The 57,671-nt window shown below is 51.5% G+C and carries 45 protein-coding genes and 9 pseudogenes (2 of these 54 running past the window's edge); 23 read left to right on the forward strand and 31 right to left on the reverse strand.

From position 1 onward, the window contains the following. From F1728_RS24840 to F1728_RS24850, 3 genes are all read right to left on the reverse strand, one after another. Positions 1-2,967, reverse strand: partial view of an efflux RND transporter permease subunit gene (locus F1728_RS24840; protein ID WP_145190888.1) — the 5' portion only. It extends 243 nt beyond the left edge of the window; only the first 2,967 of its 3,210 coding nucleotides appear in the window; the start codon lies at positions 2,965-2,967; its stop codon lies off the left edge, out of view. A gap of 12 nt (positions 2,968-2,979) precedes the next feature. Then, positions 2,980-4,455 carry an efflux RND transporter periplasmic adaptor subunit gene (locus F1728_RS24845; protein WP_145190890.1) on the reverse strand — a complete coding sequence of 492 codons (1,476 nt, stop codon included), beginning with the start codon at positions 4,453-4,455 and terminating at the stop codon, positions 2,980-2,982. Positions 4,456-5,729: 1,274 nt separating this feature from the next. Next, positions 5,730-6,884, reverse strand: coding sequence for an IS256 family transposase (locus tag F1728_RS24850; protein WP_155366311.1), 1,155 nt, complete (start codon positions 6,882-6,884; stop codon positions 5,730-5,732). Between the two features lie 401 nt (positions 6,885-7,285). Here F1728_RS24850 and F1728_RS24855 point away from each other — a divergent pair. Then, a pseudogene (locus F1728_RS24855) lies at positions 7,286-7,822 on the forward strand (reverse transcriptase domain-containing protein); the annotation flags it as partial. Here the strand turns inward: F1728_RS24855 and F1728_RS24860 are convergent. Continuing rightward, positions 7,762-8,154: pseudogene (locus tag F1728_RS24860) on the reverse strand (integrase core domain-containing protein); the annotation flags it as partial. The pseudogenes F1728_RS24855 and F1728_RS24860 overlap by 61 nt on opposite strands. 223 nt (positions 8,155-8,377) lie before the next feature. Between F1728_RS24860 and F1728_RS32685 the strand changes: the two are divergent. Together F1728_RS32685 and F1728_RS32330 are read left to right on the forward strand one after the other, a co-directional pair. After that, positions 8,378-8,434, forward strand: a pseudogene (locus F1728_RS32685) (hypothetical protein); the annotation flags it as partial. 64 nt (positions 8,435-8,498) lie between these two features. Then, positions 8,499-8,726: pseudogene (locus F1728_RS32330) on the forward strand (transposase); the annotation flags it as partial. Positions 8,727-9,281: 555 nt separating this feature from the next. On the opposite strand, the pseudogene F1728_RS31870 reads toward F1728_RS32330, so the two are convergent. From F1728_RS31870 to F1728_RS32445, 3 genes and pseudogenes are all read right to left on the reverse strand, one after another. Then, a pseudogene (locus F1728_RS31870) lies at positions 9,282-9,980 on the reverse strand (NAD-dependent epimerase/dehydratase family protein). A gap of 170 nt (positions 9,981-10,150) precedes the next feature. After that, the gene (locus F1728_RS24880; protein WP_145190906.1) at positions 10,151-10,666 is read right to left on the reverse strand and encodes a hypothetical protein; all 516 of its coding nucleotides are present in this window, start codon (positions 10,664-10,666) and stop codon (positions 10,151-10,153) included. Positions 10,667-10,938: 272 nt separating this feature from the next. Beyond that, positions 10,939-11,461, reverse strand: a pseudogene (locus F1728_RS32445) (efflux RND transporter permease subunit); the annotation flags it as partial. Here F1728_RS32445 and F1728_RS32690 point away from each other — a divergent pair. The 5 genes and pseudogenes from F1728_RS32690 to F1728_RS32700 all read left to right on the forward strand — a co-directional run bounded on the left by F1728_RS32690 (position 11,457) and on the right by F1728_RS32700 (position 16,693). Further along, the gene (locus F1728_RS32690; RefSeq protein WP_145190909.1) at positions 11,457-11,759 is read left to right on the forward strand and encodes an STAS domain-containing protein; all 303 of its coding nucleotides are present in this window, start codon (positions 11,457-11,459) and stop codon (positions 11,757-11,759) included. The pseudogene F1728_RS32445 and the gene F1728_RS32690 sit on opposite strands and share 5 nt — an antisense overlap. A gap of 111 nt (positions 11,760-11,870) precedes the next feature. Continuing rightward, entirely contained in the window at positions 11,871-14,327 is a 2,457-nt protein-coding gene (locus F1728_RS24895) for a heavy metal translocating P-type ATPase (RefSeq protein ID WP_145190912.1), read from the forward strand. A 57-nt stretch (positions 14,328-14,384) separates the two neighbouring features. After that, positions 14,385-15,289, forward strand: a pseudogene (locus F1728_RS32695) (bifunctional SulP family inorganic anion transporter/carbonic anhydrase); the annotation flags it as partial. A gap of 178 nt (positions 15,290-15,467) precedes the next feature. After that, the gene (locus F1728_RS24905) at positions 15,468-15,989 is read left to right on the forward strand and encodes a hypothetical protein (RefSeq protein ID WP_145190915.1); all 522 of its coding nucleotides are present in this window, start codon (positions 15,468-15,470) and stop codon (positions 15,987-15,989) included. Between the two features lie 302 nt (positions 15,990-16,291). After that, complete coding sequence (locus F1728_RS32700) at positions 16,292-16,693, forward strand: IS3 family transposase (RefSeq protein WP_228030879.1); 402 nt, start codon at positions 16,292-16,294, stop codon at positions 16,691-16,693. On the opposite strand, the gene F1728_RS24915 is transcribed toward F1728_RS32700, so the two are convergent. From F1728_RS24915 to F1728_RS24940, 6 genes are all read right to left on the reverse strand, one after another. Further along, entirely contained in the window at positions 16,608-17,060 is a 453-nt protein-coding gene (locus tag F1728_RS24915) for a thioredoxin family protein (RefSeq protein ID WP_197996798.1), read from the reverse strand. The two genes, F1728_RS32700 and F1728_RS24915, sit on opposite strands and share 86 nt — an antisense overlap. 56 nt (positions 17,061-17,116) lie before the next feature. Next, positions 17,117-19,228 (reverse strand): heavy metal translocating P-type ATPase, encoded by a 2,112-nt coding sequence (locus F1728_RS24920; RefSeq protein WP_145190918.1) that lies wholly within the window; start codon positions 19,226-19,228, stop codon positions 17,117-17,119. A gap of 354 nt (positions 19,229-19,582) precedes the next feature. After that, positions 19,583-19,927, reverse strand: a complete 345-nt coding sequence (locus tag F1728_RS24925) for a heavy-metal-associated domain-containing protein (RefSeq protein ID WP_145190921.1) — start codon at positions 19,925-19,927, stop codon at positions 19,583-19,585. A 417-nt stretch (positions 19,928-20,344) separates the two neighbouring features. Then, positions 20,345-20,722, reverse strand: a complete 378-nt coding sequence (locus tag F1728_RS24930) for a hypothetical protein (protein ID WP_197996799.1) — start codon at positions 20,720-20,722, stop codon at positions 20,345-20,347. A 31-nt stretch (positions 20,723-20,753) separates the two neighbouring features. Then, positions 20,754-23,960 (reverse strand): efflux RND transporter permease subunit, encoded by a 3,207-nt coding sequence (locus F1728_RS24935; RefSeq protein ID WP_145190924.1) that lies wholly within the window; start codon positions 23,958-23,960, stop codon positions 20,754-20,756. A gap of 11 nt (positions 23,961-23,971) precedes the next feature. Continuing rightward, positions 23,972-25,582: an efflux RND transporter periplasmic adaptor subunit gene (locus tag F1728_RS24940; RefSeq protein ID WP_349680633.1), complete on the reverse strand. Its 1,611-nt coding sequence runs from the start codon at positions 25,580-25,582 to the stop codon at positions 23,972-23,974. An 855-nt stretch (positions 25,583-26,437) separates the two neighbouring features. Between F1728_RS24940 and F1728_RS24945 the strand changes: the two genes are divergently transcribed. Beyond that, a complete protein-coding gene (locus tag F1728_RS24945; protein WP_002648756.1) occupies positions 26,438-26,773 on the forward strand; it encodes a helix-turn-helix domain-containing protein in 336 nt (111 codons plus the stop codon). A gap of 119 nt (positions 26,774-26,892) precedes the next feature. Beyond that, positions 26,893-27,054, forward strand: a pseudogene (locus tag F1728_RS32705) (IS630 family transposase); the annotation flags it as partial. A 57-nt stretch (positions 27,055-27,111) separates the two neighbouring features. On the opposite strand, the pseudogene F1728_RS32710 reads toward F1728_RS32705, so the two are convergent. The 6 genes and pseudogenes from F1728_RS32710 to F1728_RS24975 form a co-directional block, all read right to left on the reverse strand. Then, positions 27,112-27,210, reverse strand: a pseudogene (locus tag F1728_RS32710) (transposase); the annotation flags it as partial. A 564-nt stretch (positions 27,211-27,774) separates the two neighbouring features. Then, a complete protein-coding gene (locus F1728_RS24955) occupies positions 27,775-28,467 on the reverse strand; it encodes an ABC transporter ATP-binding protein (protein WP_145190933.1) in 693 nt (230 codons plus the stop codon). Between the two features lie 4 nt (positions 28,468-28,471). Next, entirely contained in the window at positions 28,472-29,692 is a 1,221-nt protein-coding gene (locus tag F1728_RS24960; RefSeq protein ID WP_145190936.1) for an ABC transporter permease, read from the reverse strand. Between the two features lie 33 nt (positions 29,693-29,725). Next, a complete protein-coding gene (locus F1728_RS24965) occupies positions 29,726-30,511 on the reverse strand; it encodes a hypothetical protein (RefSeq protein WP_145190939.1) in 786 nt (261 codons plus the stop codon). Between the two features lie 1,110 nt (positions 30,512-31,621). Continuing rightward, positions 31,622-31,954, reverse strand: coding sequence for a metal-dependent transcriptional regulator (locus tag F1728_RS32715; RefSeq protein ID WP_145193911.1), 333 nt, complete (start codon positions 31,952-31,954; stop codon positions 31,622-31,624). A 51-nt stretch (positions 31,955-32,005) separates the two neighbouring features. Continuing rightward, positions 32,006-32,635, reverse strand: coding sequence for an ISAs1 family transposase (locus tag F1728_RS24975; protein WP_145190941.1), 630 nt, complete (start codon positions 32,633-32,635; stop codon positions 32,006-32,008). A 269-nt stretch (positions 32,636-32,904) separates the two neighbouring features. On the opposite strand from F1728_RS24975, the gene F1728_RS24980 reads away from it, so the two are divergent. Further along, positions 32,905-33,306, forward strand: coding sequence for a hypothetical protein (locus F1728_RS24980; protein ID WP_145190944.1), 402 nt, complete (start codon positions 32,905-32,907; stop codon positions 33,304-33,306). A gap of 129 nt (positions 33,307-33,435) precedes the next feature. Beyond that, a complete protein-coding gene (locus F1728_RS32350; protein ID WP_194242513.1) occupies positions 33,436-33,813 on the forward strand; it encodes a transposase in 378 nt (125 codons plus the stop codon). Positions 33,814-33,973: 160 nt separating this feature from the next. Here F1728_RS32350 and F1728_RS24990 read toward each other — a convergent pair whose 3' ends face one another. Continuing rightward, on the reverse strand, positions 33,974-34,390 hold the full coding sequence (locus tag F1728_RS24990; protein ID WP_145190947.1) for a transposase family protein: 417 nt from the start codon (positions 34,388-34,390) through the stop codon (positions 33,974-33,976). 727 nt (positions 34,391-35,117) lie between these two features. Here F1728_RS24990 and F1728_RS24995 point away from each other — a divergent pair. The 10 genes from F1728_RS24995 to F1728_RS25040 all read left to right on the forward strand — a co-directional run bounded on the left by F1728_RS24995 (position 35,118) and on the right by F1728_RS25040 (position 46,616). After that, on the forward strand, positions 35,118-35,771 hold the full coding sequence (locus F1728_RS24995; RefSeq protein WP_145190950.1) for a response regulator: 654 nt from the start codon (positions 35,118-35,120) through the stop codon (positions 35,769-35,771). Next, positions 35,749-37,266: an efflux RND transporter periplasmic adaptor subunit gene (locus tag F1728_RS25000; protein WP_145190953.1), complete on the forward strand. Its 1,518-nt coding sequence runs from the start codon at positions 35,749-35,751 to the stop codon at positions 37,264-37,266. Before F1728_RS24995 ends, F1728_RS25000 begins: the two co-directional genes overlap by 23 nt. Positions 37,267-37,359: 93 nt before the next feature. Beyond that, on the forward strand, positions 37,360-40,467 hold the full coding sequence (locus F1728_RS25005) for an efflux RND transporter permease subunit (RefSeq protein WP_145190956.1): 3,108 nt from the start codon (positions 37,360-37,362) through the stop codon (positions 40,465-40,467). 36 nt (positions 40,468-40,503) lie between these two features. Further along, positions 40,504-41,211, forward strand: coding sequence for a ZIP family metal transporter (locus tag F1728_RS25010; protein ID WP_197996800.1), 708 nt, complete (start codon positions 40,504-40,506; stop codon positions 41,209-41,211). A gap of 47 nt (positions 41,212-41,258) precedes the next feature. Next, positions 41,259-43,748 (forward strand): fused MFS/spermidine synthase, encoded by a 2,490-nt coding sequence (locus F1728_RS25015; protein WP_145190959.1) that lies wholly within the window; start codon positions 41,259-41,261, stop codon positions 43,746-43,748. Further along, positions 43,745-44,017, forward strand: a complete 273-nt coding sequence (locus F1728_RS25020; RefSeq protein WP_145190962.1) for a P-II family nitrogen regulator — start codon at positions 43,745-43,747, stop codon at positions 44,015-44,017. The genes F1728_RS25015 and F1728_RS25020 overlap by 4 nt, the downstream gene beginning before the upstream one ends. Positions 44,018-44,136: 119 nt before the next feature. After that, positions 44,137-45,630 carry a cation:proton antiporter gene (locus F1728_RS25025; protein WP_194242514.1) on the forward strand — a complete coding sequence of 498 codons (1,494 nt, stop codon included), beginning with the start codon at positions 44,137-44,139 and terminating at the stop codon, positions 45,628-45,630. Positions 45,631-45,820: 190 nt separating this feature from the next. Then, on the forward strand, positions 45,821-46,180 hold the full coding sequence (locus F1728_RS25030) for an IS5 family transposase (RefSeq protein ID WP_145190968.1): 360 nt from the start codon (positions 45,821-45,823) through the stop codon (positions 46,178-46,180). Next, on the forward strand, positions 46,071-46,433 hold the full coding sequence (locus F1728_RS32720; RefSeq protein ID WP_228030881.1) for a transposase: 363 nt from the start codon (positions 46,071-46,073) through the stop codon (positions 46,431-46,433). The genes F1728_RS25030 and F1728_RS32720 overlap by 110 nt, the downstream gene beginning before the upstream one ends. Before the next feature lie 21 nt (positions 46,434-46,454). Beyond that, positions 46,455-46,616: a transposase gene (locus F1728_RS25040; protein WP_145190973.1), complete on the forward strand. Its 162-nt coding sequence runs from the start codon at positions 46,455-46,457 to the stop codon at positions 46,614-46,616. A gap of 1,127 nt (positions 46,617-47,743) precedes the next feature. On the opposite strand, the gene F1728_RS25045 is transcribed toward F1728_RS25040, so the two are convergent. The 8 genes from F1728_RS25045 to F1728_RS25080 form a co-directional block, all read right to left on the reverse strand. After that, positions 47,744-48,493, reverse strand: a complete 750-nt coding sequence (locus F1728_RS25045; RefSeq protein WP_155366313.1) for an IS110 family RNA-guided transposase — start codon at positions 48,491-48,493, stop codon at positions 47,744-47,746. 15 nt (positions 48,494-48,508) lie between these two features. Further along, on the reverse strand, positions 48,509-49,009 hold the full coding sequence (locus F1728_RS25050; RefSeq protein ID WP_194242516.1) for an IS110 family transposase: 501 nt from the start codon (positions 49,007-49,009) through the stop codon (positions 48,509-48,511). 613 nt (positions 49,010-49,622) lie between these two features. Further along, complete coding sequence (locus F1728_RS25055) at positions 49,623-50,099, reverse strand: sigma-70 family RNA polymerase sigma factor (protein ID WP_155366315.1); 477 nt, start codon at positions 50,097-50,099, stop codon at positions 49,623-49,625. Positions 50,100-50,200: 101 nt separating this feature from the next. After that, the gene (locus tag F1728_RS25060) at positions 50,201-50,857 is read right to left on the reverse strand and encodes a hypothetical protein (protein WP_155366316.1); all 657 of its coding nucleotides are present in this window, start codon (positions 50,855-50,857) and stop codon (positions 50,201-50,203) included. Between the two features lie 85 nt (positions 50,858-50,942). After that, complete coding sequence (locus F1728_RS25065) at positions 50,943-52,175, reverse strand: recombinase family protein (protein WP_155366317.1); 1,233 nt, start codon at positions 52,173-52,175, stop codon at positions 50,943-50,945. Then, positions 52,168-52,431 (reverse strand): hypothetical protein, encoded by a 264-nt coding sequence (locus F1728_RS25070; protein ID WP_155366318.1) that lies wholly within the window; start codon positions 52,429-52,431, stop codon positions 52,168-52,170. The genes F1728_RS25065 and F1728_RS25070 overlap by 8 nt, the downstream gene beginning before the upstream one ends. A gap of 485 nt (positions 52,432-52,916) precedes the next feature. Beyond that, positions 52,917-53,597 (reverse strand): hypothetical protein, encoded by a 681-nt coding sequence (locus F1728_RS25075; RefSeq protein ID WP_155366319.1) that lies wholly within the window; start codon positions 53,595-53,597, stop codon positions 52,917-52,919. Between the two features lie 101 nt (positions 53,598-53,698). Further along, positions 53,699-54,244 (reverse strand): hypothetical protein, encoded by a 546-nt coding sequence (locus F1728_RS25080; protein ID WP_155366320.1) that lies wholly within the window; start codon positions 54,242-54,244, stop codon positions 53,699-53,701. A 185-nt stretch (positions 54,245-54,429) separates the two neighbouring features. Between F1728_RS25080 and F1728_RS25085 the strand changes: the two genes are divergently transcribed. Further along, positions 54,430-55,980, forward strand: a complete 1,551-nt coding sequence (locus tag F1728_RS25085; protein WP_155366321.1) for a tyrosine-type recombinase/integrase — start codon at positions 54,430-54,432, stop codon at positions 55,978-55,980. On the opposite strand, the gene F1728_RS25090 is transcribed toward F1728_RS25085, so the two are convergent. The 3 genes in view from F1728_RS25090 to F1728_RS25100 are tightly spaced (each overlapping or abutting the next) and all read right to left on the reverse strand, a layout consistent with a single transcriptional unit that may run on beyond the window. Beyond that, complete coding sequence (locus F1728_RS25090; protein WP_228030342.1) at positions 55,925-56,611, reverse strand: ThiF family adenylyltransferase; 687 nt, start codon at positions 56,609-56,611, stop codon at positions 55,925-55,927. The two genes, F1728_RS25085 and F1728_RS25090, sit on opposite strands and share 56 nt — an antisense overlap. Continuing rightward, positions 56,608-57,171, reverse strand: coding sequence for a hypothetical protein (locus tag F1728_RS25095; protein WP_194242517.1), 564 nt, complete (start codon positions 57,169-57,171; stop codon positions 56,608-56,610). The genes F1728_RS25090 and F1728_RS25095 overlap by 4 nt, the downstream gene beginning before the upstream one ends. After that, positions 57,158-57,671 carry the 3' portion of a hypothetical protein gene (locus tag F1728_RS25100; RefSeq protein WP_155366323.1) on the reverse strand. It continues 329 nt past the right edge of the window, so only the last 514 of its 843 coding nucleotides appear in the window; its start codon lies beyond the right edge, outside the window; it ends in the stop codon at positions 57,158-57,160. Before F1728_RS25100 ends, F1728_RS25095 begins: the two co-directional genes overlap by 14 nt.

Consider the following 57,671-nt stretch of genomic DNA (forward strand, 5'->3'; position numbering starts at 1 on the left):
TCCGATGCCTGAGGTCAGTGCCGTCATTAGCACTGGAGCCAGCCGTTCTTGGCCAGCACGAATGATCATTTCTTTCGACCAGGACTCGCCTTCGTAACGGACCAAGTGCAAATAGTGATTCAGTAGCAAAATTCCATTCCGCGATGCAATGCCTCCTAATGAAATGAAGCCTACCATGGCAGCAACTGTCAGGGTTTGCCCGGTGATTAATAGAGCGATTACCGATCCGATAAAGGCCATCGGTAGCGCCATCATCACTTGAAGAGAAAAATTTATCGAGCGAAACATTGTGTAGAGTACCATCAGAACTCCAAACATTGAGACACCGAATAAGATTCCAATAGTACGGCTCGCACTTTTCTCACTTTCGAACTGCCCACCGTATTCGACGAAATAGCCGGACGGCAACGACTCAATGACTGGCTTTTGAGCAAGTTGCATTTCTGCCACGACATCGACCAGTCCACGACCTGTAACGTTACACTGAATGACAATACGACGACGCACGAGTTCACGGTTAATTGTGTTCGGTCCGCTAGATTTATATAGTTTAGCTAATGACGACAGTGGGGTCGTTCCTCCATTCGGCAGATCAATCGACAGCCGCTTGAGTGCTTCCATGTCTTCTCGATATTTTTCATCCATGCGAACAAGTAGATCGAACGTTCGTTGACCAAGCAGGACACTACTCACGACTTCGCCGTTCATCGCCGTGGAGATGTATTCATTTACATACGATGGAGTAAGCCCATACAATTCAAGTTGGTCACGGTCAAGTTGGATGCGGAGTTGCGGAATCTCAACTTGTGGTTCGACGAGCAAATCTGTGACTCCCTCAATTTCGCGCATCACTGCAGCCATTTCCTGGGCCTTTTGTCGGAGGATGTTGAGATCATCTCCATAGATTTTAATACCAACCTGGGCCTTCACACCGGATATCATATGCGAGATAAGATGCGCTAGAGGCTGTTCAACCGTTGTCACGATTCCAGGTATATCCTCCATCGCGTGACGAATATCCTCGATTACGACTTCCCGACCTCGATCAGATTCTGGATCAAAACTGATAATCATTTCGGAGACATTGACGCCTTCAGCATGCTCGTCAAGTTCAGCCCGTCCGGTTCGTCTGGAGAAGGCCTCAACCCCCTCAATCTTCATCAAACGTTCATTTACGGATTTCGCAATCTCATTCGACTTTTTTAATGCTGTACCTGGTGGCAAAACCACATTCAGTTGTGCCACACCTTCATTAAACGGAGGAAGAAAGTCCCGTTCCAGACTCGCCAGTGCTACAAAAGCAACAGCTACACCAGACACGCCGAATAATAACATTATTTTTGCGTAGCGGAGACTTAGAGAAATTGCGCCACCAGCGGCCCATTTCAGAAATCTTAAAAGTGGTCCATCCTTTTCACTCTCCATCAGCTTCGCCCGTGAGAGCAACCAGTAGGACAAGACAGGCGTTAATGTCAGGGATACAAGTAAAGAAGATAGAATCGAAACAATATAAGCTACACCAAGCGGTGCAAAGAGCCTGCCTTCCATGCCTGACAGAGCGAATAGCGGAATAAACACCAGTACGACAATCATTGTTCCGAAAACAATGGAATTGCGGATTTCGACACTCGCCTGAAAGACGACAAGAAGCGGGGGCTTCGGATTCTCCGCATGACGATTTTCACGAAGTCGACGAAAAATATTTTCGACATCAACAATGGCATCGTCGACTAGTTCGCCAATCGCCACAGCTAACCCGCCAAGAGTCATTGTGTTGATGGAAAGCCCGAAAGCAGTGAAGACCAGAGCGGTAATGGCGAGCGAAAGTGGGATTGCGGTCAATGTAATGAACGTCGTTCGAAAATTCATCAGGAACAGAAACAGGATAATGACAACCAGAATGCCGCCGTCTCGGAGCGCCTCGATTACATTCTCAATGGCCCGATCAATGAAGGCCTTCTGCGAGTACAACTCCGGCTGAATACGGATATCGTCCGGCAGTGATGGTTTGAGTTCTTCAAGCGCCTTCATGACCTGATCGGTAACTTCACGCGTGTCTGCGGTGGGCTGCTTGTTTACGGTCAGGACAACAGCCGGACCACCAGAAAACTCACCGTTCTCGTTTCGAATATACGCCGAGCTATCACCACGTTTGACTTGTGGCCCTTCCATGACCTTGGCCACTTGCGAAAGTCGTACTGGTCGCCCCTCGCGCATTATTACCACAACTTTTTTTAAATCATCAATCGTTTGCACGCGTCCAATCGCTCGTACGAGAAATTCATTCGGCCCTTGATCATCAAGATAGCCACCCGTTGCATTCTCGTTACTCTCCGCGCAAGCCCTTTTAACGTCGTGGAGTGTGACACCATATTTCAGTAGCTTGTCGGGGTCAACGAGCACTTGATACTGCATCCGCCCTCCACCCATCGTGAATACCTGGGAAACACCAGGAATGGTGAGCAGTCTTTGTCGAACAACCCAGTCAGCAAGTGTTCGTACCTCCAACGGTGAAGTTTTCTCGTCTTCGCTCCACATACCAATCATGATAATCTGGCCCATGATCGATGAAATGGGGGCTAGTTGAGGTCTTACTCCTTCCGGCATGCGATCCTGCACGAGTTGCAACCGCTCCATTACGATCTGCCGGTCGTTGTAGATATTGGTACCCCAGTCGAATTCGACATAAATCACCGAGATACCGACGCCAGCAGAACTGCGAACTGCTTCGACTCCATTGGCACCATTGATAGCGGTTTCGAGTGGAAATGTGATAAGCGACTCGACTTCTTCGGGTGCCATTCCTGGCGCCTCAGTCATTACAACGACTCGTGGCCGGTTCAGATTTGGAAAAACATCTATATCCATTTGGAGTGTTTGCCATCCACCAAACCCCAGCAGAAATAATGAGAATACAACAACTAGTAAGCGCTGACGTAGAGCAAAGCGAATTATGGAATTTAACATTGTTAGGTCCTCTTAGTGGTTATGTCCGGCATGAGGATCAACGCCACCGCCAGCTTTGTTCTTTAGTGCCACCTGCATTTGATGCGCTCCAGAAAGCGCGATCGCATCACCCGAAAACAGCGAACCATCATTGGCAATAACCACCGAATATTGATCGCTGTATTCAACGTGAACTGGTACACGGTCGAAATGGTCTCCGTTCTCGAGAAATACGTAGAACTCCGCCCCTTCCTGTGCCACAGCATCAATCGGCAACACAATTTTATTTTTCCAGTGCTCTACAGGAACACGGAGTCGCAATCGTTGGCCCGGTTTATATTTCCAATCGATAAAGTAATGACCATCATTGGTTTTTTTATTTCGTTCAATTTCGTTTGTAAGCCCCACGTAGAAGTGCATTGCGCGAGAGGACGGGACTACTTGGTTCGCGACATAGACGAACTTCAATCCATTGATGATCTCTGAATGTAGTTGGTTATCTTCACGAACAGCTGATACAGCTGATTCATTGCGCGCTGCAGCATGTAGTTCGTTACTGTCTTGCTCAAACGCATTTCCTTTGATGTATAGTTCGCTAAAATCCGCAAGAATACACAAAGTCTGCCCCGATTGGACGGACTGCCCTTTAATAATTTGCAAGTCCTGTACCACAAATGAGGACGTTTGCTTCTTTGATTTCTGGTTGCTATCTTGTGAAATATCAGAGACTTGTCTAAGGAGAGGTTCAGGTAACTGTAATTCGTTACCCTGCCCACTAGCAGGAGCATACACTAAGAGTTCGCGAATTAATTTTCGCTTTGATTCAATTTGAGAAATTTGAGTCTCTGATAGTCCATGTAGTAAGAGAGCTTCTTTCTGTGCGCTTAATATGGCATTTAATTTTTGTCTTGCATATTCTCGTTCCAAAATTACCTTCCCAGCCACGATGCCAGATGTGATCTTCTCTAAACGAGCGATTTCACGGTTTTCAACTTCTAATTCACCTATTGTTTGTAAGAATTTTGTTTGAGCCTGGACGAGATCTTCATGTGTGAGACGAATTTTAAACATTAACATTCCAGAACGAATGGCTTCTCCTTCAATGATGTGTATCTGAGTTACGATACCAGTCATGGGAGCGGTAATATGGATTCGTGTCCGTCCAGGACGTTCAACGATCATCGCTGGAATGTTCAAGGTTCGTTCATAGGTCTGCAACGCGACTTCACCAACAATCAATCCAATATTACGCCGCGCCTGCTCAGAGAGCTCCAAAGACGTTGAGTCCTCATGCGCATGACTAGGATCACCGTGGTTGTGACCACTGTGGCCGATGTCTTCTCCCTGGCTACCAGCAAGATTTTCGCCTGATTGTTTATTGATTAGTGAGAATTTTTGCTTGACGAGTGGAAGCCAAGTGTCACGAACACCCCAGCAAATTCCCGATATGAGGAGTACAGCTATTAAGCCGTACCATTTGAGCGAAATATCGCTTAATTGAAATCGCATGATACTATCCCGCGCTATCAGCGCAACAGAACACCATTTAGGTGAAAAGATACTAGGAAAGAAGAACGGACTTAGGTGCCAAGTGACACGCAAATTGCGCAGAAGAACTGTGACCCGGTCAGTTTACAGTTGAGAAGAGGCGTAGACCGCCTAGACCAGCCAGACCTGTTTGCGCAAGCGCATACTGGTGGATATTGAGTTAACCGGAATATCTCGACGGTACTCAATGCGTGTGGTAGATACATTGATAGAAGTGACTATCGGTGCAACTTCAAGTGAAGTTGCTTTTACCAATGCAGTTAATTCAATAGGAGATGAGCTTACATATGTACAAGAGCTTTCCTCACATGGAATATGGTCGTGCTCGTGATTCTCTGGGTTATTGTGTGAGGAGTTGCTAGCTATTGTATCAGTGTGATTGTGCGAAACCCAAGCTGTTGCGTGCATAGACAAACAAAGTGAAGTAAGCTGAGAACTCTCTTTATGCTCATGGTGAGGTATGTCATTGTGTGCATGCGTATGATGATAGCAACAACCAAGCAATGCATGAAACACTATGGATAAAGCAGCTAAAGTGCTTAACATACTGTTTGCCATGATTCTTGGGTACCTTTGAAGATATGCTATATTTATTATTAATAACAAGCAAGTAATTATTGCATATTGACAGTTTTAGGTCAATCTCTAAATTTATTTATAATATAATTACAGCTAGAAGTAAATGTGTTGTTGATCTTGCCCCCAACCTTGTACCAGTTGGAATGTTAGAAATCCAAGTTTTAATCATCCCTGGCGCGCCAGGGATGATTTTTTCGCAGTGCGTCAGGCATGACGCGCAGCGTCACGACCTGACGCTGTCAACCGGTAAGCGAAAGCGATCCGGGAAGTGACTTGTCGGGTGTAAGTCCCGATGGAGGCCTTGATGACAGGAACTCTTAGCCGAACTGCAAGGGTGTCCACCGCGAGGTGGAATCTGAAGGAAGCAGCAGGCAAACTCCTGGCCCGAGGAACACGAATCACATATGAGGCGCCGGTTGGATGGGCGAGAGGGCTGTAAGACTCGAAGCCCGATGTCATCTGGATCGAATCGGCGTATATGTGGCGGGTATATGGGAGGAAAGTCACGCGTCTTACCCTGAGAGATCTGAAACGGTGCCGTCTGGCTAGTGCCTCTGCAAGGAGTCGCGATGCCGTTTCAGAAGTCAGCCGAGGCCATAGGATAAAGCAACAAACATTCTGTAAATTTCCGGGGCCTTCGGTCTCTGTGATCAGCATTAAATTGTCAGGTATCTCATGCCGGTTTCCCAGTCGTCGCTGAGTTCCACCAGGACCGCGGTCACCAGCCTCAGCAACGACTCCTCATTGGGAAACAGTCCCGCTACGCGGGTACGCCGTTTTAATTCCTTATTCTGCCGTTCGAGCATGTTTGTGGTTCGCATCCGCTTGCGATGACCGGCAGGGATGGTGAATACGGTCAGTCCCTCGGGGATATTTTCTTCCGCCCAACTCGCCAGTTTCGGAGCTGTTTTTTCATGAGTGGAAACGAACCGTTTCAGTTCATTCAGCGCATCATCCAGGTCTCTGGCATTAAAGATATTGCGTAATTCATCGCTCACCTGTTTGCGCAAATGAACCTTGGGAACGTATTGCATCGCGTTTTGCATCAAATGAAACTGGCAACGCTGCCAGGGCGTGCCAGCGAGCATGTTCTGTCGTGCCGCTTTCAGACCTTCGTGTGCATCACTGACGATCAGCTTCACGCCATGCAGGCCGCGCTGGTTGAGTGAACCCAGGAATTCACGCCAATGGACTTCGGCTTCGGAGAGCGACACAGACACTCCAAGCACGCTCCGGTGACCGCTGGCCAGGACGCCGATCGCAATCAGCACGGCACAGTCCCGCACGCTGCCCTCCACGCGAACTTTTTCATAGCGGGCGTCGAGGATCAGGTATTCCACCTGCCCCAGCGGTCGATTACGCCACGTTTCCAGCTCTTCGTCGAGCAGTTTCGCTGCCCGACTGACCTGTGTACTGGTGACATCAAAGCCACAGAGTTCGGTGGTAATTTTGGCGACCTTACGGGTAGAGACGCCTTGAACATACATTTCAGCGATTGCCAGCTTCAGTGCGCGTTCACTCCGTTCGCCTCGTTCCAGTGCAGAGGGATAAAAGTCGCCATCGCGTGTCTGTGGCACTTGCAGTTCCAGCTTTCCGAGGCGACTTTGAAATGATTTCGGCTTGAAACCGTTGGCATAAGAACGGCGTGTTACGCTGCGTTGATACGGTTCGGCACCGAGGTATTCGGAACGTTCCAGCTTCATCGCTTCGTTGAACAGGATCTGGAGTGCTTGCGACATTTCATCGAACCCATGATCGGCCAGGAGCTGGACAGCGTCGAGAATGTTGTTAGATTGTTGTTGGTGGGCCATGGTTGCAGTTCCTTTTCTGTTGTGGAAAACATTAAAAAGAAACCGATCTGGCCCACCCTTTCAAGGGCTCGCCGGAGTGGTGCTTGTTATTTTCGCTACGCTCAAATAACAAGCACCACTCCGCCACACAGATAATTTACAGAAGAGATGTTACAGTAACGGCCATAGTAGCGCTGTATTGAGTGGCGTGAAGGGCCGAACCTTTTAACCTGTTTGATGCAGAAATTTCGATGTCCGATAACAGACGCAGACCGAAGGCTGAGATGCCTGAGCAACGATCGAGAGCAGGCGGCGGAACCGCCCAGGGTAAGTCGTCTGCGCGTCAAACGGACTCGGCAAGGACTGATCCCATCAGACTACCAGCGTTCTTTACTTTAGAGGAGGTACTCAGTCGAGAAAACATGTTGACTGCTTACCGGCGTGTGGTTCGTAATCAGGGAGCCCCCGGCGTCGACGGTGTGACCGTTGATCAACTGTGGGATCGCTGTTGCCAGCGCTGGGAAGCGATTCGGGAGGAACTGCTCAGCGGAACTTATCGTCCTGATCCCGTTCGGAAGGTGGAAATCCCCAAACCGGGAGGGAAAGGGATGCGGATGCTGGGCATACCAACGGTCATGGACCGACTGATCCAACAGGCACTGTTGCAGGTGCTAACGCGGTTATATGATCCCACGTTCTCGGAAAGCAGCTTCGGCTTCCGTCCGGGTCGTAGCGCCCATCAGGCGCTGGATCGAGCCAAAGCGCACATTGCAGCCGGCCAACGTTGGGTTGTCGACCTGGATCTGGAAAAGTTCTTTGACCGCGTGAACCATGATGTACTGATGGGACGTCTGGCACAACGGATCAAGGATCGACGCATCCTGAAACTGATTCGAGCCTATTTACAGGCAGGGATCATGGAAGGGGGCGTCGTCAGCCCACGCAGCGAAGGAACCCCCGATAACTCCACCGGGGTCTGATTTCCCAGTGAGCTGTGCGGGCGGTTTTCGTTGTAGTCCAGCCGCCACTGGTCAACTTGTTCCTGAGCGTCTGTCAGGCTTAAAAACCAATGCTGGTTTAAACATTCCTGACGAACCCGCCCGTTGAACGATTCAATATACGCATTATCGGTCGGTTTTCCCAGCCGACTGAAATCCAGAGTAACGTTGTTGAAGTAAGCCCATCAGTCCAAACTCTTTGAAATGAACTCGGGCCCGTTATCCACACGGATTGACTGAGGACAGTCTCGAGCCGCTTTGACGCGATCCAGAGCTGCCACCACATCATCTCCAGTCAGCCGTGTTCCCACCTGAATGGCCAGACTCTCACGACTAGTGTAGTGATTTAAAATTGTGGGAACTTATTTGGTAGAGTTGTCGTCTGATTTTCCAGATAAGGAGAATTGAGACGTGCGTATTGCAATTGCTGTCACATTGACAGCTGCAGAACGAATATTGCTGACTACGTGGTCGCGGGGGCGGAGCACGCCAGCCCGACTGGTACTGCGAGCCAAGATGATTCTCGCGGCAGCTCAAGGTCGCGAGAATAAAGACATTGCAGTGGAACTCGGTTGTACCAGGCGAACTGTCGGTACGTGGCAAAATCGATTTGCCGAGAAACGAATGGTGGGGATTGAAGCAGACGCCCCCCGAGTTGGACCTGCATTTAATTGTGGACAACTACGCCATTCACAAGCACCCCAAGGTGCAGAACTGGCTGAAGCGTCACAAGCGATTTTACATTCACTTCACACCGACAAGCAGTTTGTGGCTGAACGTCATCGAACGCTGGTTCCGCGACATTACCCAGGACCGTATCCGGAATGGCGTGTTCAAAAGCGTCTCGCAACTGGAGCAGGCGATATGATCGGAAGATCTACAAACATCGCAACCAGATCGAACGGTTCTTAGGGAGAATCAAACGCTGTCGACGTGTGGCCACTCGCTACGAGGAAAAAGCCACCAACTTCGCCGGCTTTATCTGACTGTCAGCATTCGTTACAGATATCATCCGAATGTCCGTACTATCTAGGGCTGCGGTCGTTTCGTGCTTTACCCAGGATGGCGGTACAAGACCGTTGTCGCGGTACCAAGTCGAAGTATCACGTCGCAGCGCGGCAACCATAGTGGGCAGCGTTTCACGCAATGAACGGCTAGGTTGCCAGCCCAGTGCATCGCTCGCACGGGTGATGACAAGCGCATAGTGATCGTCCGCCAAGTCAACCATCCACGGCTTGATGAAAGGCTCCTCCGCGAACGGCATGTGATCTTGAAATCACGCACCCGTCTTGGCAACCGACTTCGGGATCACGGTCGTTTCCCAAGGCTCACCATGAATCAATCGTCCGAATTCTGACTGCGATTCCGTGCAACCGAGCGTTTTCGGTTCTCCGATAAGAAACACTGATTCATCTGATAATTACTCGCGACGGTCGATGCATCGGTAGACGGCGTCGACGACGTCGTCTAAATGAACGAATGCTTGACCGCGGGATGGATCTCCTGGATAGACTCGACTTGTCAACTTCCGCTTGTAGATCCGCGCTATCTGATTTGCCAAGGGAATTGAATGGCAATCGTCGTCATAGACACCGGCGATTCTGAGATTGATAGACTTGATCGCACACCGATTCTTAGAAATGACCTGCTCGGTAGCGACCTTCGACTTGGGATAGTCCCACTTGGGATCAAGCGGCCAATCTTCATCGATCCGCTCGCCCGGCTCGCAGGGAGCATGAACCAACATCGTGCTGGAGAAGATGAATTGGTCCACTTCAAACTCACGCAATGCACGAAGCAGTCTCTCCGTTCCGCGAACTGTGACTTCTTCATACTTCGGACTCGGATCTCCCGAGAAGTCGTAGTACGCAGCATAGTATTAGTGTACGACCGACGCAATTTTTGTTCCGTATCCTTCACGAACGCGATGTATTCCTGCGTCGATACTCTCATCGTTCGTCAGGTCAACACAGACGTATTCCGCCTCCGTCGGCGGATGCGGATCACCTGCACGGTCAAATCCGATCACCTGGAAACGCTCAGCAAGCCGCTTAACCGTCGCCGATCCAAGCCGCCCGCTACTTCCCGTGATTAAGATGATCTCTTTCTTAGTTTTCATCACAGTTTTTCCGGTTTAGAATAGTCACTAATTAGCCACTTCGCCCGCCAAAGAGAGTCCGCACAGTCTTTCGGCCACCCAAGGACGGTATGTAAACAAACGCACTGCCAACTCGTCGCTACACTGCTGCGGTGAAAAGTGGCAGTGGTGCTTTGCCTGACGCGACACGGCTACTGTGTTTTTGTCTTGCCATTCGGCTCCTTCGTATTTTTCTTCATCTTTCCTTTCATCATGCCTTCCATCTTCTTCTTGCACATGGGGCACATCATGCCAGATTCACTATCGTCCATCTTCTTGGCTCTCATCATTGCGATCTCCATCATTGACATTGCCTTGCCAGACGACTTGCCAAGCATTGACCGCTGATCTTCGGTTAACACTTCCGCTGCCTTACTCTGAGCTTCCTGGGTAATAGCTCTCAGTTTCTGCTGTTGCTCATCTGTCAATTTCAACTCACTCGCTCTAGCCATCAGCAACGGCGGACTGTCAGCGGTCAAACTGATTCCCTTCAGGCCAGTCATCATGGGGCATTCCATCGACATTTTCTTGTCGTTCTGGCCACCTGCTTTCGAGTTGTTCTGCCCAAGTGCAGGCGATTGCAACGAGACAGCAAGCAGTGAGAGGAGAATGCCTCCAGCGCCTGCACAGATGCTGAACCGTGATCGAAAAATAGTATTGGTCTTCATAGCGTTTTTCCTTGTTCATGGGAGATAACGAAACTCCGCGCGTCGACGCAGAGCAAACTTCAGAATCAGTCGATGTTCCTCGCTTCTCGTCGATGTAGCTGCAAGTCACATACCGTACTGGGGTATTTTGAAGCGCAACGCTGAATCGACTGCAAATGAGCAGCTTTCGCGAAAGCTGCTGTACGTAATGGGCTTGCAAAGTGCGCATCCAGCGACCATTGCGGTTCGAGAACAGCCAGCGGCACGACTCATAAAGCAACGTTGTGCCTGATTCAACCTTTTTCCGCAGTGTGATCGATGTCTCGCAGATCTGTCCACGATTCCCAGATGGCGTAAATGGCAGGATAGATCAGCAGCTCTAACACAAATGACGTCACGACCCCACCGACCATCGGGGCGGCAATACGTTTCATGACGTCGGCGCCTGAGCCTGTGGACCACATGATCGGCAACAATCCCATCAAGATCGCCATAACCGTCATCATCTTTGGTCGCATTTGGTCGCATTTGGTCGCATTTGGTCGCATTTGGTCGCACGCGCTACACCGCGCCTTCCATGACTGCGTGTTCAGTGTCGTCAAATCTATGTATCCGCCCTTCGTCTTTCCATTTGTGGTATGCCACATCTAAGTACAACAACATCACGACTCCGGTTTCTGCATCGACACCCGCAAGCGCAATGATGCCAACCCACACGGCAACGCTCATGTTATAGCCAAGCATATAGATCAGCAAGAAAGAGCCAATCAACGAAAAAGGCACTGCAAGTAACACAATTGATAACTTGACAATGGAAGGTTCCGCGACGTTCATCCTTCTGCCGAAGTGGGCGGCGGCACTCGAGGCGGTCCCGCCTGGCGTCGTCCTGCACGTCGATTTCAAGGGGCTAAGCTACATCGATCACGCCTGCCTGGCATTGCTGATGAATTGGAAGAAGCAACATGAAGTGACAGGTGGGGCACTTATTCTGGATTGGGAAACGCTGCGTGCAAGATTCCATCACGCGCGCCCTCGTCCGCGACAAACATGTATTATAAGGCAAGACGCTCCCAATGCGGACGGCAATAGCCGCGAGCAACGAGGGGCGGCCTAATCATACCTTGCCCTTTTTGTACATTCGTGATAGTATACGTGCGATGGCGTGGATTGGGTCCGACAACTTCTTCAACCCAGCCTGAAGGACAAAACCGGTGTGGAAACTAGGATGAGTGCAAAGACGCTGATTGAGATTGGTCTGGTCCTACCGGTAATTCCAGATGCCCGTGACGCGTGCGTCCTGCGCCTAACAGAATTGCTGACAGCAAAAGAAGGAATTGAGACCGCACATGTCAAAAACACGATCGGCATGGGGCAGGATCAAATCTGTATCCATTTTGATCCCAACCGCATTTCCCTCGGCGAGGTGCGGGCGCTGGCCAAACGGGCAGGAGCAGATCTTGACCAGCGGTTCGGACACTTTTTGCTCAATTCAAAACCGATGCATGCCCGTCAGGCTCGCACGGCCGAGGCACGGGCGAATCAAATCCAAGGCGTGCTGGAAGCCGCGGTCTCCCCGGCCGGCGTGCTGCGCATTGAGTTTGACCGCCGATCTACCGACGAAGAGGCCATCCGAATCGCGGTAGCGAAAATCGGTGTGCAAACTGTTGAAAAGAGAGTACAGAAGGCGACACACGGCGAACTAACGGAAGCCGATGACCGACCTGTCGCGAAAGAACACGATCACGAACATGATGGCCTATTGGGTGAAAGAACGGAGTTGGGATTTGCCGCGCTTTGCGGCGGGCTGCTGCTCATCGGATGGCTGCTATCGTTCGCTGCTGTGAATCAATGGGCACCGTGGAGCCTATTCTTGGCCGCTTACTTCTTCGGCGGCTTTTTTACGTTTCGCGAAGCAATTGAGAATATTCGTGCTGGCCGTTTTGAGATCGACTTCCTGATGCTGGTGGCGGCCATCGGCGCGGCTACGCTCGGAGAATGGTTTGAGGGCGCTTTGCTGCTATTTCTCTTCAGCCTCGGTCACTCACTCGAACATTATGCCATGGGCCGGGCTAAGAGGGCCATTGAAGCCCTCGCCGAACTTGCTCCTCAAACCGCACTGGTCCGCCGTGAAGGCAGCACCCAAGAATTACCCGTGGAGCAACTCCAGGTCGGGGACGTAGTGATTGTCAAACCCAATGAACGTATTCCCGTCGACGGATTTGTCGTCAAGGGGCAGAGCAGCGTCAATCAGGCCCCGATTACCGGCGAGAGCGTCCCTGTGGATAAACAGGCCGTCGATAATCTGCAAGAGGCGACGGAGAATGCCGACCGGCTCGACGCCCGATATCGCGCCTTCGCCGGCACCATCAATGGAAGTGGCGCTCTGGAGATTCAGGTGACCAAGATCGCCGGTGAATCCACGCTGGCCCGCGTCGTACAAATGGTGAATGAGGCCGAGACCCAAAAGTCGCCCACGCAACTGTTCACCGACAAATTCGAGCGTTACTTCGTTCCGGCAGCATTGACGTTGGTTGTCTTGCTATTATTCGCCTGGACAATAATCGACGAGCCATTCACCAAATCTTTCTATCGCGCGATGGCGGTGTTGGTGGCGGCTAGTCCCTGCGCTCTGGCAATTTCGACCCCAAGCGCGGTTCTCAGCGGCATCTCGCGCGCGGCTCGGGGCGGAGTGCTCGTCAAAGGCGGTGGTCCGCTGGAGAATCTGGGAAGGCTCCACGCCATCGCCTTCGACAAGACCGGCACGTTGACCGAAGGCAAGCCATGGCTAACCAACGTTGTGAGTTCAGATGGCGTCGCCGAGGATGAGTTGTTGCAGGTTGCCATCGCCGTGGAAGAACTCAGTGACCATCCCCTTGCCGCCGCGGTCGTACGTGGTGGACGCGAACGCCTCGACAGCGAATCGGTGATTCAGGCCCACGATTTACAATCCATCACGGGGCGTGGCGTCAAAGCCAACATCAACGGCGAGGCGGTGTACATTGGCAAAGACGACTTGTTTGGAGAAGTTGATGGACCGCCGCTTCCTGAAGAGCTGCGGGAGCGAGTCGAAGCACTGGAAGCTGACGGCCGCACGACGATGATCGTGCGTCGCGGTGATACCTACCTTGGTGTTTTGGGTCTGATGGATACGCCGCGAGAAGCGGCCAAGAACGTGATTGCCCGCCTGCGAGAGCTTGGCATCCAGCGGATGATCATACTTTCTGGCGACAATCAACAGGTCGCCGATGCCGTCGCCAATGAAGTTGGAATCGACGAAGCCTGGGGGGACTTGATGCCGGACGACAAAGTCGAGGCGATCAAGAAGCTCAGCAAGCAAGAGGGCGTGGCGATGGTCGGCGACGGCGTAAACGATGCGCCCGCAATGGCAAATGCGACGGTTGGCATCGCAATGGGTGCGGCCGGTTCGGACATTGCTCTGGAAACTGCGGATGTCGCGTTGATGGCGGACGACCTGAATCACCTCCCCTTCGCGGTCGGGTTGAGCCGTCAAACAAGCCGAATCATTCGACAGAACCTGTGGTTCAGTCTTGGTATGGTGGCGTTCCTGATCCCCGCGACAATCCTCGGACTGCAAATGGGCGCCGCAGTCCTGTTCCACGAAGGTTCAACGCTGCTTGTGGTTTTTAACGCCCTGCGACTCTTGACCTATCGAGCCAAGTGAACGAAGAATTCCGATTCCAGACATGTTGACATCCAATGAGGAGTACGGCATTAAGCTATGGCCGGATTAACCATCGCCATCGTGGCGTCGTTGGAGGCGCTGTTGAACCTCGAGGCGGTCGATAAGCTCGACCCGCAACAACGCAGATCCCCTCCGAGCCGCGAACTGCTGGATCAGGGTATCGGCAACACGGTCGCGGGTTTGATCGGCGGAATTCCCATCACGTCTGTCGTCATCCGTGGCTCCGTCAATGTCCATGCCGGAGGTCAGACAAAGCTGGCCACAATCGTGCATGGGGCACTACTTCTCGTGAGCGTCATGTTGTTTCCGATGTGGCTGAACATGATTCCGCTGTCTTGCTGGTTACGGGCTTCAAACTCGCCAGTCCAAAGTTGATAAAGCGGATGTGGGATGAAGGCCGCTATCAGTTCATCCCCTTCGCTCTGACGGTAGCGGCCATCGTTCTAACCGATTTGCTGGTCGGGGTTCTGATCGGATTAGCGGTTAGCCTTGGCTTCATTCTCAACAGCAACCTGCGCCGCCCGATCCGTCGCTTTGTTGAGAAGCACGTGGGCTGCGACGTCCTGCACATCGAGCTCGCCAACCAGGTAAGCTTTCTCAATCGGGCCGCCTTGTTGAAAGTCCTTGATGCAGTGCCGCGCGAAGGCCAGGTGCTGTTCAACGCTCAGAACACGGACTACATAGACCCGGATATACTCGATCTCTTGCGAGATTTCTCCGAGGAGACAGCACCGGCGCGAGGCGTGCAGGTGAGCTTAATAGGGTTCAAGAATAAGTATCAGTTTAGGGATCAGATTCAGTACGTGGACTTTTCCACCCGAGTGCTTCAATGTACTCTCACTCCTCGGAAAGTACTGCAAATACTCCGTGACGGCAATGAGCGGTTCCGTAGCGGCCAGCGCCTGACCCGTGACCTCGGTCGCCAGGTCCGCGCTATGGCCGAAGCGGCTCTGTTGCGAAGTCAGTTGATCAGCACTCTTCATCAGGAAGGTCGAGTTGCGATCATCGGTGCGATTTACGATGTCGTCACTGGAAGCATTGAGTTCCTGCCGCATGCGGATGATTGCGTTTCTTGAGCATCAAGCGAAAGGCACCACCCAGGAGGCCATAACGAGAAGGATGAATTGTAGATATATAGTTTACGCGGAGATTGTTACTGATCTCTTCCTCGTTGTTTCGGGACATTTTCCTGATGCACCGCCCGGCCCCTGTTTCGTCGGTCTGACGGTCTCGGCTAAGCCGCCTCAGCCCTTGACGCGTCAGCCGGGCGTATGGGAGACTATTTGGAGTATGACCAGTTCCGCGAGTAAATTCCGAGCTGCATTCTCTTTGACGGCAGCTTTGCTGGTCCTGATCGCTGCGCCGCTGGCGTGGGTGCCCAGTGCGTTCTGCCAGTGCGGCATTTCGACCCACGACGACGCGTGCTGCGGCGATGCGAAAGACTGCACCCCTTGCGAATGTCCAGCATGCGAGTACCACCGGGCGACGACAATCGTTGCATCTGTTGACACGTCAGAGCAACGGCTGACGCAAAACGATCTGCTCTTTGCCTGGGCTGATGCGACCGAATTGCCTGTGGCCAACAATCTGGCGGACGCCTCTTCGCACGCCCCACCACCCGTGACTGCGTTCCAGTGTTGAGTTCTCTTGGCGCGGTTGACGTTGTGATTCTCTGCGCGGGCAATGCGCAAATCGCGTGTTGAACAGTTGGGGCCTGCGTGCGGTTCCAGGCTCCCGTCAATCCGTCTCATGGCCATGAGACAAGAGACCTCTGTCGGCTCCATTGCGTGTCCAATCACCGTCCCTTGGCACAAAACAAACCCTAGCCGTACAGCGTCCTAAGGCAACAACGACCAGTCACCTGGAGAAAAAGATATTTTGACGTTGAGCAGTACAATGGATCGCAACTAAAGTACGCCTGGATCGAAAAGCACCGCGAACAGATCCACGAGGCGTATCGTGATAGCGACTCCGTCTACTGTTATCGCAAAGTTCTTGAAGACATCCTGGAACAAAACCTGCGATGCTGCCTCGAATCGGTGCGGCGGACCATGCGTGAAGAAGGCCTGATTTCCAAGGTCAAACGCCAGTTTGTCGTCACCACCGATTCCAATCATCACTTTCCCGTGGCTGAGAATCTATTTGATCGGAGAAATATGAAATGGCGTAGGATGAACATTATTTCTGTCGAACACCGCTGTCGTTCAGACCAGATCCAAGTCCTGGTCTCCACGGGTATGACGAGTAACCGCCTCGTCGCTATTTTTCAACAGCGGTTCGATCCGCTGGCACGAGTACCGATTCCAGTAGGCGAACCAACTCGTCTTTCGTTTTGCTGCCATTGATTCGCCTGAAGAGTTTTCCGTCCTGAAAGAGCAGGAGTGCCGGTATCGCCTCGATCTCGTATTTCGCGGTCGTGAATGGATTGTCCTTTACATTCATTTGTCCAATCTTGACCCGTCCATCGTACTCTTCCGCCAGTTCCCGGATGATAGGTTTCATCTCCAGACACGGCTGGCACCAAGCCGCCCAAAAGTCAACCAGCACTGGCTCATTGCTACGCAACACGTGCTCTTCATAAATCGCATCGGTCAACACAATCACGGCCTCGTGACCCACAGAATGCCCCTCCTGCGTTCCTGTCTCCGGACCGCAGCTCGCAAGCAGCATAAATATCGCAACTGGCAGTGCGTTGATTATGATTGTTCGCATGATGTATTCCTGTCAGGCAAAAACGCAGCGTACATCGCTCATTCTCATCCGCTTTCTCAGTCCCTTAGCATCCGTAGACCGTTGCCGATTACCAGAAACTCACTGAGTTCATGTCCAAGCACGGCGATCGGGAGCGAGAACCAACCGGCCACCGCCCCGACAACCAGCACACTGATCACCAGCCCCGACAAGACGAGGTTCTGTCGAACGACCCGCTGGTTACGGCGGGCCAAGTGTAGGGCGTAAACCAGCTTCTCCAGGTCGTCGGCCATCAGTGCCACGTCCGCTGTTTCCAAAGCCACATCGGTGCCAGCCGCCCCCATTGCCACGCCGACCGTGGCTTCAGCCAGCGCCGGGGCGTCATTGACTCCGTCTCCTACCATCACGACATGTCCGAGGCTTCGGGCGAGTTCACGCACCTTTGCGACCTTGTCCTCCGGCTTTAGGTCGGCATAGCAGTCGTCGATGCCGGCCTCTTTGGCAATCGCCTGGGCCGTGCGCTCGTTGTCACCGGTGAGCATGACCACTTTCTCTACTCCAGTCCTGCGCAAGTCATCAATGGCCTGACGGGCTTTTGGGCGGATATTGTCGCGGATGGCGAACAGCCCCCACGGGATGCGGTCGTCTCCGAAAACCACAACCGTCTGGCCTTCGGCCTGGAGGCGGACTATCTGCTCCCAAAGCGGATCAAGACTAATACCAAGCTGATCTTCGAACAAACTTGGCTTGCCGATGTGCAGCGTTGTTCCATTGAAGGTCGCCGAAGCCCCCGCACCGGTCAGAGAATTGAACGCTGCAATTTCAGCGGGGTCGACTCCTTCCGCCTCAACGTAGCTCTGGATGGCTCGCGCTAATGGGTGTTGGCTCAGCCGTTCAATGCCTGCCGCCACAGCGAGGATCTCCTGACGGGGGGGAATCGACTCATCCTGTTCGGCCAAAATGACCTCCGTGACCTCCGGTTGACCTCGGGTGATCGTGCCCGTCTTGTCCAGGGCTACAACCCTGATACGCGCCAGTTGCTCGACGTATATGCCCCCTTTGATCAGCACCCCATTCCGCGCCCCCGTGCCGAGCGAGGCGACAAGTGTCACCGGGATAGAAATAACTAGGGCACACGGAGCCGCCGCGACAATGAACACCGTGGCACGGATCGTCCAGTCTGTCCCGGATGTGGAAAACCACAAGGCCGGAATAACCGCAAGCAGGAAGCCAATCAGTAGAACGGCGGGGCTGTACCAGAAGCCAAATCGCTCGATGAACCGCTGGCTTTCCCCCTTGCGTTCCTGAGCCTCTTCGACCATCTGGATGATGCGTGAAATCGTGTTCTCGGCAAACGCCTTCGTCGCCCTTACCTCCAGAGAGCCTTCACCATTTATGCTGCCTGCAAAAACCGTCTCGCCGGGTTGCTTCTCGACCGGAAGGCTCTCACCGGTCACAGGAGCCTGATTAAGGCTTGAGCGACCAGCAGCCACCTCGCCGTCAGTCGCCACTGCCTGCCCCGGCCTGACGAGAAACATGTCGCCGACTCGCAGGTCTTCGACAGGAATCTCGCGTTCTTTTCCATCGATAAGCAGCAAGGCGGTCTTGGGCGCCAAGTCCATCAGCGCTCGAACCGCCGACCGTGTCTTCGATTCCGTGTATCCTTCGAGCGCCTCGCTGATCGAATACAGAAACACCAGCATCGCCGCTTCGGCAGGTTGGCCGAGCACGTAGGCCGCAATGGCGGCGACCGTCATCAGCAGCTCAATGTCAATCCGCCGCTCGAAGAGCACTTCTTCAATTGCTTCGCGACCGAAATAGTATCCGCCGACCAGAACACTGAGCGTATACAGCGTCAGCGGCAGCCAATCAGGAAGGGCGTAACCGAGCAACCAACCGACAAGCAGCAGCACGCCTGAGATTAGCGAGGAAAGAACCTTCGGGTCTTTCCAGAACGGCTGCGGTTCAGCGGTTTCACCCCGTTTCTGAACGGGGAAACCAAACTCACGAAGCTGGCCTTCGAGGTCATCTTGCGAGACTTTCTGTTCCTCGGCTCGAATACGAACGGTTCCCGAAGAAGCCAGGATTTGAAGCAACTCGACATCCGACTGAGATGCGAGCGACCGACGCAAACGCGCAGCGTCATTCTCACAATCCAGGTTGGCAACTCGGAAACGGTATTCTTTCATAGTTCACATTCCATCGATTTCCATCATTCCCCTATGCCGCTTACTTGTCCTGATATTTCTGGCTGGCCCTCAAGCTGCACGGCGCGGTCGTCGTCCCTTCTTCAATTCGATTCCAAACTCGACAGCGATCTTTAGCAATGTGGCAACACAGGTAGTGTTCGCCGACATTTCACGCGCTCCGCGTACGCTGTACTAGCGAATTAGTTCCGCCAATCGCCGACGATCTTCAAGCTTGTATACAATAGGCCGTCCACGTTTTCTGGAGCCTGACATGTGACTCGCTTTCCTGTAAAGAATACCGCCAAGTCGGAATGATTCCGGCATTGGCGGCATCGCATTAACACATGTTGCGTATCACATCTTCGGTTTAGATGTAAAGGTTCCACTGGGGCCTGTAAGCTTGACTGGTGTTTTACCGGCCTTCTCAACGGCTTCCCACAGTTGCAGCGGCGAGAGTATCGCATTGACCTTGGGAGTGACGGTTGCAGTCTTGGACTTCACGTCCGTCTTGACACCGCCCACTCCGGGCACTTCGGACAATTCTGCGGCAATATTCTTGGCGCAGCCTTCGCACGTCAGCACCTGCAAGGTGATAGTCGTTTTTATGGTGTTGGCACTTACAGTGTCGTCAGCCGCCCACAAGGAACTCGTTGAATAAACGGCCAAGGCCAGCGCGACACAAGTTAACAAACGATACATATTGAGACTCCATTTTCGGGAAACACTTGATGGAAAAAACGACAGACTACGGGGTGATATAGAATGTGCTACATGGAACTCTCCTTTCGTTTAAGCGTTGGGGTTAGGGCGTTCGGATAAGAGTGTGGCTGGGGACGCACGGTTTCACAGGCTGGCGAAACACGTACTCAAGCCCCAGCCACAAGGACAATCACTGCGTTCTTTGTTTGGGAAAGAAGTTTGTTTCTTGGTCATCATCGGTGCGTGACCGTAAATCCAGTTTCGCCACAACATCGTGGAAACAGTCGCTTCCGCAGCCTGGCGAGAGACAGGTCGTCGGTGCGGAGCAGCCACACATGCAGCCCGGTTGGACCAGCAGCGCGCCGCCCGTTCGTTTCAGTAGCTGGCGCAATGAATGATCACTCGGTCGAGACATTCCTATTCTTCCGGTTTGGGCGGTTTGTGGCCGGTCTTGGCCTCGTAGCGAGCGACGAATTTGTGGACTCGTGCGGGGCTGCAAATGAAGCATTGCGATTCGGGGCGATCATGTTCTTCGCACCAGTCACCGGCCTCCTTGAATTTTGCAACCAACGATTTGTCGCACTGGGCACACTCTTCTTCGGGCACGCCGTGCTCGACGCACCACCAACCCCCGTGACTGTGATCGATATTGGTCACCGCCGCTGCCCCGGCGGGATCTTTCTTCATCGCCTCACCCTTGCCGCAACCACTCAACATGACCACGCTCAGTGAAAGCAGCGCAAACATCGTCGTCAACCCAATCCAAAGGCTGCGCGTCCGAAACATCCACTTCATCAGATTCTCCTTCGGCATCGCCGAACTGAAGTTAGATCGATGCCGGTTCAGGGGTATGCCTGAGTTCCGGCTCAATCGGTTCGTCTGGTTCAAGACGATGACCGTCATCGTCTCCTCTATCATCATTCTTATGCAGACTCTCCACCGGCAGGTTGAACACGACATAGAGCACGCGTAGAACAAGCAAGCTCATGATCATCGCGCTACAGACGCCACCAATCACAACTGTTGCCAGCGGTCTCTGGACCTCCGCGCCCATTCCGGTGCTGAAGGCCATTGGCACGAACCCGAGACTGGCGACTAGAGTTGTCATCAGAATCGGTCGCAACCGAGTCATGGCTGCTTCTTCGACTGCTTCGTCAAGCGAACGTCCGCGCCGGCGAAGTAGTCGAATCGTTGAAACAAGCAACATGTCGTCCAGTACTGCGACGCCGGACAGCGCGATGAATCCGACCGCAGCCGAAATGGAAAACGGCATGTCACGAATCCACAGCGCCAAAATGCCGCCAATCCATGCAAATGGAACGCCGGTGAAGACTCGAAACGAGTCAACCCAATTGCGATACGTCATGTAGAGCAGCGATAGAATCATCAACAGTGCAACCGGCACGACAATCATCAACCGCGTTTGAGCGCGTTGTAGATTCTCGAATTGCCCACCCCAATCGATGCGATATCGTCCCGCCGGTAGCTGCACCTTTTCATCAACGACACGCTGTGCCTCGGCGACGAAGCTGCCAAGATCGCGGCCACGCACGTTGGCTTCGATCGTAATCCGCCGCTGGTACCAATCCCGTTTGATCGTATTCGGCCCTTCGACCTTTTCGATGGTCGCCAATCGTGATAGCGGGATTCGCTCACCCGATGGCGTCGCAACGAGAATCTGACGGATCGCGTCGGGATCGGCACGAGCTTTCTCCGGCAGTCGAATAATAAGCGGAAATCGCAATTGACCCTCGTAAACTTCCCCGACATTATGGGTTCCGAGTGCGCGAACGAGGTTCATGATCGTACTGGCCGTTATTCCGTAACGAGCAATTTCATCCTGCTTCACTCGAATTTGGAGCACCGGCTGGCCGGAAACTTGTTCGACTTTGACGTCCTCGGCACCGGGAATGGACTGCAAGGCCCGCTCGACTTCCGATGCTTTGGCGACCATTAGGTCAAGGTCATCCCCGTACAGAATGGCAGCGACATCGGAGCGGACGCCCGAGATCATCTCATTCATCCGCATCTCGATTGGTTGTGACATGGCCAGTCGTGGACCGGGCAGGTCACGCAGTTCTTCCTGCACAAGCTTCGTCAGTTCTTCCTGCGTCTCCGCCCGCATCCATCTTTCGCGCGGATGAAGTGTGAGAAACAGATCGGTCAGCTCGGTACCCATTGGGTCGGTTGCGACTTCCGCTGTCCCGATACGACTCCATACCTGTGCGATCTCATCCGGAAACTTTTCCAACAACACTTGCTCCATCTTCGTGTTGTAGCGAATGGATTCCTCCATCGTGGTTCCGGCCAGTCGCACCACGTTTATTGTGATGGCACCTTCGGAAAGCCGAGGCACGAACTCCGAACCAAGATTGGGAGCAACGAGGCCGAAAACACTGACGAGCAAGAGCAGGGCCGACCCGATCACGAACGCCTTGTGATGCATCGTAAACCGCAGTACGGGTGCGTAGAGCCGCTTGAGTACGCGGATCAGCAGCGGTTCTTTTTCTTGGATGTTTTTTGGGAGAAACAGGCTAGCCAAGACAGGCATGAGAGTCAGCGACAGAACCATCGAGCCGGCAAGAGCCATGATGACGGTCATGGCCATCGGTCGAAACAGTTTTCCTTCGATGCCTTCGAGCGTCAGGATCGGCAGATAGACGATCATGATGATCAGTTCGCCGAACATCGTCGGTTTGCGAACCTCGACCGCTGCGTCGCGAATGATCTGCAAACGACTGCGCCCGTCTCGATTGTGAGCCAAATGTCGCACGCAATTCTCAATCATTACGACCGAGCTATCAACGACCAAACCGAAATCAATCGCACCCAAACTCAGCAGGCTGGCAGCGATCCCGAATTTCAGCATCCCGGAGAAGGCAAACAGCATCGATAGGGGAATCGCCATCGCCACGATCAGTCCGGCCCTCAGATTGCCGAGAAAGATGAACAGTACCGCGACCACCAACAGTCCGCCCTCGAACAGGTTTTTCTGGACGGTGTGAATGACGTGATCAATCAACTCGGTGCGGTCGTAGACGGTTTGAATCTTTACGCCGGCCGGCAACGTTTCTTGAATGCTCTGGATTTTTTCCTTGATCGACCACGTGACGTCGTGACTGTTTTCGCCCATCAGCATGAAACCCAGCCCCAGCACCGCTTCGCCGCGACCGTTGGCGGTGACTGCTCCGCGACGAATTTCGTGGCCGATCTGCACGTCAGCGACATCGCGGACGCGGATCGGCACGCCATCTTCGGACGTGATCACAATGTCTTTGATCTCTTCGATGTTGACCGTTCGTCCCACGCCATGAACGAGCAACATTTCGCTGCCATCGGTAATCGTTCCGCCGCCGACGTTTTCGTTGTTGGTTTGGAGCGCGTCTGAGACCTGTTCAAACGTCAGTCCATACTTGAATAGCCGCTCGGGATCGAGCCGCACTTGATACTGCTTTTCGTAACCACCCCAACTGTTGACTTCGGCGACCCCTCGCACTGATCGCAATTGAGGCTTGACGACCCAATCGTGAATCGTTCGTAACTCGGTCAACCGCTTGACACGCTCCTCCTTCGAGACTTTCGAGAAGTCAACGCCGTCGTACACCAAGACGTAGTGGAAGACTTCACCCAATCCGGTTGACACTGGTCCCATCTGCGGTCGGCTGATCCCGGCAGGCAGTTCGACTGTTGAAAGCCGTTCGTTGATCAGTTGTCGAGCGAAGTAGATGTCGATGCCATCGTCGAAAATGACTACGACCTGTGACAATCCAAACTTGGAAATAGATCGCAGTTGATTGAGTCCCGGCAAACCGCTAATCGCCTGCTCGACTGGGAAGGTAATCTGTCGTTCGATCTCCTCCGACGCCAGCGACGGCGCAACGGTGTTTATTTGGATTTGCACCGGGGTCGTGTCCGGGAAGGCGTCGATGTCGAGTTGCTGAAGCGAAAACGCACCAACGACAGCGAACAGACCTGCCGCCAATATCACTAACGCACGATGGCGTAGCGAGAAATCAATGAGCCAATTAAGCATCCATGCGCTCCTTATTCAGCGACGCAGTCACAGCCTGCACCGAGATTGTTTTTTAGTAACTGCGCTCGCAACACGTCGCTGCCCACAGTGGCAATCACCTCGCCCGGAAGAACACCAGAGATCACTTCTGTGTAGTTGCCGTTGGTCGCCCCCAAACGCACTGAGCGAACGTGGAATACTTTGAAGCTTTCGGGACTGTCGAAATAACTCTTGTCGCGGACGAACACGACCTGACAACAGCCCTCCCAGTGTGACGACCCCTTTGGGATCACGATGGCATCAGGTTCGTTTCGCAAGATGACCTGCCCTCTGCCAAATGTCTCACTTCGCAAATGGCCATCGGAATTGGGAAGCACGGCTCGAATTTGCACCATGCGAGTCTGCTTGTCTGCGGCTGTACTGATCCAGTCCAGTTGGCCTTGGACTTCGTGTCGGCTGCCGTCTGCTTGAAATCGGACGCTTTGACCGACAGCAAGCTGGTCCATGCTCTCCAGCGGAACGCTCAGAGTGAGCCACATCTGTCGCGTATCGGCGACTTGAAATAGAATTCGTGTCGGATCAACGACTTCACCCGGCGCTACGGTTCTCTTGGAAATAGCACCATCAATCGGTGAAACGATTGGCAGTAAGTTGGTGGTTGCTGTCAGACTGTCAAGCTGTGATCGAATCTCATCGGGAATTCCGAGCAACCGCAGGCTGTCCAGAACCTGCCGGTCAGACATGCTTCGCAAAGAATCGACCTGCACTGGTAAGCCAAGATTTCGCAGTGATTGCTCGGCATTCAGGACATCGGCCTGGGCTTTGGCCAACGCGGCCTCTGCATCGAGGATCAACGATCCAGCAATCACTTCACGAGCCTGGGTGAGTCTCGATACGTTCTGTTGTTGCAACTTCTCTTCGGCGAGCGAACGCAGTAGATTCGATTTCAGATTGCCGACTTCAGGGGCATCGATGACCGCGAGAAGTTCGCCCTTGGCAACTTTGTCTCCGACGTTCTTTTGGACCATCCACACGCTGCCGGGCAATCGAGAAGCCAAACTCGCTAGTCGAGTCGGGTCGTAGACAATCTCGCCGCTGCCGGAAATGGATTCCACAATCGGATGTCGCTCAACCAATTCCACATCGACACCAGCTTGCTTCACGGACTCGACCGAAGCGAACTGGATGCGCGTCTCGTAAACCGCGCAGGCGCTGTTGTTTTCCTTTCGCGGAGCAATGGCGAGTGCCCGTGCCGCCCGCTCCAAGTCACTTGCCAGAACAGTTGGCGTTTCTTTCAGTTGGGCAACGTCAGGATGATGGAGCGGGCAGTTATGAACGCCGTGCTCTGGGCACCATCTGTAGTCTGGTCCTTTGGGCATCAGTGTTGGATCACACTGGACACAAATCGATTCCGGGACCGAGTGCTCTTCGCACCAATCAGTCCGAACAGCCTCCGCAGAGCCAGTCAATGCGGCGAACTTAGGGATTTTCCAATCGTTGCGGTGGCCAAAATAGAATACCGCTGCAAAGCCAATGAGAACCAAGGTTGGCCCGATGCCGCCGAGGACCAGCGATATAATCCGCCGAATCTTGCCACGCGGCTTCGTAGTGGTGCCGGGAGACTTACCAGGACTATTATTCACGTCCGACTCTGGGGATGATAGACCTAGGCTCGTCTCTGGCGTATGGATGACTGAATGATTCACGATAGTACCTCCTGCTGGGTGAAGATGGGAAAAGCACGGAAGGCGAAGCGCAATCCAAGTGCTTACCAAGGAGCGCAGGCGAACCAGAAATCTGAACTCAACGCGTAATTACAAATGTAATTGGTAGCAGAGTTCGCTGGTCAGCGAGCGCAGGCCAGCAGCGGCCTATAGCGAGAGAGATGCGAAGACGAGACGAACGTCACGTCCGCTTTCGAGTCCGAAGCGGTGCGGATGATCTTCGCAGCGAGATGCGCAGGCTCTGCAGAAGTCCAGCGTGCCGAAGCACACCGGCGCAAAGTCGAGGGACCACGCAAGATCGGAGGAAACGATCCGACTGTTCAGTTCGGGCGTGATCTGGCAAACACAGCCGGATTCACACGGAGATGGCGAATCGCAGGGACAGCCCGCCGGGCATGAACGACTCTCACTTGAAACACACGTACAAGTGTGGGCTGGCGAGAAGGCGACCGGTCGCGCAATATCCCCACTTGCCACACAAAAAAGCGGGCAAAAAGTCACACGAAGTGTGATGAAGGTGAGGATGGTGAAACGGAACATCTGATTACAACCTTACTCTACGCTCTACAACGAATTTGCATAGTTACTGTGTATCCTACGATCTGGCAGGGCTGACGTCAAGCCCATTCCGAACTGCCTGCTTCAATTTATCATCGGCACGAACGCTGAGAAAGTTGGCAATAATTTAGAATCTAGAGCGCGTCACATTTTAGTCTAGCGCGAATGCGGTAAGTCTGGTAGACTGGTGAAGTCTCATTTCATGGAGGATTTCACATGTTGATTTATTCCAAAGAACGCCGCCTCGAAGTTCTGAAAGCGTATGCAGCCGGTTTAACAACCCGGGAGATTGCATTGCAATTTCAATGCAGTGAATCGTGGGTTAGACGGGTCAAACAAGAGTTTCGAGATCAGGGAAAAACCAGCCCTGCCACCAGGCGTAAACGAGTTCCCCAGTGGCATTCACTGGCAGATCGAATTCAAACTGCAGTCTCAAATAAACCGGATATCACTCTGCAGGAATTGAAGGATCAGCTTGGCACAGCACTCTGTCGTCAGACATTGTGTCGCGCATTAACACGTTTAAAGCTCACTCTCAAAAAAAAGTCCTGATCGCATCAGAGCAGGATCGCCCCGATGTTCAACAACGTCGTGCTGAATGGAAAGTCAGACAGCAGGGACTGGATCCGGAACGGTTCGTTTTTCTCGACGAAACATGGGCAAAAACAAATATGACGCGTCCCAGAGGACGTTCATTGAAAGGCACGCGGTTGATTGCCAGGACGCCGCACGGACATTGGAAAACAACCACATTCCTGGCCGGTTTACGAACCAGCGGCTTAGTGGCTCCCCTCGTTGTTGATGGAGCGATCAATGGTGATGTGTTTGTGGCTTACGTACAACAGCATCTGGTTTCTGTTCTCCAGGAAGGAGATATGGTGGTCATGGATAATCCCCATCTTGCGGGGCACTTCAGCTACCGGAATTCCTACTTCAGCCTGGCGTAAAGCAAAGGCGATTTGTTCTTCTGTGTAGCGTTTTTGTTTCATAGACCTGGTCCTTTTTCTGAATACAAGATAACAAATTCTCTCGCATTCCGCATGGATCAAGAAACGGGGGGAAGGTCAACATATTTTGTTATATGTGAATTTGCAGCTACTTCTTTCCAGGTACTGACCTTCTTTTTCATGTTTCGTTCTCTGTTGGATGAGATTCTTAATGTCGATGTTTTTTCACTAAAGACTACATGGAACACCTGAGTGTCGTTTGTTAGCGCAACATTCAATCACTCAGGCGTTCCAACTCAGGAGTTTCCGTATATATACTGTATTTATTCTTAAGTCTTCTAAATCTGTATCTGTTACTTCCGTAAGTTCGTCGAATACAGAGTGGGAATTAGGATCAGTCGGATTGACCTGACTGAATGCGATCCAAAGGTGCTGAGTTTAATTAACTTTTCCGGCATTCCATGCATCACAGTTCTCCTGAACCTGATAATTCTAATCTCATAATCCATCCCAACGTATAATTTTGAGATGTTCTCGTTGGCCGATTCTCGAGCCCTCTCTTTGTAAGAGAGAGCTCGAGATAGACCGTCCAATAAAAGTCTTTCTTTAAGCTGTTTTCAACAGATTCTGGTCTGAACCTGCCTGGATGCGACCTTCAGAAAGACGTAAGGTTCTGCGGGCACACTCCGCAGCAGACAAATCATGTGTTACCATGATGATCGTGCGACCTTCCTCATTGAATTGACGCAGGAAAGCAAGAACCTGATCACGGGTCTCCGGATCAAGGTTCCCTGTCGGTTCATCAGCGAGGATGATCAACGGGTCGTTGGCCAGCATGCGAGCCAGTGCGACGCGCTGTTGCTGACCAATACTGAGTTCACTCGGTTTATGATGCAGTCTATCCTGCAGCCCAACCGTGCCCAGCAATTCCTCCGCCCGCTCCTGTTGCTCTGTTCTAAACTTTTGTGACAGCATCATAGGGACCTGAACATTTTCAATCGCGGTCAGATAAGGCACCAGATTGAATGTCTGGAAGACAAATCCAATCTTATTCTGTCTGACTTCAGCGCGCTGCTCAATCGGCAAATCATAAATTGATACGTCGTCGAGCAGAATGCGGCCTTCAGAAGGGGCCGACATTGCCCCCAGCATGGAGAGCAGCGTCGTTTTTCCGCTCCCGCTGGGACCGATGATCGCAGCGAACTCACCTTGCGCGATTTCAATAGAGGTCGAGTCTAGCGCGACCACTTCGTGCTGTTGCTTACAATATACTTTTTTAACAGATTCTAACTTTAACATTTAGTTATACCTCCTTGAAACAGAGACAGGGATCGAGGCGGGAAGCCTGGCGCGCCGGAAAATAACTGGCAGCCAGAGTGACCAGCACCGCAACCGTAGAGGCAACGATTGCCAGACTCGGGACTGGAAACACTGCTACACTCGCAAATACAGGTCCCAGAAAGACTGCTATCAGACTTCCCAAAACATAACCGCTAATCCCCCCGGCCAGGCCCAGCAGAGCCGCTTTTGCCAGGAACAACTGCGTGACGAATCTCGGCGTGGCCCCCAGAGCCATCAGCGTGCCGATTTCGCGACGACGTTCTATGACGTTCGCAAAGCTTGCACTCGCCATACTCGCACCACCGACGGCCACCAGAATCGCAAGGAACAGGTACGATAGATTTGTCATCATCCGGTTAATCGAAACCTGAGTTTCGACCACATTGGCGATCGTCACCACCTTGGTACCGGGCAGTAATGACTGCAACTCCCCTACCAATCCGTTAGCGACGTCTTCGCAGCAGCCCATAACTTCAATAATATTCACAACCGGTCCTGTTCCTGACAGCCGTTGCACAGTATGCAGGTGGGCGAACACCCGACTGTCATCGACGGTCCCCGTCGAGGGAAGCACGCTGAGTACCTCAAACGTTTCCCCCAGAAGTTGGAGCTGGTCCCCTTCTTTCAGTCCCTTACTGGCGGCAAAATCAGAACCAAGCAAAACTTCAGATTGATTCAGGTGTTGCAGAGCCCTGCGTTCTGCCAGGGAGTCTGGAGCGTCCAGATTTTCATCAGCCACGTTAATCTTAGCTTTACAACCTTCATGCTTTTTGAATAGCATGCCGCCTCCCGACCAGGCATTCATCTTCTGTATTTCGGACTGTGGCAGGATGCCCGTCAGAATCACGTTGCGGTCGTCCAGTTTGGTGGGGACACAGAGTTTGGGGGTAATCGCTTCCACTCCGGTCAGTCCCGCCAGTGCCAGTTCAGCCACGTGTTCTTCTGGGATGGTTTCCTTGTGCATGTCTGCAGCATAATAATCCTGCAGTGTGACGCCTTCGGGGAGAATCAGTACGTTCGCTCCCAGTTCGTCAAGTTTACCAGCAACCTCCTGTTCTGAGAAAATTGTAACGTTGCGGATCGCTACCAGCGCTGTCACACTCAAAATGATTGCCAGCAGGCTGGCGATCAGCGCCGTAGGACGCTCTTTCATTTCTTTCCAGATTATTGTTCTCATTGTCATGAGAGACCTCCTTAAAGTATATGATGCAATGGTTTATTTACAGTGTTTGCAGCCTTCCACGCCGCAGCTTTTTCCAGCTTTTTTCAGCTCGGCAATCAGCTGCTGGCTGGTCACACTATTGTTGAACTTCCCGACCATCACACCAGGAGGTGCCATAAAAATGACAGACGAGTTTTGTGAGTCAGGCACTCTCAGTTCATTCAAAAAGTCGCGTTCGGTCGGCTCAGATTGTGAGACGGTAATTACTTCAACCGCGTTTTTGTAACAGGGCATCGATTGGAAATTCTGAACCCCATTGGGAATTCCTGTACTATTTGAGGCATTCACACACAGTAGCACCATTCTACGGTTCTGCAGATTCAACATGCACCGGGATTTGGCGGGGGATACGAATGCCTGCTGAATATAGTCAGCGTTGATCTGTTTCACATAGGAACCGGTGACCGCCCCATTGGGAGCAACTGCCAGCGTAAGCGGCATGGGCGCGCGTGAGACTCCATACTGTTCAACAATCTTGCGTTCCTGGGGATCGCCGGTGTTAACCGCCACAACGGACGCTGTGTTTTTGTCGGACAGATTCTGCTGCAGTGTGCTCCACATGCTTTTGGTGGTTGTATCCTGGTCTTTCCAGAACATGATAAACGTGTATTTATTCTGTTCCGCTGCGGAAGCACGTGATGCTTCCGCCTTGCTCAATGATGCCACCCGGGGCGTATTTTGAGCCGGGGAAACATTCGACATGGAAACCAGAAGAGTGCCTGCGGCCAGCAGACGAATACCATTATTTTTGAACAGTTTTAAAAAAGTGTGAGACTTCATATTATAAACTTCCTTACCTGTTTGTTGATTATGCTGCGATTTTGATCTGCAAAAAGAGGTAATGGGCTCGACCTGTAATTGCGCGCAGAAGCAGCGAAATGCAGTCTGATTTAAACAGACACAGGCGCAGCAGTTATCATTTGAATCAGAATTGAATTCAAAGAGACGGTCAGCAAGATTGCTGTGGACAATTAGTGACCGTTACTGCCAGTAGGCAAGCGAGCCCGAGAGAAATTTATAAGCGCAGTGGGAGTATTACAGCCGCCTGTGAAGTGTCATTCGCTACGTCATTCAGATGAGTTACGAAGCGGCAGGACTGATCCAGATTAACGACCAACGTCACCGGATGGGTGCAACTTTCCAGATGCACTACCGGCCCAACAGAGGCAAATATTTCGTCAGAAACATGACACGTACAGGGACATTCATGTTCTTCATCCAGCGGCAACTGCTGCTGGACTCCCTGTCTTTGATTCCACCGAGCACAACAGAAACAGGCTGTGGAAACAGCTTTGCAGTCACCGGATTCGTGCTGAACTGATTCTCCCTGCGCAGCAAATCCATGTCCCCAGCAGACCGGGCAGGGTTGCAGTAGTAGAACGATCATGAACAAGCGAATCAGTTTCATCACACATCTTAGCGAAAAAAAGTTTTACAGCATTCTGCCGGCTTGAAAGACTTTAGATAGACCTCAAGCAATCAATGGATTTTATATCCTGTATCCCTCGTAATCATACAAGACAAGCACTTCTAGCATCGACATGCGAAGTGCTGCCGCTTGATCACAACTGGATAATAATACTGGTTCTGTCGATTAGTCTAAAAACTTTCGACAAAGGCAGCGAAAACCGTGTAATCAATGCATATCCCCCATACATCCAGAGAGGGAATAAGGGTGTTGAATCCTAGGTTAATTAGTAAGATCTGCCAAGATCAAAACAGGGATGATATTAACTTAGTGGCAGGGCTTTACAAGCACCCCTCTTGCAACATCATGTCCAATCGCACATCGCCCCTGAAAAGTATCCAACGTGATCACACTGACCTCGGATGAAATATGATGGATCAGAATTTCAGAGTCGACGAGAACACCAATTTCTGAGAGATATCTCAGCGAATCTGCAGCCTGCAAATCGATCCATCCTTTTGTGGAATGGGAGCATCACCCGGGTCATATTCAGGATGATTCAAAAAGTCATCGATATAATCAATCAGTCTGTCAGAAGCACAAGGCTCCAGTCGGAAGGCGTCTTTCTCCAGTGTTTTCCAGGTGACTCCCAACGACTGGCAAAAGAAGAATTCGAGAAGTCGACGCCGACGGACCGTAAGGTGAGTCTGTCTTCGACCGCTCTCCGTCAGAATTGCCCCTTCATAAGGTATTAAGTTGTAAACACCGGTCAGAAAACGTAGCGCCTGCCGGTTGAAAAACGTAGCGCTGGTTATGGAAAGATTCGTCCGATGTGTAGCTTGGAGATTCGGACGAAGATTGGGTCCTTATCTTACTTCGTCTCGTTTGACTTGCTGCTTGAGGTTTTTGTGTGTCGACGTTTCGCGTCTTGCAACCGGTAGCTTATGCGTTGTCGTTCGGATGATCTTGCAAGCCCGCTTCATGCCCGGCCAATCGAAATGCTCGTTGAGCATCGTCGTCGTGATTAGTCTTCGATGTTCAACACGTCCATGTCCCTTACAAAGCGTCGAAGCTTCTTTACGTCCGCTTCCATTTCGCGTCGTTGCCAGGGGGGAAAAGCCTTCGGTTTCAGCGAAGGCGAGTTGAATCTCTTTCAGCAAGGTTGGCTGATTTTCCTTGACAGTGAAAAAGTAATCACCGTCCGAATCAACGGTCTCTTCGCAAATATCTCGCTGGCAACACATGGCGTCTCCAATGATCGCTTTTCCCTTCAAAACAAGAGTTTTGAACAGATCAAAGACAGCCTTCGCTTCATTCGTTTTACAATCAACACGCGTCTGACTCAGCACGCAACCGGTTTGATGATCGAGTGCAGCGAGGAGATGCACTGCGCGTTGATGCCAATACTGTTCGACACGATATTTGCGCACTGTCGCATAGTAGTATAAAATACTGCCATAACGACAGGAATCAGCATGGTTAAGAAACGACCTCATCAGATTGAAGCAAGTGATATCACCGGTCTTAAGTATCTGGATCGGGTCTTCCGCTGTTTAAACGCTTGCGTCCCGAGGGTACAGAACGCGACAAAGCCGGTAATCGGCAACTGTTCTACGATCAGTATTGCGCGCTGCAGTTGCTTTATCTCTTCAACCCGATTGTTACTTCACTACGTGGATTACAGCAGGCCAGTGAACTCAAAAAAGTTCAGAGAAAACTCAACTGTCCACGATCTTCTCTGAGATCTCTGTCGGAGGCAGTTCGCGTGTTTGATCCCGAGCTACTGCGGGAAATCGTGGGCGAATTAATTGAAAAACTGCCTGTCCAAGAGCCTCAGGATCGGCGTCTGCAGGATCTGGCTCAGGCACTGACTGCCGTAGATGGTACGTTCCTCAAAACACTGCCTCAGATCACTCAGGCCTGTTTTTCAACCCGACAAGATAAGGGATGGCAGTTGCATACACATTTTGAAATACTACGGGGAATTCCTGTTCGCATGGATTTGACAGATGCCACCGGTATGAAAAATCAGTACTGTCCAGAGTACTGGAAAAAGATCGTTGCTACATTCTCGATCAGGCATATGAAAAATATGCCCTGTTTAATGAGATTGTTAATGCCGGCAGCAGCTATGTCTGTCGGATCCGTGGGGATCACATTTTTGTAGAACAGGAATCCCGTAAATTAACCGCAGAAGCCCAAGCAGCAGGCATACTGGAAGATCAGTCAGGGTATTTGGGTTCTCCCAAGTCACGGAGAACCCAAATGCCAAGATCATCTGGTGCGGCGGATTACTGTGAAAATTACTCCTCATCCTAAACGGGGAGGACGGAGGTGGGAAGGTGCTACCCAGGACCTGGTTGTAGCCACCAATCTGCTGGATGTACCAGCAGAAGTCATCGCACTGATTTACCAGCACCGTTGGCAGATCGAATTGTTCTTTCGTTTTTTGAAGCATGTACTCGGCTGTCGTCACTTGTTCAGTCAGGATCCACAGGGGGTTCAGATACAGACTTACTGTGAGATGATTGATTGTTTATTGATTAGTCTGATCACAGGTAAAAAACCGACACTCCGAACATATGAAATGCTGTGTTTTTACTTCAGTGGGCTGGCGGATGAGGAAGATCTGATCAACCATATAAACCGCCTGCAATCCCACGAATCCAGATAAAACGAGAGCTCTCGCCTGACTACTGACTGTTGGTGACGAGATGATTCATGCTGCGCAGTTCATAAGATTCAGCTGTCGCATATGAGCCCCATCTAAAAGAGGCTCGTAGACAAAACCTCTGCAAAATACTGCGCACAAAAGTTAAAGTATTAAATCAGAATCAAATGCAAACGGTGGGCTGAACAGTATTGCGTTGATGCGTCTGTAAACTGCCGCACAACGTATTGCCTTCAATGGAAGTTGCACACAGAGAATCATTATCAATTTCGACGCCTTCTAAAGTGCACATCCATTCGCGAATCGCCTGCTCAAATTCTTCTGGACAAATCTTTTTGAGGAGATCTGTGTATGTGTTCGCACACGGTGGAATTCGTTTGAAGCCGAGCCAATGATAGGTACTTCGCTCAAGTTGGCGAACCCATTTCGCAATCATTCGCATACTGCGAATTCCACTAAGTGTTCCGCAAATAATAGCCGCCAGCATGGCATTAAAAGTGTGGCGTTGTCCCTGACGCCCGCGATGGTCGGTGATCTGATCCAAAATGGAAAACAGGTCGCACAAGTCGGCGGGTTGCATCGTATTGCCTCCTTGGTCTTGTAAAAGTTGAACTCCGTTTTGTGACTTTGTGGAAAAATATCCCCAAAACAGGACGTTATTTCCTACCCAGACCTACTACACACATTCAATGCCATATTCTGAGCAGCCCTGGTGAAACCCTACTTCGGTCTTGACACGTCTACTGTATCTTTGTAAAATTCTGATTATGATGAAGAATGGCACTCATATCTTTCAGCATGGATTGGTTTTAGCAGCAGTTTTGTTGTTCGCTATACCACTCGAAGTTTGCTACCATTCCATCACTTCTCCACATTGCTGCCAAAATGCCGAACGTAGCATTCCTTGTGATAGTCCATTATGCGAATGTCATCGAACGACGGTTTTTGCCGCTTTCTTTCAGATTTCTGGTCAGCGAATAGAGCAAAGTGATCTGAGTATAGCCAAGTCGGATGTAACCGAATTATTTGGGGCTTATCTTCAGGAAGATGCTTCTTCCCCTCCACCAACAACGGCACTCGAACGTTGTGTGCTTTTTTCGCGGTTGACTCTGTAATCCTTCGCGAGGGTTATATGTATCCGTGGATTGAACGGTTAGTGTCTCCAAGCAGCATAAGGCTGCCGTCAGCATCGCTTTTCTCTTGTCCGATGCCTCGTGTTTGACGAGCAGTTTAAGCCGTTTTCCCTTCTTAATTGTGTTCAATCATCTTCCTTTGGCACAATAGGGTGCCTGGAATAGGTGTTTTTCATGTTAGTTCTTACCCAAAAGATCTCTGAGGCAACCAAGCCTCCTTCGCTTAGTGTCTCCCGGACTGTTAAGAGTGTTGAAGGCTGGCGTGTGCGTCCGGCTGTTTCTCCACCGAAGGAAATTCCAGTACATAGCCAAGATGTTTCGGCGCGGACCAAGCCGCTGTCGCCCTCTAATGCTGGGATAAATGCTGTCCGCATCTTGGTGGCGGACGCAGATTCTTCTCTTGCCAAAATCTATACGACTCACCTGTCATTATTGGGTTTTGAAGTGACCATGGCTTGCAATGGAGTTGAATGTCTGGCTCGACTCCGCAATCGAATACCTCATCTAATAGTTCTGGATGCCGGGTTATTGTGGGGCCGAGCGACAGATGTTCTGGCTATATTGGATGAGTGTACCGACATTCCTGACGTGCCAGTTTTGGTGACATACGATCACACCTGTGAGCAGGCATTACCTGATGTGCGTTCTTTCCGCGTGAACGATTACGCGGCGAAACCTCTCACCCCGAACCAACTTGCTGAACGCATTCGCGAACTGATCGCGTTTGCGGGCAATTGCGACGAAGATCTTGACTCAGTTGACAATTGCGAAGGGCAATCACCTAAAAGAACTACGGGGAGTGCTCATGATGAACGTAGATCGAATTGAAAACCTGTGGTGTAATAAGCACCGCATGACAGCTTTGATGGGCTACGGCCTTTTGGCCGTCGCTGTAGGCGCAGCAGGCATGTACGCGGTCACGCGAGCTTTTCTGACTGAGCCTGTAAGCGGTGTAGCTTCTACCGAAGCGAGACACGGAGTGGATGACGAGCATGGTGAGGATTCATATGTGGTTACACTCGCAAAAGACAAATGGGCCGTAGCTGGACTTCGCATTGCTGAGGTTGCCAGCAGCAATCTGACGAGGACCGAGTGGATCACGGGCAAGGTAGCCCTGAATGAAGACCGCCTGGCGCATGTTTATTCTTTGGTCGATGGGCAAATTCATGAAGTTAAGGTCCAGTTCGGGGACGACGTAAAGCAGGGACAGGTGTTGGCCGTTATCGACAGCAAAGAGGTCGGCTTGGCCAAGCTGGACTTATATAAAGATCGGCTCGATGCCGAGTTCGCCAAGATCAACTATGAGTTCATGCGAGAGATCAACGAGAACACACAAGCGCTCATCAAAGTTCTAATAGAACGGCCTCCACTGGAGAAAATTGGAGCGACATTTGATGACAAGCAGCTCGGCAAGAACCGCCAGCAGTTGATGACTGCCTACGCGAACCTATATAAATCGCGTGCCGACTACGAGCGACTCACGTCGGTGGCGGAAAGTGGCGTGGTGGCCGGCAAGTTATTGATCGAAGCCAAAGCCCGGTTCGAGGCGGACCAAGCCACATTTCAGTCACTCTTGGAACAATTGAAGTTTACTGCATCACAGGAGGCTTTGCTCGCCGAACAAAAACTTCAGCAAGCCGAGCAGACCGTGGCGGCCAGTCGTTCACGCCTACTCATACTCGGCTACCAGCAAGATGACCTGAAAAGCATTGATCCGATCAAAGAGGGCGAGATGATCGCACATTATGAGCTTCGCGCCCCGTTCGATGGCACGGTAATTGGCAAAAACGTAGTGCTGGCCGAGCGGGTGGGACCCGATACCGAGATGTTTCAGGTTGCTGACCTATCGACGCTGTGGGTGCAAGCAGATATCTATCAAAAAGATTTGCCCAAGACTCGCCAACTCGGTGAAACGCTGCGGTTTCGCTCCCCGGACTCAGACCATCTTCACGAAGCCCGTATCTTCTACACGGGTGATATTCTTGATCCAGAAACTCGGACGGTGCGATTGCGTGCCACGATTGACAATCCGGATCGTCATCTGAAACCAGGCATGTTCGTTGAAATCGCATTGCCGGGAGAAACGCTGTCCAACATCGTGACGTTGCCGGCGTCTGCCATTCAAGAAGTGGAAGGGCATGATGTCGTATTCGTACAGACCGGACTGGAAGCGTTCGAGAAGCGGAAAGTCAAGGTTGGAATGCGCAGCGGCGACACCGTACAGATCCGCGACGGGTTACAACCTGGCAACAAAGTGGTTGTGGTCGGTGGCTTTGCCCTGAAATCGGAACTGATGAAAGGATCGATCTCGCATGGCCATTAAAAGTCGAGAGCATTTTCGTCTACACTCCCTCTTGGTGATTACCTTTCTGCTCTACAATTTTCTGGGGCTCGCTCGCCAGCTTCGGAGCCAGCTATGATCAACAAATTCATCGACGTCTCATTGGACAACCGCTTCGTCGTATTATTGCTGGTTGTATTGCTGATCGCGGTTGGTCTGTCGTCGATGACTACATTACCCGTCGACGCCGTACCTGACTTGACCAACGTACAAGTTCAGGTGTTGACAACTTCGCCTTCACTCGGTCCTGTCGAGATGGAGCAACTGATCACATTCCCTGTCGAAACGTCGATGAGCGGTATTCCCCACGTCGATGAAATACGGAGCGTGACGAGGTTCGGTCTGTCGAACGTGACGATCGTGTTCGAGGAAGGCACGGACATCTACTGGGCACGGCAGCAGGTCAACGAACGATTGACTGAAGCCCGCGGGGAAATTCCCGCTGGGTTGGGAACTCCCACGATGGGGCCGATAGCGACGGGTATGGGTGAAATCTACCAATTCGAGTTGCGCACCAAGCCGGGCTGCGACTACGACCTTCAGGAATTGCGAACGATCCTCGATTGGCAGATTGCCTTTCAGCTGCGCAGCGTGCCCGGTGTCATTGAAGTCAATACATTCGGCGGAGAACTGAAGACGTACGAAGTGCAGGTGAATCCGAATGCCTTACTGAATTACAAGATCCCGCTGAACCGTGTATTCGAGGCTTTAGAGCGCAACAACGCCAACGCGGGCGGAGGGTACATCGTTCATCACGAAGAGCAACGGTTGATCCGCGGCGAAGGGCTCATCCAGTCCCTTAATGATATCGCAGACATCGTGTTGGACGCCCGCGATGATGGCACTGCGGTTCGCGTGCGTGACATTGGCGAGGTGCATTTCGCCCCGCTGCTACGTCAAGGCTACGTCACGCGCGACGGACGCGGTGAGGCGGTGACCGGTATTGTGATGATGCTGATTGGCGAAAACTCCCGCGTGGTCGTTGATCGTGTCAAACAGAAAATCGCCGAGATCGAAAATTCGCTGCCCGAAGGTGTTTACATCGACACATTCTACGACCGCACCGATTTGGTGCGCCGCGCCATCGGCACCGTCACCGAGAACATCAGTGGCGGCGCGATCTTAGTCATCATCATGCTGTTTCTGCTTGTGGGCGACTGGCGCGCCGGGTTGATCGTAGCATCGGCCATTCCGTTGTCCGCGCTCATTACATTCATTTCTATGAATTATTTCGGCGTCTCTGCGAACCTGATGAGTTTGGGGGCCTTGGACTTCGGTATCATCGTGGACGGGGCGGTGGTGATGGTCGAGAATGCGATCCGCCATGTGGGCGAGGCAAAACGCCGCAACCCCGAGTTGAAACGCGCGGGGCTGGACGTGTTTCGCGACGCCGGCCACGAAGTGGGTCGGCCGATCGTGTTCGCGGGCTCGATTGTAATCATCGTCTTTCTACCGATTATGTCGTTGCGGGGGATCGAGGGGAAGATGTTTGGCCCGATGGCCTTTGCGTTCATGTCGGCCCTGGCCGGAGCGCTGGTCCTGGCATTGACCGTCATGCCTGTGTTGGCCTCGCTGTTTCTGGCCCGCAAGTTTTGCGAAAAGGATTCCTTCCTCGTCCGCTGGTGCAAACGGGGCTACGAACCGTTATTGCGGTTGGCGATCCGCTGGCCGTTGGCCGTGTTTCTGATTGCCATCGCCGCATTTTCCATGGGAATAGTGATCGCAATGGGTTTTGGGGCCGAATTCGTCCCTAAGCTGGATGAAGGCGACATGGCGGTGCAGGCAATCCGACTGCCGAGCGTTTCGTTGGAACGCTCGATCGAAATGACCACGGAAATAGAAAAGACGCTATTGGCGGAGTTTCCTAAAGAAGTAGAATCAGTGATCTCCAAGACCGGTCGCCCGGAAATCGCCACCGACCCGATGGGCGTTGAGATGAGCGACATCTTCGTGATTCTCAAACCGAAAGGCGAGTGGCGTTTCGCTAGCAAACCGGAACTGATTGAAGCCATGAAGGAAACGCTGGAAAAAAACATTCCGGCGAACAATTTCAGCTTCACGCAACCAATAGAATTGCGAGTGCAGGAATTGATTGCTGGCGTGCGCTCGGATGTCGGCATTAGCCTCTATGGAGACGACCTGGAGAAACTGAAAGAGATCGGTAACGAGATCGCTGGTGTGGTCCAGCAAGTGCCCGGAGCGGCGGACGTTCAGCCCGAACAGACGGGCGGTTTGCCCTATGTCCAGATGCGCGTTCGACGCGATCAGATCGCCCGGTATGGTATTAACGTCGGGGATGTGCTCGACGCGATCTCAATCATTGGCGGGAAGGAGGTCGGGCAAGTGTTTGAGGGCCAACGTCGGTTTCCCTTGCAGGTGCGTCTGGAGCCAAAATGGCGGAGAGATGTCACGGCGCTTAAGCACATCAAGGTTGCTGATCCCACCGGTCGACAGATACCACTGGAACAGCTTGTTGAGATTGAAGTTGGTCCTGGAGTCGCGCAGATCAGCCGTGATGAAATTCGCCGCCGCTTTCTGATCCAAGTGAATGTCCGCGGCCGTGACCTAGCGAGTTTCGTGGCGGATGCCCAGAAAGCGGTCGAGGAGAAAGTGAAACTGCCACCTGGCTACCACATCGCCTGGGGAGGCAGCTTTAAAAACCTGCGAGAAGCGACGGGGCGGCTGACGATCGCTGTTCCGCTCGCACTGTTACTGATTTGCTCGTTGCTGTACATGACATTCAGGTCCGGCAAGCTGGCCCTGTTGATCTTCTTGAATGTGCCAGTCGCCACGACCGGCGGGATTTTGGCACTCTGGATACGCGGCATGCCTTTTTCGATCTCGGCGGGTGTCGGATTCATTGCCCTATCCGGCATCGCCGTGATGAACGGCGTCGTCCTGATCGAACACGTGCGGCATTTGCGGCATCGGGGCCAAAGCATTAAGGATGCCGTCTACCAGGGCGCGCTGGACCGCCTTCGACCCGTTTTGATGACTGCCACGACTGATGCACTGGGATTCATCCCCATGGCCATCTCAACCAGTTCCGGCGCGGAAGTCCAAAGACCTTTGGCGACGGTTGTCATCGGCGGCGTGATTACGTCGAGTCTCTTGACTCTAGTAGTCCTGCCGGCCATTTACCGCTGGTTCGAGCCGAAAGGCGAAGAAGATGTGGAATTATGAAAAGAGTCGAGAGGCAAGTGCCGGAGAGACGAGTTGATGAGTGAGTTCCTGAAAGTGCTTGGCCTTGCCCTTCTTTCGGCTTTGGGAAATTTTGGGGGAGGCGTGATCGCTGAGTGGTTACATCCTTCGCAGAAGACGCTTAACCGGGCATTGCACGCCGCGACGGGAATCATCTTAGCCGTTATCGCCGTCGAGGTGATCCCCAAGGTATTGGACAAAGCGTCGACTTGGTTGCTGGCACTGTCATTTGTCGCGGGAGGTGCGGCGTACTTGCTCCTGGAAGCTGGAATTGATCGCTGGCAACGGAGCAAACCCAAGGGAGCCGGCACGGGAGCCTGGATGGTGTACACGGCGGTCGCCACTGACTTGTTGGGCGACGGGCTTTTGATCGGCGCGGGCTCCGCCCTATCAGGCCAAATGGGGCTCGTCCTGGCACTAGGTCAGGTCTTGGCAGACATCCCGGAGGGCTTCGCAGTGGTCGCCAATTTTCGTGAGAAGGGCATGGGGCAGACGAAGCGGATTCTGATCTCCGCATCCTTTGCAGTACCCGTGGTAGCAGCAGCGGCGTTTGCGTACTTTGCGCTTCGCGGACAGGGAGAAGCTGTAAAAGTGGACGCCCTCGTCTTTGTGGCTGGCCTTTACACGCTCGCAGCCGTCGAGGACATGCTACGCAGGCCCATGAGAGCTCCGAGGACAGCCGCTGGTCTGCAGCTAGTTTCCTGCTCGGTTTTGCACTTTTCCTAGTCGTCTCACAATCGTTATTTTAGGTACAAAGCGAAGAGAGTCGAAGCATGAGCTTTATGATCGTGAATCCAATGACGAAGAAGGGCGACATCAGAGTCGAAACGACTCAGGCTGCAGACCGCTGGCGAAGTATTTCAGACCTCAAACGTCAACCCGACACATTCAGCTATCTAATATTTTTCTTTTCTGGTGTGGCGGCGCTGGTTTACGAAATCTCTTGGTCGCGCCAGGTTGGGTTGTTGTTCGGCCACACCATTCAGGCTTCGGCGGTCGTGCTGTCGACCTATTTTGCGGGCATGGCGGTTGGTTATCTGGTCGGAGCCAAGTGGTCGTTGCGCGTGTTGCCGTTGTTGGGATATGGAGTCGCAGAACTGGTGGTCGCGGCCTGGGCTTGCTTGATTCCCTTTCTGCTGGCGTGCTCTGAATCACATTCGTTCGCTGCCTTTTTAAGCAGTTCGTCGATCGGCTGGCAATTGACGGCGAGAGTTCTCTTCTGTTTCTTGCTTCTGTTACCGGCGACTACCGCTTTGGGCATAACGCTGCCGATGATGGCGGAGTATCTTTCTCGGCAAAGAAGTCGCGACATGGCCGACCCGACAAATGCTGGCCGCGTGTCGCTGGCATACGCACTGAATACGGCCGGAGCGCTCGTGGGCGTCTTGTCCGCCACCTTCTTTCTATTGGTGGTAGTTGGCGTCCGCACCAGCAGCTATGTCGCGGCCGTCGTTTCCGCCGCGTGTGGCGTGGCCGCGGTCCTAATTGCCAAGAAACAAAAGTCAAGAGTCGAGAGACGAGCATCTGCCGGCTCTGGACAGTCGGCGCGCGACTCTCAGCTATCCTGGTTCTTCGTCGCCGCATTATCCGGCTTCGGAACATTAGCACTCGAGGTTCTCTACACGCGAATGTTCTCGCTGGTATTCCATAATAGCACCTATACATTTGGTATGGTTGTGGCAGTCTTCCTGGCATCACTTGCATTGGGCGCCGCTTTGGCAGCTCGGCTGCAACGACGCTACCGCATCGAGGGTCTGGTTGGATGGTCGGCGTGCTCGGGCGCATTAGCTGTGACGTTTTCTGTGCTCACGTTCGTCGCGCTGACCGGTCTCGATTATTACGATTTCGGCGAGTCGTTCTCCCAGTACATAAGCGGCGCACTGATGTTGGTGATCCTTGTGGTAGCTCCACCGATTACACTGCTCGGCATGTTGCTACCGCTGGTGTGGAAAGCGGCGGGACTTGGTAAGCGAGCAGGCATCGTGGTGGGCCGGTTGACGGCGGTCAACACAATTTCGGCCGCGTTGGGCGCGATGGCCGCGAGTTTTTTGCTATTGCCGTGGCTTGGACTGTGGCAGTCTTTTGTATTGTTGGCCGCGCTGTTTTACGTTGCCGGTTTTGTCTTACTATTGCGCAACGGCAGACTAGTCTGGGCATGTGGAGGGGCCTTGATACTCGTCGCTGTTGCGATGTTTGCGCTGCGTAGTCCCGTTGAAATCAACTATGGAGGCACACAACTTGACGAGCAACTCGTGCGTCGCTGGAATTCCCCCTACGGCTGGATTGACGTGGTGCGGGATGAGAACACGGGGTCATTCAGAGTAAGACAAAACTTGCACTACCGGTTTGGCAGAACTGGCGACAATGCCCGCGAGTACCGCCAGGCGCATCTCCCACTGCTGTTGCACGAGCAGCCGCAGGATGTGTTGTTTATGGGGCTTGGAACGGGCTTGACTGCGGGAGGCGCTATCCCGCACCGCGAAGTCAAAAATGCCGTCGCCGTCGAACTGATTCCGGAAGTACTAGAGGCAGCTCGGCTACTGGCGGAGTACAATTACGGGGTTGTTGACCATCCTAAGGTGGATGTCTGCGTCGATGATGCGCGACACTACCTGCTGGCCACAGACCTCCGTTTCGACGTCATCATCTCCGACTTGTTTGTGCCTTGGGAGAGCGAGTCCGGCTATCTGTACACGGTCGAGCACTACCGGGTGGCCCGCGATCGTCTGAAGCCAGACGGCTTGTTCTGCCAATGGCTGCCGCTCTACCAATTGGGCGCGCGCGAGTTTGAGCTGATCGCCGACAGCTTCGCCAGCGTATTTCCCGTCACGACGATTTGGTGGAGTGAGATGGACGCGTCCAAGCCGGTCATCGCCTTGGTGGGCGGCGACGCCCCGCTGGAACTTAACGCTGACCGGCTCGCCGAACGCCTTACGGCATTAGAGCGAGCGACCACGTCGTCCAACCAGGACTTACGCACTGTCGAGCAGTTCTACGACAACTATCAAGGCGACTGGATGCCGCGCAATCCGTCTCGGCTCAACACCGACGAGCATCCGCGTGTGGAGTTCCTGACGCCCATTTCCAACCGCGATCGCAAGATGATCGTTAGTCTCGCGCTGCTGGAATACTTCGATAATGTCTTGTCTCAACTCCCATCCAGCGCCGTAGCTTTGCACACTGATGGAGAACCAAAATCTGCCACCGCTCGGCAGCGTCGAGCCTGGCAGCGTCTTATCCTGTTTGGAGGAACCATTCCATGAAAGAAGTCAAAGCCGTATTTCAGCCGTTCATGCCCAAGCCGGTGCTGGAAGCACTGCAGAAAGTCGACCATCTTCCGGCCGCCACCGAGACGGAGGTCGACGGCTACAGTGTCGTGCATCCAGACTATACACCTAAGCCAAAGATCATACTGGAGTTTATGGTGCCCGACGACATTGTGGATGCCATCGTCCAAGCTCTTCAAAGCGGGGCACATACGGGCAATCTTGGCGACGGCTGCATTTTCGTAATCGAAGTGAAACTACCGTGAAGATCCGCATCGGCGAGCGAAACGACTCAACGTAGCCGATGATATCAAGCGTCATATTGGTAAAGGCACGCCGAATGGACCATTGTCGTACTTGTTATCACCGACTACTGACTTTAACCATGATTGGCTTGACCGTCCCTGGAATCTTTGTGTTCATCAATCAGGAACAGACGACAGGTTCCGATCAGATAAGCAGCGAGCAGGATGAGAGCAAATCGACGCCTGACGCTCGCAAATCCGAGCATGACGAGTCGGCACACGAAACGTCGATTTCACCGATCCTGCTTGAGCTGGCGGTCATTGTTGGCATAGCAATGCTGGGGCGCTGGCTGGCCGAATCACTCCGGCAATCGGCCGTGCTGGGCGAGCTGCTGATTGGTGTCGTCGTGGGAAACGTCGGCTTCTGGCTGGGGCTGCCCTTGTTCATCATGGTGATGCATTTGGGCGAGGTCCTGCCCTTGTTCAACGAAGTCTGGTTGACAGGTAGTTCCGTGGCGGATGCCGCCAGCAAGATTTTCTCCGAGCCACAATTGGCAGAGGGCGGCAGCGCGCGTCGACTGGTCGACATCATGACTGGCCCGGAAGGACCTCGTTATGTCGCTATGGCCTTCGCGCTGTGGCTGTTTTCCGAATTGGGCGTGATCCTGCTGCTGTTCACGGTCGGCTTGGAATCGAAAATCAACGAGATGCTGAAGGTTGGCTGGCGGGCATTGATGGTCGCCAGCGTCGGCGTTGTCTCACCATTCGTGTTGGGACTATTGATGGGCATGTGGCTCTTGCCCGACGCCGGATCGATGGTCCACATCTTTCTCTCGGCCACGCTTTGCGCAACTAGTGTCGGCATTACAGCCCGCGTGTTTCGCGATCTGGGCAGATTGCAAACACGCGAAGCCAAAATCATTCTTGGAGCGGCAGTGATTGACGACGTGCTGGGACTGATCATCCTGGCGGTGGTCGTCGGCATCGCCTCGACGGGACAGATTGACGCGCTGGAAATCAGCCGCATCTCGCTATTGTCTATTCTGTTTCTTGGATCAGTACTCTTGTTTGGTGGAAGGATCGTCGGCTGGCTCATCCCGTTTTTTGCGATGCTGGAAAAACACCACGTTAAACTGCTGTTTCCCTTGGCCCTGGCATTCCTGCTGGCGTGGGCTGCCAGTGCCATCGAATTGGCGCCGATCGTCGGCGCGTTCGCGGCGGGCTTGATCCTAAGCGAAGAGCATTTCAAGAAAGTTTCCGGGCACGCGACGATGGAAAGTCTGATCGCTCCTCTGGAAAGAATCTTCGCGCCAGTCTTTTTCGTGCTGATGGGCATGCAAGTCAACCTACTATCGTTTCTTGATCCCACGACCCTTTGGCTGGCGTTGGCGTTCAGCTTCGCCGCGATTGTCGGCAAGCTGGTTTGCGGCTTGCCTGCCGGCCGTAGCAGCGACCGCTGGTCGATCGGCCTGGGAATGATCCCGCGCGGCGAAGTGGGGCTAATCTTCGCCAGCATTGGCAAGGGCTTGGGAGTCGTCAGCGGCTCAGTCTTTTCCGCCCTGGTCGTGATGGTTATCGTTACGACCTTAATTACACCGATCTCCTTAAAGTGGTCACTATTTCGTCGTCCCTGAAAAAGTCGCTGTGGTTTCGACGGTTGAACTATCCCAACTCGTGGCTATTAAATTGGCCTCAGAATGGTGCCGGATCGAGTCGCTGAATGGAATGTATTTCCCCAAAACGAGCCTTAGGTGGTACGGACATTCAATCTTGCATTTTCCGTACTGTTTAGTGAGGATTATGTTTTCTCAAGGATGAGAACCGATGGTCAGGCGTCATGAGCTTACTGCTACTCAGTGGGAAGCGATTCAGGAATATTTGCCAGGCAAGGCGAGCGATCCGGGACGCACTGCGGTGGATAACCGGCTCTTTGTTAACGCAGTTCTGTTTGCTCTGAAGACCGGAATTCCGTGGGAAGATCTCCCCGGGCGGTATGGCAAACCGAATACTGTCTGGAAACGGTTTGATCGCTGGTGTGCGAAGGGAGCTTGGGAGCAGGTCTTTCGAGCCCTTGGTGAGGAAGAACTGGAACAGGAACCCGCAGAAGTTCATCTCGATTCGTCGATCATCAAGGCACACCAGACCGCTTCGACTGGCCGCCGGGAACCCACTGAAAAAAAGTGATGCCGACGAACGACGCTGTCTCGGCCGAAGTCGCGGAGGATTGACAACAAAAATCCACGCCGTCACTGGTGAGTGTGGGAAATTAGTTCATTTTCTGCTCACTGCCGGGCAACGAGGTGATGCTCCACAAGGCGAACGACTTCTTGAGAATATTAAGCCAGGAGAGGTAGGCGTCATCGTGGCAGATACCGCTTATGACTCCGATTCGATTCGCCAGCATGGCAGGCGGTTGAAAGCAAAAGTTTGCATCTAACCGAATCCAAGTAGAAAGGTCATGAAGCGATTTGACTGGATGATCTACAAACATCGCAACCAGACTGAACAGTTCTTTGGCAGAATCAAACGCTGCCGACGTGTGGCGACTCGTTACGAGAAAAAAGCCACCGACTTCGCCGGCTTCATCTGGCTGGAAGCACTCGTTACCGATATCATTTGAATGTCCGTACTATCTAGTGGTAGGGCTGGTCTTTCCCTGCTCTCGAAATTCTTGTTTGCCCACTCTAAACCACGATTTGCTGCATTGAAATTGCAACACAATCTCCCGTGTCATTAAACCGACTGCCTATGCTTTCAGAACTTCGAGGAGGCGTTCTTTGAAATAAATCAACATGTGAAATGTTCCATGAAATGAGACTTCACCAGTCTACCTGACTTACCGCATTCTCGCTAGAGTTAAATGTGATGCGCTCTTGAAGATCTGCAAACGACGTTGCACTCGCTTCCGGATCTTCGTTCTTGTGATCCCCTGCTCTGAACCTCGTCCCAAAGCTGATTTTGCCTGAGTCCTTTTGTACGTGTTTCCAGTAATTAGCCCCGCAGCGATGACAGCGGAATAGATGGTGCTGCGGGAAGTGCAGGGAACCGGCCTGGGCTTCCGCCTGGGACAACATGGTGTTGTTATAGTGCTCGCGGGTTGATGAGTCTGTCGAGACAAAGATACCAGCAGTCCCAACCACATCAGAAAGTATTCTCGTATCCCACCCTGTATATGACACTGTGACGATGCTATACGCGAATGCTTTCATTTCACAATAGAGAGCTTCATCTACTGTCAGGTAAATGGTTTATGTCATTGTTACAGAGTCTGTTGGGATCGTCAAAAATCGTCCCCTAAGCGTTCCAGACCCTATATTGCGGTCAAAGCATCGCGAAGATTGGATAAATTGAACCAGGGACTTGGATGCAGCTTAGATTACATTCATGACCTAAGAAACCAGCCATTAGTATCCACGGACGCCGAATTCGGGATAGATACCTCTGAGAAATTCAAGTCGCAATTTTATAATCTGGTTTGGTACAATGATTTTGTCCAGTGAAGCAGAGTTCGGCTCTGCGGGGACGCAACCGAACAAGGAATAACTGGACCGACGATGCGCAGAAGCGCGTACGGTTTCCGATGAGGTCACTCCTGGTCGGAAGCCGTTTTCCTGATGATCATGATTCGTTTCGGACATCGGAGTGATGCCTTAAAAATCCAAGCTTGCTTTCTCCGCATTACGGTTTGCGATAGATAAAAAAAATGCATGAGCCGGGATCAGTCCGTCAGGACGATCCCGGCTCATGCTATTTGTCTGATCGAGTAGATTTATCTTTCTTGACTGGGCGGTACAGTTCTTCAACAAACATCATCACATCCTTTTCAATTAACATGCGGCGTTCTCCGTCGGGAACTTGATCCAGGGATAATGAATCCGTGAATCCAATTTCGTCGTAGACTGCCGTCAGACCATCTCCTGCCTTCGCTCTCGCAGCCGAAGGAGTTCTTCGTTGTTCCTGCCGATACTTACGATCCAGATCCGTGAACTTTTTTGCCATCAGCATAGGTTTGGCATATCGGTAAGGTTCATTCTGTTTGAGCATCTGCCAGGCGATGGTTACCAGTTTTCGTGCTAAAGCCATGATTGCTACCTGACGTGGTTTGCGTTTCACCAGCCGGCGATAGAATGCTCCCAGTGGACCTGGGTGACGCGATACATGCTGGCAGGCCTGAGTCAGCAGCCAGCGGCAGTGGGGATTTCCCATCTTTGTAATTCTTCCGTGATAGCACTTATTTCCTGACTGTCGTGTTGATGGCACGAGTCCCAGATAAGAAGCGGCATGATTGCCATCACAGAAACGCTCAATATCACCGATCGCAGCCAGTAGTCCCACAGCAACGACATGGCTCACTCCAGGAAGTGTCATCAGGAGCCGGACTCTGGAATCATTTCGAGCGATCTCAACGAGACGCTGATCGACAATCTCGAGTTCCTGGTTGACCTGGGTGATTTGCCGAAGCTGACTGTCCAGCATCAGTCGGTCGACGGGAGACAATTCCAGTGTCTCAAGCTAAGCAACCCCAGTTTTTGACCACAGGTACTTGCAGGGAGGCTTGATCATTAACCGCGCGAGCATTGACTGGACGCGGTTCATATGGCGTCCTCGTCGACTCATCAGGCCATTACGGTGCGTTAACAGAGCACGCCGCGTTTGAGTTGGTTCGTCTGGTTGCCAGACAGACGGCAGGTAGTCACAACGCAGAAGATGGGCCAATACTTCAGCATCGACTTTATCAGTCTTGATTTTTGCTTCTGCGATCGCCCTGGTCTTCATCGGGTTTCCGACAACGACCTGTTTTACGTGGGGACGGATCAGGTCGACAACGGCCCACGTATTTGTAGTTGCTTCCAGGGCCACTCGATCATGCTTCCGGAGTTTCTTTGTTGCGAATTCCAGCAGGACTTCACGCTGACAATTCACTTTGCCCCGTTCCAGAATCTTTCCTTTTCGGTCCGTTATACAAACCTCAATAAAGTGTTTGTGAACATCCAGCCCTATATACCGCATCATACACAACCTCCTCGAATGCTGGATGAGTGGGTAGCAAGAAAACATGGGCCATTCGGCAACTACCTCTTCGAGTTCGTGACTCAACCGGGTGGGCCGCGGGGTGGCCAGTTAAAAAAACGGGTTCGAGACCCATAGCTATCATCGGCCAGCCCCCGAGGTGAATGACCCACTCATACCATAGATTAGGAAAACAGATCGCACCTCGTCCCGTGACCCGGTACCATTAATTACACCCGGTTCTACGGACTCAGGCAACGACTTATTTGCTGACAGTGCGACTTGATTTTCATCATACCCCTTAATGATCTTGAGATCAATCTGTTACTTTATGTTTTCGCTATTACTTAGAGATACTTCATTTCGTCAATGACATCTTTTTGTATATGATCGGGCTCGTTTTCGTATTGACCGGAATCGATACAGAGTTGAAAATTAGCAACGCTATGGTCCCCCTAAGGGGCCAGTCAAGGCCCACTCTGACACAAAGAGCGAGGCTGCTCTATTCGCCTGTTTCTATGCCAGTATAACAGGCAAACAGAACAGCCCTCAAAAAAAGTGATCCACTGATCGTCTTGACAGAAATCATGCTCAGAGACACAAAAGTTGTGACCCCTTATGCTCCCGAAGATTTACGGCGCAGGTCAGGCATGGTCTTACCTTCCGCTTCGAAGGACATTTTCAAATAACGGCGGACTGTGACATCAGAACAATCCATTATCTCACTTATTTCTTCCAGAGAATTACCTTCGTCAAGTAATTTACGAGCCTTTACAGATATCGCTTTCTGCAGCTCTTCCTTCGTCGGCATAGAAAGACCATCCTGCGCGTAACTCCATTCCAAAGCCTTGTCGATGGTAGGAGGAGAGCAGTCAAACTCTCCTGCCAGTTTTAACTTTGACCAACCGGATTCCCATAAAGGTCGCGCTTCAGGACCTATTTTAGAGAGATCAAACTTGGGAGGCCGCTTTCCGCCGCACTGAAGCTTGACATTATCTTTTGCTTCAGGATGTGTCTCCAGATAGTATTCAACAGCTGCCCGCGCCGTGGGAGGTGTGACGTCGAATTCATCAGCCAGTTTAGCATACGGCAACTCTGCTTCCTGACGTCGATGAAAGACCTCAGGAGCGTAAATCTGATACCAGTGTTTATCACGGGGGACATCAAATTTGATTTCTTCAAACCATTCTGGTCCTAAACCTGAAAACGTTCAGGATCTGCGGCAAATGCCGCCGCTGTATCCAGTTCCTTGCCTTCGGGGCCGATTGACTCTACCCGTAGTTTCGCGCGGCGTCGAGGGGTTGCCTGATGTTCCTGCCGGTCGATAGTAGCTGAGTCCCCTCCGCCTTCTGAATCAATGGAATTATACTTCATAAATTCTAGGCATTGTGGAAGAGATCCCAGTCGACACATCTTCATTTTAACATGTCCATCTCTGAAACATTCTATCCGGTCAATGTGTAGTGATAATTCCAAATTACCCCGAGTGGCATTTTCACCAGCCAACACTTCGTCTAAACGGTTCAGGCTTTCGACAACAAGATCAGGATTGAGCAACTCTGCCATGTACTCCTCTCGTTTCTGTCGCCGTTCAATTTGTATCTGAATATCACTCTCTCTACTTTCTGCCCGCTGATAATCCAAATGAATTTCGTCACGAATAGATTGTGGAAGGTTGGGATCGGCTAAAGAAATTCTCCAACCTTTTTTCTGATTAGATATGCGCTCAAGCTCGTGTAACAGAGAATCCACACGGCCCGAATCATTCTTGAACATATTTTCGAGCTCTTGTTGAATTTCATGTTTAATTACTGGGTACCATTGTGAATTGATTAAACTATCGATATTCATTGCGATTCTCCTTAATACAAGAATCATTTCAAAAAAAGAAGCTACGATGGTATAACCATCCCATCGTAGCCAGAATCAAAGATCATCAGGATGATGGAAACAGACGGCTCTTGATGGCATCTACTACCATTTGACGAAGCCACTTCTCCGGAATCGTTTTCTTGTTGGAACAGATCCCGGCCTTATGCCCTGGGCAAGCGTAAGACGTATATTTGCGTATTTCATTATCCTTCGTGACATATCGTCCTCCACTATTCGGAACCATAGACCTGTTGCAATGACCACAGCGAACCAGACCTGTCAATAAATAACTAAGTGTCATACCGGGAGCAGGCGCTTTGATTTGCTTGTCCGATTGCGGTGTGGTTTCAGCCAGTGCAGCTTTCCGTAACTGTCCCCGAGCTTTTCTTATTCGCCTAACTCGATCAAATACATCGTGTTCCACAATTGGCGTGCAATAGTCATCGATACACAGCTGTTCTTCGACAGGGATCTTTTCAATGACTCGACAATCACTGATGATGTCTGTTGTGACCTTGGGCCAAACCATTTTTCCAATGTAAATTTCATTATCAAGCCATGAACCTACAGTGGAACCATGAAACGGTTTTTGATGCTCTGACACTTCCTCATGATTATTGAGAAATTTGCATAAGCGGTCTTGTCCCCAACCGGTCTCATCAGCCTTCCGGAATAGTAATACTATGGTCCTTGCCGTTTCAGGATCAGGAACGATAATACTGTAAGAGTGAGAATGACCATTGGCGTCTTCTTGACGGGTTTCGAGTTGATAACCAAATGGGGGTTTACCACCTGACCAGCGACCTTGCGAAATTGCATCCCGTTTACCTCTGAAAACACGATGAGCTTTTGTTTTTCCTTCTTCGACGGCGCGTATTTCTTCCATAGAATTGTAAATACGTCCTTGAGGAGTGTTGGGATCTCCAAAATAGGATTTTGCATCCAGGATCAACACCCCATATTTGTTATACAAATCACGACGGATCTCTTTCAGGTCGTCCACTCTTCCAAATCGGTCAATATCATCAACCAGGATGACATCAGGACTGATAACGCCTGATTTGATATCAAAAAGCATTTTCTGGTAACCAAGCCGTTTTCTGAGCAACCGCCCTGAAATACCATCGTCACGATAATCTGCCAGATGATTCCAATGGTTGTATCCACATCTTCCCAATGCAAGATCGATAGTAGTAAATTGCTGATCTGGACTTGAAGGGTTCTGGTTAGGGTCGCTCATACGACCGTAGCGAATGTAGTTGATTGATTTCCTGAAGTCATACTGTGATCTAATCATAATCTTTTCCCTTTTGATTATGTTGTTCGATCTTTTGCCATAAATCTCTGGCAATTGATCTGGCGATAAATTTGACTAACCTCTGATGTCGTCTTTTTCTTACCTCTGTCGCTAATAGGACCTGCTGGTCAGGTGAAAGACCAGTCGGAAAAGGAAACTCTCCTTCAGCGACCAGGTTTGCCACTCTGTCCAGCTTTTCTGGAGTTGAAAGTAGATCAGCATTATGGTTGGTCGGTTTGTAAATAGAGTCACTCATGTCTTCTCCTTGCAAAGAAAAGAATCTGGAGTGCCTCTCCAGATTCAAAATGTAGAATCTTGTGTTCACAAACCTCTTACAAAGCTGCGATATTTTTGTAAGAGTTTGGAGTCAGATACAGAAAATGAATCTTTTCTGAGAGGATAGAAAATCACACTGAATCCGTGTAGATAGCGAGATAAATGCCAGATTAACAACATTCAAATTGAGCAGTTGAGTCGCTCGCTACAAAGAATAAGCGGCATAGCAAAAGATCTCTGTAAGAGACTTGAAGGGATCGAAAAGAAGAGATGCGCACGGTAAATATCGGCACCAGGCGTATTCTGGCTGTCTCCATCAGTGGCTATTTCGATAGTAAATCAATTGGTTACATGGCACTGCGGGACGAATAAGGCAGGATTTTATAATATGAACTCGAATGTCTTTGAGAATCGATACTATTGATGCCAAATGTGTTTTTTAATTTAAAACAAGTTTACTACTTCTCAAAAAATGTGTATTTGGGATGAATCCAATTTGAGAATATAGGTCTTGCTCTCCCTGCCTTTTTGCACCATTTTCCAGAGTGTGACAGGAAGTTGTTTTTTTAATCGGTTCCAGGCAGTTCCCATCGCTGAACCAGACACATCAGCATCAGGATATAAATCTATTTCTCCGACGCAGGAATGTCTTCTTGCATTTTGGCCTAACAAGAGCAATAACTCCCATAATTTCCCCTTCATCCCATTTAGGATGACTCTCTTTTCCCAGTATGCTTTTCCCTCGGTAGTAATTAACACTAAACCGCCGGTCGCGATTGCTTCTTCTACGGCATCAGTCCGCTGTTCATCTTTCCCGTATAGATCTTTCAACTCTCCCAAAGCATGGGCAATCCGGTCTGTTGTTTCTTTATTCAGGAATGCAGTCAGCCTGTTTCTAATAGAATCAATTTCGTGGTTCAGTAATTTATCAGGGAGTGATAGCCAGCGCAGTTCAGGTTTCAGTCCAAAAGCGGCGTAGATTTGAGTAAGTATGATCGCTGAGTTGATTAAACGATTCTTTTTCCCGCTTTTTAACAGATGTTGACATTCCGACCAGTCGGCATCCAGTTTCTTCCACTCGTTTTCAAGTTGATCGACTAATTGTTGATAGGGGCGTCCTGTTGCTTTGATGGCTTTTTTAATCATGCCTCTTGCTTTAAACAAAAGTTCATACCATTGCCGGGTCCGTTCCAGTAAACAGCGGACGATATAATTTCCCACAGGATCCAACTCATAATTAAATGCAATTATAAGTCCACCACGTTGGACTTTTTTCCATCAACATCCTTAGAGAATTCCTGTACTGGGCCAAAATAATCTGAGCTGTTTACTAAGGGTAAGTCGCTGATTTGAGACAGATATTCAACTTGGGACAAGACAATTTCTAAATCATTGGATTTACCAATTATTCTTTTCAAAGAAGTCGTCCCTCCAGCAGTTATCTCGACAGTCTCTTCGCTAACGTAGTCTCGGGAAGGATTCTGGTCCTCCAGGTTTTTACCAACCAGTTCTTCCTTTCTTAACTGTGATAAGGTTTTAGCACATTTCAGGATGCCCTGTTCCAGCGAATCGATCAGTTGACGTTCCGGTGTGTCTGCTCCGGGATTCAACGCAATCAGTGGCCAGTTTGCATATTCTTGAAACCTTAGACGTTGGCTATATTCTTCAACAGCAGGACAGGCGTCATTCCTGAGCCAGGCCAGAAGTTTTTCCCTGGGAAAGTTAAACCTAGGTATATCCGCGTCCGGAAGTATATCCTGATATCTACGTACTGCCAGTTTCCAAGAGTCCATAGTATTGTTGTAATACTCCCCAGGCTGATCTTTAAATATGTTTAATCTGTTTCCAAACTCTTACAAATATTATGGCGTTTTGTAAGCGAGTTGTGAACGCCAATTTTTAAGCTGATCCCGACTGATGGGTTTCATTGGAAGAAACCTGTTCAATATCAAAATTCAAGGGCAGTTTAAAGACACGTATGATGGTTCGTAAAAAAGACGACATCCAACCAGAAGACTTTTCCCAGAAACAGGTAGAAGCTGATACGAAAAGTTCGACCTGGTGTGAGAAATATAAAACCAAGCATCGCTGGATTCGTATCGAGAAATTCCCGGACGGGATCGATCCACCTCAAAAGGTACGCATTTATAGACAAAACGACTACTTTCGGCTTCAGTTCTGGGACCCTGCTGCAAAGAAAAACCTCACAGAACGGGTCGACGGTGATCTGGTGACCGCTATCTTTCGCGCCCGGGAAATTGAGGAACGCCTCAAACACTTCCGCTCATCTGGTCTGGGGAGAGGGAAACTGAAGCACCAGAGTCTTCTGGACCTCTATCAAAGTCACTTACAACGTCGAGCCGATGCCGGTGAAATCGCTCCGAAAACAGTCAGACGATACGCTTCAGCTCTGGAACATTATCATACTTTTATTCAACAACCACTGATAACGACGGCATACCCATCTATCACTAATGTCAATCGTGATTTGGTTTTACAGTTTCAAACATACTTAAAGAATTTGCAGGTTTCTTCCAATGGGCATCCCAACACGCAGAAGCAGACAATGTCCTCGGCTGATTACGTACTGGATGTGGTCCGGGGGATGTATATCTGGGCGGCCGACCCGGATCGTGGAAATCTGATGCCATCAGGCTTCCGAAATCCCTTTCAGGGAAAAGTTCGTCAGTCGGCTTCGGTTGCCCCTGATCTGTTCGGAGAGCCCGACATTACAATTCTGATGGTGGTTGATTTTTTGAAAAAGTGCGACAGCTACCAACTTCACCTGTTTGTGTTATTGATTTTTTATGGTCTGAGGGCTTCGGAACCGTGCTTTCTTTTCCGAGAAAACCTGACTTCAGATGGATGGTTAAAGGTGATTTGCCTACCTCAAATCAGTTATACGACAAAAGGCAGGCGTGATAAGAGGTTACCTTTGCTGGAACCGATCCGGGCGATTCTGGAGGGTGGCTCTGAAAATACAGAAACAGGATTGTTGATTCGGCGTCGTGCTGTTTTTGAAGGTTCTGAACAGCCGCCTTTATTGGATCAATCGCTGGAGCAGTTAACAAAAGAATATTCGCGCCGTTGTCAGAAGACTGCAAATCTCACTGCAGAGCAAGGAATGCAGATACGGGATCAGTTGCTCCACGACGCAGGTGGGATTAAATACGACCATATTGAGAATGAGTTTCATCGCCTGGCTGGCCAGCTATCCTGGCCAGCCAAGGCAACTCTCAAAGATTTCCGTCATCTATTCAGCACGGCCATGATGAATGCCGGGATGCCAGAATATTATCGGAAGTACTTGATGGGACATGCTGTCAGCAAGGCAGCAATTACCAATTACACCCATCTCGACCAGTTACGGGAACGTTACCTGGAAGCCAGTCAACGACAGTTCCAGCCAATTATAGCTGCGGTAACAAAACGCAAAGCAGAACTGAAATCAGCGGCTGAAGCTTCAGTACGTTCTACATTTCCGGAGATGGATCAGGCCCCAGGATCAACTCGCTTGCGAGCAGGCTGACGGTGATGTTCCGATCCAGGGGTAACATGCGTAGCCAGCGTGTGAACTGGTGCAGCATTAAGCCTGCAGCGATGTTAGCGGTGTAGATTGTACTTTGTGCTGTGCAGCGACCAGTTTGGGCTTCGGACTGGTGGAACAAAGTCGACTCATAGTGATTGTCGGCGTTGTGGGCAGCCACTGAGAGAACACGAATCACTTCACCCAGCATACGGCCATCTACAAATAGCTGGCAGTGAGAGGATGCAGAACGCCAGATCGCCGCTCGCGCAGAGATGGAATCCACACAACAGAAGACAGCCTCTCCCACAGGTAAAGTAGCACGATAACGATCAGGAGTCACCGTTACCTGAATTGATTCATCAAGCTCCTGAATGGATCTGGCTGTCGCGTCCACTTTGGCCTGCCCTAGATCCTGGCCCCGGTATCCCTGAGTCGTGATATTAGTAGACTCCACACGATCAAAGTCAATCAGCTGAATCCGCGGTGTCCCGATTGCTGCCAGTTGCAAGGCCACCTGACGACCAATGGCTCCCACTCCAATAACAGTCGCCGTCAGCTGAGAAAGCCGTTCCGCCGGGATCAGGTCACTCTGTCTCTGGAAACGATTCGTAGTCACATTTAATGTAATCAAATCTGTTCTCCTTTCAATTCGTATTCAGCAAAGAGCCAGTCCTCTTCCCAGTCAAAGTCTGCGGCCCGTTCAAACTCAGACTGGAACAGGCGACGATTCTGTTGCGGATGCACGTGCGTTAAATATTCATCATCCCAACGTTCTGGATCGCATCCGGCAAATGTTTGAGAGTAATCCCGTTTCACTGAAATCTCGTATTCGGCCGTGGGACCCACATTAAATTTCAACCGGGCATATGTTCGCCCTGTCCGCGCCAGGATAAACATCACGGCCCAGTCGGATCGTCCAAAGACGCGATCAAAAGTTTCTTCATCAGTTTGACTCGGCAAGGGGCAATTTCCCGGATGCGTATGAATCCAGATTCGACCAAACTGCTCAGGACGCAGACCGGCATCCACTTGATCGTCAAAGAAATTGGCCACCGCCGCATCGTCGAAGGTCACATGGGCTAACGAGCAGGTCTGCTCCACAAGCTGCAGGTCCTGTACCAGTAGCAGATCGTCCTCAGTAGTAATCCCGAAGCCTCCGACTTCGGTGTTTCCATAATCACGCAGGTACAACAGTTTCGCCCAGGCAGTCGGGCTGAACCGCAGTTGCGGTAACCGGGATTGCTGCTGAGTCAGGGTTTTCCGGTAATTCTTCATTCGTTTCTTCGAGTTCTTCTGCATCACAATCAGAGCACCTTTCATTTTCAAGTAAACAGCGTTGGCAACAGTCGGCACGACACTGTACGCACTGTTGCAGACAGGACGAACAGCACTGGCCGTGACAGCTATCGCAATACGACAAACACTCATGGCAAAATGGACAATCGCAGTCCAAACAGTCCTTGGCACACCCCGTGCAAAGTGTGATTTCACAGTTGTCACAGCGTGTCTGCTGGTTGGCTGCGATCACATCAGCGCACTCGGTACATTCAACGCTGTCCCAGTCACTGAGCGCCACATAGGGGCTGTCGGAGTTATAAGTTCGTAACAGGCTGGCCACCATCGTGAAAAAATCAAACAGCCGTCCCTGTTCCAGCGACCGGCGTATGACATGCCGTCCGTCTCCTTCACAA

Origin of the sequence: Gimesia benthica, from assembly GCF_009720525.1 — a bacterium.
GTDB classification, from domain to species: domain Bacteria; phylum Planctomycetota; class Planctomycetia; order Planctomycetales; family Planctomycetaceae; genus Gimesia; species Gimesia benthica.

Bases quoted from the DNA above. Each gene is read 5' to 3' on its own strand.
- F1728_RS24925 (WP_145190921.1), bottom strand. From the start codon at position 19,927: ATGTATCGTTTGTTAACTTGTGTCGCGCTGGCCTTGGCCGTTTATTCA.
- F1728_RS24845 (WP_145190890.1), bottom strand. From the start codon at position 4,455: ATGCGATTTCAATTAAGCGATATTTCGCTCAAATGGTACGGCTTAATA.
- F1728_RS25015 (WP_145190959.1), top strand. From the start codon at position 41,259: ATGAGCTTTATGATCGTGAATCCAATGACGAAGAAGGGCGACATCAGA.
- F1728_RS24920 (WP_145190918.1), bottom strand. From the start codon at position 19,228: ATGAAAGAATACCGTTTCCGAGTTGCCAACCTGGATTGTGAGAATGAC.
- F1728_RS25000 (WP_145190953.1), top strand. From the start codon at position 35,749: ATGATGAACGTAGATCGAATTGAAAACCTGTGGTGTAATAAGCACCGC.
- F1728_RS25080 (WP_155366320.1), bottom strand. From the start codon at position 54,244: ATGGACTCTTGGAAACTGGCAGTACGTAGATATCAGGATATACTTCCG.
- F1728_RS25030 (WP_145190968.1), top strand. From the start codon at position 45,821: ATGGTCAGGCGTCATGAGCTTACTGCTACTCAGTGGGAAGCGATTCAG.
- F1728_RS25075 (WP_155366319.1), bottom strand. From the start codon at position 53,597: ATGATTAAAAAAGCCATCAAAGCAACAGGACGCCCCTATCAACAATTA.
- F1728_RS25065 (WP_155366317.1), bottom strand. From the start codon at position 52,175: ATGATTAGATCACAGTATGACTTCAGGAAATCAATCAACTACATTCGC.
- F1728_RS24935 (WP_145190924.1), bottom strand. From the start codon at position 23,960: ATGCTTAATTGGCTCATTGATTTCTCGCTACGCCATCGTGCGTTAGTG.
- F1728_RS24930 (WP_197996799.1), bottom strand. From the start codon at position 20,722: ATGAAGTGGATGTTTCGGACGCGCAGCCTTTGGATTGGGTTGACGACG.
- F1728_RS24915 (WP_197996798.1), bottom strand. From the start codon at position 17,060: ATGCGAACAATCATAATCAACGCACTGCCAGTTGCGATATTTATGCTG.
- F1728_RS25010 (WP_197996800.1), top strand. From the start codon at position 40,504: ATGAGTGAGTTCCTGAAAGTGCTTGGCCTTGCCCTTCTTTCGGCTTTG.
- F1728_RS24905 (WP_145190915.1), top strand. From the start codon at position 15,468: ATGAATTGTAGATATATAGTTTACGCGGAGATTGTTACTGATCTCTTC.
- F1728_RS25040 (WP_145190973.1), top strand. From the start codon at position 46,455: ATGAAGCGATTTGACTGGATGATCTACAAACATCGCAACCAGACTGAA.
- F1728_RS24880 (WP_145190906.1), bottom strand. From the start codon at position 10,666: ATGAAGACCAATACTATTTTTCGATCACGGTTCAGCATCTGTGCAGGC.
- F1728_RS25060 (WP_155366316.1), bottom strand. From the start codon at position 50,857: ATGAATATCGATAGTTTAATCAATTCACAATGGTACCCAGTAATTAAA.
- F1728_RS24995 (WP_145190950.1), top strand. From the start codon at position 35,118: ATGTTAGTTCTTACCCAAAAGATCTCTGAGGCAACCAAGCCTCCTTCG.
- F1728_RS25005 (WP_145190956.1), top strand. From the start codon at position 37,360: ATGATCAACAAATTCATCGACGTCTCATTGGACAACCGCTTCGTCGTA.
- F1728_RS25070 (WP_155366318.1), bottom strand. From the start codon at position 52,431: ATGAGTGACTCTATTTACAAACCGACCAACCATAATGCTGATCTACTT.
- F1728_RS24965 (WP_145190939.1), bottom strand. From the start codon at position 30,511: ATGAAGTCTCACACTTTTTTAAAACTGTTCAAAAATAATGGTATTCGT.
- F1728_RS24945 (WP_002648756.1), top strand. From the start codon at position 26,438: ATGTTGATTTATTCCAAAGAACGCCGCCTCGAAGTTCTGAAAGCGTAT.
- F1728_RS24990 (WP_145190947.1), bottom strand. From the start codon at position 34,390: ATGCAACCCGCCGACTTGTGCGACCTGTTTTCCATTTTGGATCAGATC.
- F1728_RS25050 (WP_194242516.1), bottom strand. From the start codon at position 49,009: ATGATGCGGTATATAGGGCTGGATGTTCACAAACACTTTATTGAGGTT.
- F1728_RS25025 (WP_194242514.1), top strand. From the start codon at position 44,137: ATGATTGGCTTGACCGTCCCTGGAATCTTTGTGTTCATCAATCAGGAA.
- F1728_RS32690 (WP_145190909.1), top strand. From the start codon at position 11,457: ATGGAAGGTTCCGCGACGTTCATCCTTCTGCCGAAGTGGGCGGCGGCA.
- F1728_RS25020 (WP_145190962.1), top strand. From the start codon at position 43,745: ATGAAAGAAGTCAAAGCCGTATTTCAGCCGTTCATGCCCAAGCCGGTG.
- F1728_RS25085 (WP_155366321.1), top strand. From the start codon at position 54,430: ATGATGGTTCGTAAAAAAGACGACATCCAACCAGAAGACTTTTCCCAG.
- F1728_RS24895 (WP_145190912.1), top strand. From the start codon at position 11,871: ATGAGTGCAAAGACGCTGATTGAGATTGGTCTGGTCCTACCGGTAATT.
- F1728_RS24955 (WP_145190933.1), bottom strand. From the start codon at position 28,467: ATGTTAAAGTTAGAATCTGTTAAAAAAGTATATTGTAAGCAACAGCAC.
- F1728_RS24975 (WP_145190941.1), bottom strand. From the start codon at position 32,635: ATGAGGTCGTTTCTTAACCATGCTGATTCCTGTCGTTATGGCAGTATT.
- F1728_RS24850 (WP_155366311.1), bottom strand. From the start codon at position 6,884: ATGGCCCACCAACAACAATCTAACAACATTCTCGACGCTGTCCAGCTC.
- F1728_RS24960 (WP_145190936.1), bottom strand. From the start codon at position 29,692: ATGACAATGAGAACAATAATCTGGAAAGAAATGAAAGAGCGTCCTACG.